Below are 57,671 nucleotides of genomic sequence, written 5' to 3'. Positions count from 1 at the left end.
CAAGGAACCTGATTTGCTAAACTAACTCAACAGGCTGATTAGGTTTTGACCCTAAGCCCGCGCACCGCTGAAGACACCGTGAAGGCGACCCGAGCACGGGCCGGCCACCAAAATTGCGCCGGGTTTCCATCGCAACCTTCTGAGACTACGATCACATACGACGATTGAGCACGCGGGTACGGTTGGTCGACCTCGGGGGTCTGCGGCACATGTCATGTCACGGCGAGATAGCGTCCTGCGGTCCGCGTTTGCGCGGACATGGCGCTGTGCGTCGCGGCGCGCGGGCGTAGAGGCAGGGATCGGCGATGAGCTCGAAGGATGATCCTTTCGATCCGACCGGCAAAACCGTCATCCGCCCCAGCCGCCCCAATCCCGGCCGCAAGCAAAAGACGGTTCTCGCCCGCGATGCGCCGGCCCCCGGCAGTACGGTGATCGCCCCTGCCAGCGTCCCGGAACCCACGGTTTTCGATCCCAACGCCGGCCGCCAGCCGCCGTCCGACGTCACGGGGACGGTGATCTATCAGGGAACGCCCTTCGCCAACGCGCCGGCCGATCCGCCCGTTCACGGCTCAGCCGGGACGGCGGGGAAAACGCCATGGGATGCGCTGCTCGGCGCCAGCGATGCCGTCGATTATGGCGCGGCCAACCCGATCGTCGCTGCCGCGGCGCCCTTGCTGATACTGCTTGGGCATCTGCGGCTGATGGCTGTCGAAAGACCGGCCGAGCCGCTGGCGCAGCATGTCGCCGGCCTGATCGAGGATTTCGACCGCAAGATCGCCAGGACCGATACCTCGGAAGAGGATGCGCGCATCGCCAGCTATGTGCTTTGCGAAACCGCCGACGATATCGTCGCCAATCTGCCCGGTTCCAGCCGGGATGCGTGGGCGCAGCACGCCATGCTGCAGCGCTTCTTCCAGGTCAAACCCACCGGCGCCGGTTTTTTCCAGGCGCTGAACACGGTGCTGGCGACGCCGGAACCTCATCGCAATCTCATCGAGCTGATGCATGTCTGCCTGTCGCTTGGCTTCGAAGGCCAGTATCGCGGCCAGCCGCGCGAGAGCCTCGAACGGGTCCGCCGCGACGCCTACGAGACATCAGCCTATTTCCGCGTCCTCGGTGACAACGACATCTCGCCGCGCTGGCAAGGATTGTCGGTCACATCGGCGCAAGGCTCCAGGCGGGTTCCGCTCTGGGCCATAGCCGCTGCAACCGCGGCAGTTTTGACCGCAGCCTTTTTCACGCTGCGCGTGCTCATCACCAATGATGGCGAGGCTGTTGCCGGCGAGTTGCTGGCGCTCAATCCGGCGACGCCGGTCACCATCGAGCGCACCGGTTTCGTGCCGCTGACCGAGGAGGTGAAAGTCGTCGCAGCGCCAACGACGATTGCGCAGGTCGATCGCATCCGCACTGCCTTGGCCAAGGAGATCGAAGGCGGCGGCGTCAGCGTCGGCACTAAGGGTGATTTCATCATCGTGGAAATCAGCAACGCCCTGCTGTTCCAGTCGGGACGAGCCGAGGTCAAGCCGGAGTTCGAGCCGGTGGCTGCCAGCATCGCGGCGGCTCTCGACGCGGAGCGCGGGCCGATCCGGATCGTCGGCCACACCGACAACGTCAAACCGAAGAAGACCAGCGCCTTCAAATCGAATTTCGACCTCTCCGTCGCACGTGCCCAGTCGGTGGAAAAGATGATCGCAGCGCATTTCAGCGATCCGTCGCGGACAAAGGTCGAGGGCAAGGGCGAGGACGAGCCCATCGCCGACAATGCAACGCCGGACGGCCGCGCCAAAAACCGCCGTGTCGATGTAATGATCCCGCGGGAGGAGATGCTGTGACCGGCTGGCTGCTGCGCATCTTCAGCGCGCTCGCGCTCGCCGGCTTTGCCGCCGCGGTCTGGTACGCCGGCCCGTTAATCCGCTTTGCCGGCGCCCGGCCGTTGGATCCCATCTGGCTGCGGGCAGCGATCATCGGCATCGTCGTCGGAACGGTGGCGATCATCTATGCAATCCGGTTCTGGCGCAGGCGCAAGGCGCAGAAGGCGCTGGAGGCCGCCATGGCCAGCGCCGAGGATGACGGCAGCGATGCAAAGGTGCTGGAAGCTCGCATGAACGAAGCGGTCGCGACGCTCAGGCAATCGAGCGGCAAGCGCAACTTCCTCTACGACGTGCCCTGGTACATCGTCATCGGCCCGCCGGGCGCCGGCAAGACCACCGCGCTGGTCAATTCCGGCCTGAACTTTCCGCTTGCCGGGTCGGGCCAGGCGCAGCCGGTGGCAGGCGTCGGCGGCACGCGCAATTGCGACTGGTGGTTCACCGACGAGGCGGTGCTGATCGACACGGCCGGGCGCTACACGACGCAGGATTCCCATGCACGGACCGACAGCAAAAGCTGGCTGGCGTTCCTGTCGCTGCTCAAGCGGCACCGGACGCGCCAGCCGATCAATGGCGTCATCCTGGCGATCAGCCTTTCCGATCTGATGGCGGACAGCGAGCAGGCGGCCCGCGTCGCCGAGATCCGCAGCCGCCTGCAGGAAATCCACGAGGTCCTGAAGGTCCGCTTTCCCGTCTATGTGCTGTTCACCAAGGCCGACCTGGTCTCCGGATTCATGGAATATTTCGGCGGTTTCGACGAAGCACGCCGGCGCAAGGTGTGGGGCGCGACCTTCCAGACCGCCGAGCGCGGCCTGAACATGGTCGCGGAAGCGCCAGCCGAATTCGACGCGCTGGTGAAGCGCCTGACCGAAGAGATGAGCGAGCGGCTGCAGGCGGAGACCGATCCGGTCGCGCGCATCGCCATTTTCGGCTTCGCCGCGCAGCTCGGTGCGCTGAAAGGCCGGATCGTGAATTTCCTCGAGGGCGTTTTCGAGCCGACGCGCAAGCAGCTGAACGCCCCCCTGCGCGGCCTGTATTTTTCTTCCGGCACGCAGGAAGGCACGCCGATCGACCAGTTGCTGGGCAGCATAGGCCGCAGTTTCGGCAGGAATGCCCAGGCGCATCTTTCCGGCACCGGCAAAAGCTTCTTCCTGCACGATCTGTTGAGCCGCGTCATTTTCGCCGAGTCCGGCTGGGTGTCCTATGACAGGGCGGCCGACAGGCGCGTTGCGATCGCCCGCTACGCCGGCCTGACAGCGATCGCGGCCATAGCGATCGCCGCGCTTGGCGTTCTCGGCCTGAGCTTTACGACCAACAAATCGCTGGTCGCCGCGACCGGCCAGGCGGCAGGCCAATACCGCGCGACAGCCGCGCCGCTGCTGGCCAGCACGACGGTGTTGGATGCCGACCTCGAAACCGTCATCGGCGCGCTCGATGCGCTGCGCGGCCTGCCGGCCGGCTACGATACGAGAGACCAGCCCACCCCGGCCACGGCGACGTTCGGCCTCAGCCAGCGTGAGCGTATCCTTTCGGCCTCCGAGACCGCCTACCGGCAGGGGCTGGAGCGGATGTTCCGCTCGCGCCTGCTGTTCCAGCTCGAACGCACGATCGAGGCCAGGATGGCCGATCCGATGGCGCTGTACGAGCCGTTGAAGATTTACCTGATGCTGGGCGGCAAGGCGCCGAAAGTGGATGACGAGCTGGTCGTCACCTGGCTGAAGCGGGACTGGGAACAGAACCGCTATCCCGGCGCCCACAATCGCGACGGCCGGGCGCAACTGGAGAAGCATTTGCGCGCCATGCTGGCGCTCGACGATGACCAGGATCCCTCGTTCGAACTCAACCGCGCGCTGGTCGAATCCGCCCAGCGCTCGCTCGGCCGCATGAGCCTTGCCGATCGCGCCACCGCGCTCATCCAGTCGGCCACCTATGCGGCGGCGCTGGACGATTTTTCGGTGTCATCGCAAGCCGGCGCGGAGGCGCCGATGCTGTTCGAGCGCAATGACGGAAACGATCTCGCCGGCCTTCGCGTCCCCGGTCTCTACACCCATGCCGGCTTCGACTTCTATCTGGCGCAACTTGCCAGGAGCGCGCAGGCGCTGGTCGACGATCAATGGGTGATCGGCTCGAGCGGCGAGCAAGGCGGTTTCGACCAGGAATTGCTCAAGCTCGGCCCGGAGCTGCTCGATCGCTATGGCAAGGGCTTTGCGGCGGCGTGGAACGAGGTGCTCGACAGGTTGAAGTTCAAGGCAATGGCCGCCGACAAACCGCAATATCTGGCGCTGTCCGCAGCGGGATCACCGAGTTCGCCGCTGATGCAGCTGTTCGAGGCGATCGCGCGCGAAACAGCTTTGACGCAAGAGCGCAATCCGGCTGCGCCGTCTCAAGACAGCGGCCAGGAAATCGCGGCACGCGCCAAGGGCCTCGCCCGCATCGGCATCGAGCTTGCAGCGCGCAAATCGCAGAGCAGGGCCGGGACCGCCTTTGTCAGTACGCAGAACCAGGATCCCGGCGCCAACATCGAAGCCCAGTTCCGGTCTTTCCAGGCTTTGGTGGCCGGGGCGCCGGGGCAGCGGCCGCTCGACGCCCTCACCCAGAATTTCCGCGAAATCTATCAGAGCGTGCGGCTGGCCGCCGATGTCCCCGCCCAGACGGACCAGGCCAACGCCAATCTGCAGCTGCAGATCTCGACGTTGCGCGCCAATGCTTCGCGGCTGCCGAAGGCGCTGGCCAGGATGGTGAGCGCGGCGGCGGACGATTTCGAGGGCACCGTCGCCGAAACATCGACCACGCGTCTCAACGAGATGCTGGAGGAGACCGTCGGCCGTCCGTGCGAAGAGGTGATTGCCGGGCGCTTTCCATTCGCCCCCGCCGGCACCGACGATGTCGCCATGGCGGATTTTGCCAGATTGTTTTCTCCGGGCGGGGTTCTCGACCGGTTTTTCGCGCAGAACCTGGCGTCGCTGGTCGACATGAGCGGCCAGGACTGGGACTGGAAACAGGACACCAGGTTCGGCCGCAATCTGGCGAAATCGACGCTGAAGAACTTTCAGCTCGCGGCACAAATCCGCGCGGCTTTCTTTCCGCTCGGCGGGCCGGTGCCGTCGATCAACATCACCCTCACGCCGCTGTCGCTGCATGGCGATGCCGACATGGCGCTGCTCAATATCGACGGCCAGGTGCTGCAGGCCACCCAAGCCGGCAACACGCCGGGCCTGATTCCGTGGCCGGGCAAGACCGGTTCGGCCAGTCTCAGCCTGACGCCGGAGCTGCCCGGCCGCGAGTCCGCAATCAAGTTCGACGGTCCCTGGGCGTTGAAACGATTGCTGGACAAGGGGCAGGTCACCGCCAATGGCGACAGTCTCGAAGCGCATTTCCTCATCGGCGGGCGCGATGTCGCCTACACGATCAAGACCGGGAAGGACGGTAATCCGTTCACGCTGCCGGCGCTCTCCGCGTTCAGCTGTCCGAAGGCTTTCTGATGGGGAATTGCATGGCAGGACCAAAGATTGCAGGACGCAGAGACAGCGGCGGCACCACACCGTCCGTCATCAGCGGCTTAGATTTCGATACTCTAATGAATGGGGCTGTGGCAGACTGGCCAGGCACGTCAGCCAAGGCGTTGCGGAGCGTAGGCAAGTGAACGATGCCGCCTTTGAGAGCTACGGCGTGAGCCACAAGGGCTGCGTGCGCGACCACAATGAGGACAGCTTTCTGGTCGAGCCGCAGATCGGCCTCTGGGTGGTGGCCGACGGCATGGGCGGGCACGAGGCCGGAGAAGTCGCTTCGGCAAGCATTGTCGAGCATCTGGCGACGATCGGCATCGCCAGTTCGGCGCCGGATCTGCGCGCCCGCTTTGAGGATCGGCTGAACCGGGCGCATGCCGAGATTCGCCGGATTTCGCGCTCACGCGGCGTGACCATCGGCTCCACCGTTGCCGCACTGCTGGCCATGGACGGCAGGTTCGCCTGCCTGTGGTCGGGCGACAGCCGCGTCTATCTCGTGCGCAACGCCGCGATCTCGCAGATTTCGCGCGACCACACCGAGGTGCAGGAACTGCTCGACAGCGGCGCGATCAGCGCAGCCGAAGCGGAGAACTGGCCGCGCCGCAACGTCATCACCCGCGCCATCGGCGTCAACGACGAAATCGCCATAGACTTCCAGCAGGGAGAGACCCTTGCCGGCGACATCTTCATCCTCAGCACGGACGGGCTGACGGCGCATGTCAGCGACGCGGAAATTGCGGCAGCAGTGCTCTCGGGAGCGCCGCAGGCTGCCTGCGAAAAGCTGCTTTCCATGGTGCTTGAGCGCGGCGGCACCGACAACGTCACCATCGTTCTGGTCAAGATCAGAGACAAAGGCAATGGCCTGTCCCGAGCAGGAGGCCACGACCGATGAGCTCCGACGACAAGACCCGGCTATTGCCCAACATGGCGGATACCAGCGTCGGCACGCAGCTCAGCGGCATCTACGAGCTCGACGAACGCATCGCGTCGGGCGGCATGGGCGAAGTCTATCGCGGCCACAACATCCAGACCGGCGATCATGTCGCGATCAAGATCGTGCTGCCGGAATTCGCCCGCGATCAGACGATCCTGTCGCTGTTTCGCAAGGAAGCCTCGATCCTCAACCATCTGTCGCATGACGCGGTCGTGCGCTACCACGTCTTCACCATAGATCCCGGCATCGGGCGGCCCTATCTGGCGATGGAATTCGTCGACGGCCAGTCGCTCTACGACATCATGCGCGGCGGGGCGATGGCGACTCCGGATGTGCGCAAACTGTGCCACCGGCTGGCCTCGGGCCTGAGCGCCGTGCACCAGGCCGGCGCCATCCACCGCGATCTTTCGCCCGACAACATCATCCTGCCGGGAGGCCGGGTCGAGCGGGCAAAAATCATCGATTTCGGCATTGCGCGATCGGCCGCGGTCGGTGGCGAGACGCTGATCGGCGGCAAGTTTGCCGGAAAATACAATTACGTCTCCCCCGAGCAGCTCGGGCTCTATGGCGGCGAGGTCAGCGAACAGTCCGACATCTACAGCCTGGGGCTGGTGCTGGCGGCGGCGCTGCGCGGCAAGCCGATCGATATGGGCGGCTCGCAATACGAGATCGTCGAAAAACGGCGGACCGTCCCTGATCTCTCCGGCATCGATGCCGATTTCAGGGACATCGTCGAAGCGATGCTGCAGCCTGACCCGGATGATCGACCGGCCAGCATGGCCGAAATCGCCCGGTTGACGCGCGACGACAGCGACGCGACCTTGCCGCCGGCATCGCTCGCGCCCCGGCCCGGTCTGCCGCGAACCGGGCAGACCGCAGGGCCTGTCTCGAAGATCGGGGACTCGCCGGCCCAAGGCTTCGGTTCGGCCCCGCCAAGCGGCACGGCGGAGCCGTCTTTCGTGCCGCACGTGCGCCCGGCGCACCTGTCGCAGCCGAAACCGGCTGCTGAAACTCCCAAGCGAGCAAGCACACCGCCGAAGCGTGCTACTACAGGCAGAAATCTGACGATCGCGGTGCTGGCGGCGGTGGTCATGGTATCGCTTGGAGGGCTCTATGCATCGGGTATCGTGGGATTCGGAGACCGGCCTCGCCTCACCGACACCGGCAAGCCGCTCCAACCCGGACTGACAAAGCCGATCGTCGCTGACAAGCCCGTTTCGGACACTGCGCCGGTCGAGAAGACGGTGCCAAAGCCGCAACCAGCGGAGACTCCGGCTGAAGATCAGGCCAAAGCGCCGGTCGAGCCGCAGCCGACGCCGCCAGTCGCGTCGAGCGCCACGGCCCCGCTGCCGGCCGCACCAACCGACAAGACCGTCGCGCTGCAACCGCCATCCGGCCCGTCACAGTCCGATGCCGCGAAGAACCCCGAGCCTGTCAGTCCGCCGGTAGAGCCCAAGGCGACAGCGCCAGCCACGCAAACACCTGAACCGACGGCCGAGGCCCCCAAACCCACAGCACCGACGCCGGAACCCACCGCTCAAGCGCCCGAGCCCAAGGCGCAGGCGCCTGAACCGACCGCGCAGGCGCCCAAGCCGGACACGCAGGCGCCTGAACCGACCGCGGAGCCTAAGCCGAGCCAGCCCGATATCGCCAGCGGTGAGCAGGCCGACAAGCCGGCAGAGCCCGACATTGCCATGAACGTGCCCAAGCCGGAGGTGCCGCCACCGGCCGATGCGGCCGCGGAGCGGGTCACCTGGGTACGCGCCTTCAATGGTGGTGATTGTTTTTTTGCGACGGTGACGTCGGTCGCCGACAAGGGTGTCGCGATCGAGGGCTTCGGCACGTCGGTGCCACCCTTCGAACAGTTGCTTGGGGAATTCCAGGCGAAGTTCCATGTCGAGCCGGATATCAGCGTCCGCCTTATCCAGCCCCCGCAATGCGGGATCACCGGCTTCCTGCGTTTCATGGGCGCGAGCACGGCCGACAGGCCGCAGCTTGTCCTCGACCAGACATCGGTGCCGGACGGCTCGCCGATCGACGGCACGCTGATGACGCATGGCGGGCTGGTGTCGAGCGTGTTCCTGATCGACCACAGGGGCATCGCGTTCAACCTCGACGATCATGTTGTCGTACAAGCCGACAAGGCGACCTTCTCGATCCCGATCGGGCTCGGCGCCGCCGACAAGGCGGCAGGCAAGGCGTTGCCGCAGATCATCATGGTGATCACCGGGCCGCAGGACATAAAGGCGGCGGACTTCACAACGCCGACGCCGGCCTCGGTGCTGTTGCCCAGGATCCTCGACGAGATCGGCGCCAGGAGTTCGGCATTTTCGGCGACCGCCAAATACTTCCGCCTCGGCGGCTAGCACCGACGCCGATGCAACGCCGTCGCCGAGATCCCGTCCTGCTTGCCCGGAACGTGCGCGTGAAGCTCGCCGCGAGCGCGGTCGCGACGCTGTTGCTGGCGCTTCTTTCCACCGGGCATGCGCGCGCCGAATTCACCGTCTGCAACCAGACGCTCGACGTCGTCAATCTTGCCGTCGGTCAGAAGGTCGACGATGCCGACCAGACCGATGGCTGGTGGACCATCGGCGCCAATCAATGCGTCAACGTCATTCGCGAGGAGCTGACCAACCGCTACATCTACATCTACGCGACGGATGTCTTCGGCCACGCCATTCTGGCAGGCTCCACCGACATGTGCATCGAGCGGCGGCGGTTCTCGATCCGCGGCATCGATGAATGCTGGCAGCGCGGCCATATCGCGGCGAAGTTTCTCGAAGTCGACACGCAGGAACAGGTGCGCTGGACCTTCTTCCTGACCGGAAGCGCACCGTGACGCACAGCATCGACACCAGCTTCAAGGCAAAGAAGCAGGCGCGCGCCGCGCTACGCAGGCGCAGGATCTGGCTCGGGCTGGCGGCTGGCCTGGCGACAATCGTCCTCGCCGCGATTGCCACCGGCTTCTATCTTACCGCCGACTACTGGTCGTTCCGCGACGAGGACGAGGAACTGCATGCCGTCGAAGACTCGGACGACGTGCCGGCCGACGCATCGGTCTACGTGCCGGCCATCATCGACCTTGCCGGCGACCCGATGTGGATCACACTGGCGCCGGAGGCGGGCGCCGCCAAGAGCCGCGGGATGCCGCGCCCGACGGAGCTCGACCAGGCCGGCATCTCCCCTCAGATCATGGTTCTCTCCGACGTGATGCTGAGCGCCAGCGAAAAATTCATGACGACGATCCCCTCGACGCAGGAGGATTTCGCCTTCTTCCAGGCGCAGCGGAAGACCGCGGTCGCGCCACCCGCCGAACCCAACGATCCGCAGAATGACCTGCAGAACGATCTTCAACCATCGCCCGGCGCGGACGGGGCTCCGGCGGCCTCCGGCCCAGCTCCTGACCCGCAGGCTGCTCCGGGTGCATCGGCGGCGGCCGATGACCCCGAGGCCGGCTGGGGCGAGACCATCGATGAGGGCGAAGCAGCACTCCCCGCCTTTCAGAAGACAGCGGTCGAAAACAACACCAGCGTTGCCAACGTCAGCTCGGAATATCAGCGCTTCGAGGCGACCGAGGACATTTTCGTGAAAATCCTCAACGACCGCAGCCTGGACAGCGTGGCGCTCGATGCGCATTTTTCCGCCGACGACGCAAAGCTTGCCGGCGAGGCGCTGAAGGCGCTGTTCGACAAGGACGGCCTGCAGCCTGGTTATGTCGTGGCGATGCGCGGCTTTAGGCCGACGCGCGAGACCACGACGATGTCGCTGATGCAGGTCTCGATCTACGCCAGGAACGTCTTTGTCGGCACGCTGACACGCAACGCGGCCGGTGCCTTCGTGTCGGGCGTCGACCCGTGGGTGCGCGAGGACCTGTTCAATTATTCGGGCGCCGAGACCGAAGGCACGCAGAAACGGCAATACCGCCTGCTCGACGCGATCTATTCGACGGCGGCCCGCAACAATGTGCCGAGCGGCATCATTGGCGAAGCCATCATGTATCTGTCGCGGGGACAGGATCTGGATGCTTTCGCCAGCGAGGACCAGCGTCTTGTGCTGATCTATTCGCAGACGCCGCGCGGCAAGAACGAGACCGACGGACGGGTGCTCTATGTCGGTATCCAAGGCACGCAAAAGAGCTTGGATTGTTTCGTTTTCCAGCAGAGCGACGGCCAGTTTTCCTGCGTCTCGGGCGATGACCAGGTGCGCTCGCTGACGGTGGCCAACGGCATGGTGACGCCGGTCAACGGTGTCATGACGTCGACCTTCGGGCCGCGCAAGCATCCGATCCTGGGCGTTGTTCGCATCCACAAGGGCGTCGACTGGGCAGCACCCGTGGGGACGCCGATCGCCGCAGCCTTCGACGGCGAGATCATCTTCCAGGGCGACGGCGGCGGCTACGGCAATGTGGTCAAGATCGCCCATGGCGGCGGCCGCGAGACGCGCTACGCGCATATGTCGAAATTCGCCATTGCCAGCGGTGTCGGCACCAAGGTGAAGGCCGGCGACATCATCGGCTATATCGGCACCACCGGCCTGTCGACCGGGCCACATTTGCATTTCGAACTCTACCAGAGCGGTCAGGCGATCGATCCGCTCGGAACAGTGACCGCTGCAATCGCCGTCACTTCCAGCGATCCCGCCGTCGAAACGCTGACCGACCGTATCGTCCACGTCGAATCGGGCGGTAGCGCGCGGGCCAAGAACCCGCTGTCTTCGGCGACAGGCGCCGGCCAGTTCATATCCAAGACCTGGATCCGGATGATGAACACCTATCGTCCCGAACTCGCGCGATCGCTGTCGACCGCAGACCTGCTCGCTTTGCGCTACGACGCCACCATCTCGCGTGAGATGGTGCGCAATCTGGCGCGCGAGGGCGAAGCCTATCTCAAGGCGCGCGGCCATCAGATTACCGCCGGCCGGCTCTATCTCTGCCATTTCCTCGGCATGGAAGGCGCACATCAGGTGCTGGCGTCGCCGGGATCGGCGCAGTTGAGCGCCGTGCTCGGCTCGTCCGTTATCCAGGCCAACCCGTTTCTTGCCGGCAAGACCGCCAGCTACGTCGTCGACTGGGCGGAACGGAAGATGGGCCGCAAATTGCCGACGCCCGCCACCACCGATGCGGGCCAGCAGACGACGACGGAAGTCCGCCAGACATCGCCGGAGTTCGAAAAATACAAGCAGGCGATAACGGCACTGGTCGGCTCGATCCAAAATACTCTTGAGCCGGGCTAGAGCTGGCAGTTCGCCCCGGCTTTCGCCAAGCCGATTGGTTCTGAGGCCGGCCAATGGTATGTTTGCGGATATTTGGGAAGGTTTTTGGGTCCTTGTGAACCAAAACTGTGGCTGGGATCACATACGCCCAACAGCCATTTTGGCAGAAGCGATACAGTCGCTGGTGAAATTTAGCATGCGCAGCCATCAATAACGCGCCCCATTGGGGCGGAGGGCCGATCCCATGAAAGCGTTTGCCGTCCTTTTGAGCGGATTTTTTCTGTTAATGCTGACCGCGCTTGGCACCGTCCAGGCGGCGGCGCCGGATGCCGGTGGCGTCAAACGCGTCGCGCTGGTCATCGGCAACAGCAAATACGTCCATGCCGTCGAATTGCCCAATCCGGCCAATGACGCGCATCTCATCGCATCGACGCTGCGCAATGCCGGCTTCGAGGTGATCGAGGGCGTCGACCAGGACAATGCCGGCATGCACAGCCTGATCAGCAAATTCACCGAGCAGTCCTACGATGCCGACCTCGCCGTCATTTTCTATGCCGGCCACGGCATGCAGGTCGACGGCAAGAACTTTTTGATCCCGGTCGACGCCGAACTGACGTCACCTGCCTATCTCAAGACCCGCACCGTCCAGATCGACGACTTCATGGCCGCATTGCCACCCGACCCGGCGGTCGGCGTCATCATCCTCGATGCCTGCCGCGACAATCCGCTGGCACGCACACTGGCGGCCGCGATGCCGAAGACCCGCTCCACCGCGCTGGGCACCGGCCTGGCGCCGATCGACCCTAAATCAGAGGGCGTCGGCACCGGCGGCATCCTGATTGCTTATGCCACCGACCCGGGCGCCATCGCCTTTGACGGCAACGGCGTCGACAGCCCCTACTCGACCGCGCTCGCCAGGCACCTGACCGAACCCGGCATCGAGATCCAGAGCGCGCTGACGCGGGTGCGCGGCGAAGTGGCCGAGACCACGCAAGGCCGCCAGCGGCCATGGCACAACGCATCGCTGGGCCGCGAGGTTTTCCTTGGCAAACCGGCCGCCGAAGCCGTGCCGGTGGCAAAACCGGCCGCCGACGACGCGAACGCCGCGACAGCGCCCGCCCCTGCCCCCGTCACCAGCGAACCGCCTTCGTGGGAAGTCGAGCAGCGGCTTTGGGACGAGGCCTCGAAGCGCAACACCGCGCCATTCTACGAAGCCTATCTCGAACAGTTCCCGAATGGCCGCTTCGCCACGGTGGCGCGGCTCAACATCGATGCGCTGAACGATCCGAAAGCCCAGGAACGGCAGGTGGCAGCGCTCGATGCCGACGAAGCGAACTCGGGTTCTGCCGTGCGCACCTCGGTCGGCATTTCGGACGACATGAAGAAGGTGCTGGGCACCGAGGCGACGGAGAACGCGATCGGTCTCGATCGCCAGGGCCGCATCGACCTGCAATTGCGCGTCGAGGCGCTGGGCAACGAGCTTGGCCGCGTTGACGGCAATATCGGCGCCAAGACCCGGCAAGCGATCGGCGACTGGCAAGAGGGGAACGGGCTGCCTCCGACCACCTTCCTGACGCGCGAGCAACTGGCATTCCTGGTTATCCAGACGGATCCGATGATGGAGGCCGTGCGTGCCAAGCATGAGGCCGACCAGGCCGGCGTGGACAAGCCGAAAAAACAGATGGTGCAGAAGGCCCGCACGCTGAAGCCGGTGGCGGAAAAGCCACGCAAGAAGCAGTACGCCCAGAAGCCGCGCCGACAGCAGCAGTTCGTGCAGAAAAGGCGCAACCGGGAGGTCGTGCGCGAGGATGAGCCGCCGCCGCGGGACAACAATGATTTCCTGACCAAGGCGCTGATCTTCGGCACCGGCGTAGCGGTCGGCGGCGTGCTCAAGAACTGATCGATCATGTCAAACAATAAAAACGCCGCGTGTCCGTTGGACGCGCGGCGTTGTGTTTGACGACGGCCGGAAGACGCAGCCGGCGAAGCTACTGCGCCTTGATCCGCATCTCGACCCGCCGGTTGACGGGATCGTAGGGATCGGGATTGCGTGGATTGGCCTCGCCGAGACCGACCGCCTTGATGCGGGTGGATTCGATGCCGTTGGATTCGAGGAAGGCGGTGACCGATTGCGCCCTGCGCTGCGACAGCCCCTCATTGTAGGTCGCCGAGCCGGATGCGTCGGTATAGCCTTCGACGACGAAGGACAGCTTGCTCAGCCGATCGTCCTTCAGCGCCTTGGCAAATTCGTCGAGTTCGCTGCGCGCCTTGGCGTCGAGCTCGGACGAATCCAGGCTGAAATTGATCAGCATATCGAGGCCGGTCTTCTCCGGAGGCTTTTCTTTCTGGCCGGTCTTGCTCTTGCACTCGTCCTCGGTGCCGACACAAATCCCGCGTGCCGCGCCGTGATCGATCGTGCCGGCAAAGAACTTCACAATGTCTTCCGATTTCTGAAGTGGGTCGGCATAGACGTGAGTCGAGAAAAGCACGGTCGCCAATGCCAAGACTGAAATGTGCCGCTGCATAACGGTTACTCCCGTTTCGAGCATCCGATTTTCACTCAGGCCCGATCCATGGATCCGGGCCAACTCTTCCTGTTCGACAATGATCTGTCGAGATCACGGTCGGCTGTGGAATATACCAAACCGTGAGGCGTTTGTCTGTGAACAACGTCATGGACATGTGGTGGTCGACAGACTTGACCCGCGCCTCGCAGGCGGGTTGAGTGAGGGCTGGGGGAGGATAACAGCAGCGATGGTCAACGGGCTTCGATTCCAGACCGCACGCGATCTCTTCGCCGCGAACACGGCTGTCGCCCGGGACATGACGGCCGTTCCGACCGACCAACCCTCGCTCGAGTTCTGCCGCCGGCTGATGGCCGGGCGCATCCCCGAGGAAGCGATTACCTTTTGCGCCTATCTCCTGCCTGACCGGGCCGCAATCTGGTGGGGCCATGAGTGCCTTGGGCATCTGACCGAGCTGCTCGAAGAGCAGGATCTCGCAACGCTGGCCCTGATCCAGGACTGGGTCGGCGACCCCAACAATGCAAGCCGCCGGGAGGCTGTCGCCGGGGCGGCGATGACGCAGCAGCACACGCCTGCCGGCTGGATCGCGCTAGCGGCGCAACGGCACATCAATGGCCTGACGCCGCAGACCAACGGGTCGAGGCTGCGGCCGCTGCCGGCTGCGCATGCCGTCAATGCCGGCATACTGGCCGGACTGGCGCGGGTTGCGGTGGCGGACCGTTTCTCCGTGCTCACCGCCTTTGTCGAGATGGGCATCCATCTGGCCGGAACCGAGGCGCTGCGCCGAGCCTGATTGCTCTGGATCGTGATGAGATTTCATTGAAATCTGATCCAACCCATTGTTGGCGGTCTCATTTGCAGCCGTTTTGCGCCCATTTGCCGAGTGCCACCTTGAAGCGCGTGCCCAGCGGGTGTTGCAGGCGCAACACCGAGACATCATTGGTGACGTAGGTCTTGGCCTGGTCGCACAGCCGCTCCTCGGTCCATTGATGACAGTTGCTGCACTGGTTGTCCCAGACGGACTTTTCCAGGCCCTCGACCGGACTGAAGTGCGGCTTGCCCTGGATGAGTTGGGCGATGCTCTTGCCGTCGATCGACGGGTCGCCGAAATTGACCGGAACGTCGAAAAGGACTGGCGCGTCCGAGCCCAGCTTCGGAATTTCCTCACGCAGCTGTTCCAGCGCCTGCTCGCCGGCGTCCGTACCCGGCGGATTGGCGGCCGCGCCGGTGCGCGCCTGCGTATCGCCTTCGGGCGCAGCCGCGCCTGAATCGCCGACGATCAGCGGCGCCTTGAGATCGACCTTGTGAAGCACGACATCGGTGGCCAGCGAAACGTTGATCCAGGGCCGCTGGCGTCCGGCTGTGGCCTTGAACAAATCCGACGTAACCCGGTTCATCGCTTCGGTGATCGAGACGTTGACCTCGCCGATATGGGCAAGCAGCGCCGCCGAAAATGGCGAGTGCTCGCCCGGTCCGTCATAGGCGAGCTGGTTGGGACTGGCAGCGAAGGCGACCAGCGTGCCGGCGCCGCCATTCTCGATCGGTATTTCGGCAAGGCCGCTGCTTGCCGTGCTGTCGCCGCCAGTCTCCTTGGCAAGCACATCGGCGAGCGGGTTGTCGCGGCAGGCGTCGAGGAACACCAGCCTGATGCTGGTCTCGCGCGACATCTGCCGCAGGATGAAATCCACCTGCACGGCTTCGAAGTCGAGCGAGGTCTCGTCCTCCAGCGCCGCATCGACAGGCAGCAGGTAATTCCTGCCCGAGACCTGCAGGCCATGACCGGCATAGAAGAACAGCGCGATATCGGCGCCACGCACCTGCCGCGCGAATTGCGCGATCTTTTCCTGCGTCTGCGCCTTGGTGAGATCGAGGCCGGAGACGATTTCGAAGCCCAGCCCCTTCAGGCGATCGGACATTGCCTGCGCATCGTTCACCGGATTGGGCAGCACCGGCGCGTTCCGGTAATGGGAATTGCCGAGCACCAGGGCGATGCGGCGTTCGGCACTGGCCGCGGTCATGGTAATGGTCATGGTCAACGCAAGCGCCAGCACGGCGAGGCCGATGCCGCGCATGAAGTTGCCGCAACTTGCAATGATGTCCAAACGCACCGGATTCCTTTTCGGTTGACGGGCCTTCTCAGTTAAGGACCGGCTCAGTTGGAGAGCGGCGTGGCGGAGAACTCGATCCGCCGGTTCAGCGCCTTGTTCTTCGGCGTATCGTTCGGCGCCACCGGCTTTTCCTCGCCATAGCCGGAAGCCGTGATCTGCGCCGATGGAATGCCCGCAGCGATGATCGCGTCGGCGACCGCCTTGGCGCGCCGTTCCGACAGGTTCTTGTTGGCCGTCGGCGAGCCGTCGGAATCGGTATGGCCCGAAACCTCGACCTTCAGTTTCGGACATTTGCCGACGACGCCGACCACCTCGGCCAGCAGTGGGCGGCTCTTTTCATCGAGCCGAGCGCTGGCTGGGCGAAAATAGACGGCGCCGGTGCGCGACAGCACCTCGAACCTGTTCAGGCATTCATCGTCGCTGAAGGACGTCTTGCCTGCATCTGTGGCGACCGGCCCCGCATCGGCTGGGGCTGCGGCCGCGACGGCAGGCGTGGCCGCAGGCTTGGCGCCGTCAGCGGTGAAGACGAAGTCGAACGACACCGAAGCCGTCGGGACGATGCTGCTGACATTGGCCGCCTGCTGGAGTTTTTCGATGTTGGGCAACAGGCCGAAATCCTCGACATGCACGGCGACCGGCGCCTCCGAGGCGATCGACACCATGCTGTCGGTGATCATGGTGACCACGACATTGGCCTCAAGGTCCTTGTCGACGCCGTGCAGGCCCAGGCGAAACGGGATATGCGCGCTCATGCGCCGTTTGGTGGCGAGATCGGCAAAAGCGGCGGGATCGACTTTCGCCGTCACTTCCGCCGTCGGGAATTTAAAGGTTTCGAAGAACAGGAAGCGCATGCGGACATTGCGAAGGTCGATGCCGGTGTCGACCGAGTTGAGGTCGAACGTGACCTTGGCGGCGCCATCCGATGTCAGCGTGCCCGAGAGGTTCCTGATCTTGTTGGTTTCGACAATGGTGTTCTTCTTCACCGATTGATAGGTGAGTGTCGAATTCGCCGGATCGAGCGTCCAGTTCAGCTGCGCGTTGGCCGCCTGCGGCGCAAGCAGCAACAGACCGAACACCACGACCACCAGAGCGGGCGGACGCCAGCGCTGCGACGACTTTCCATGCCTTACTAATCCGACGACCCCGAACATGCATGTCCCCCGTGACAACACATTTCAGTTGCGATGACGGCGGTCGAACGCCGTGACCTCAGCCAGCATAGAGCGTTAGCCGCGGCTTAGCGAGTAGCGGAGGCGTGATATCGCCGTTGCTTGCTCGGACAGGCCCCGGTTACCGGCTGGCCCACAACGCCCCGCGCTCGAAGATGGTGCGCATTTGCGGCACGGAAAACTCATCCGCCGTGTGGCCGAGCGCGCTGAAGAAGACGCGGCCCTTGCCGTAGCGGCGCTTCCAGACCACGGGCATGACGACGCCGTCGATGAAGTCGAGATGCTCACCGCTGAACGTCGTCGTCGCCAGCACCTCGTTGCTCGGGTCGACATGCATGTAATACTGCTCGGAATGGTAGGCGAAACCCTCGATACCCCTGACGATCGGATCGTCGCTGATGATGTCGACACGGTAGTCGATGATGTCGCCGGGGTGCGCGACCCATTGGCCGCCGGTCATGAACTGATAGTTCGGCTCGTTGCGAAAACTGTCGCCCATTGTGCCGTGGAAGCCGGCAAGGCCGGTTCCGCCGCTGACGGCGGCGGTGAGGTTTTGCAGCTCCGGTTTCTCGATCGTCGACATGGTGATCACCGGCACGATCAGATCGATGACCGGGAGCTGCGGATCGGCGAGCGCGGATGTGCCCTCTTCTATCCGCACCTCGAAGCCATGCCCGGTCAATATCTCGCTGACGACAGCGGCGCTGCGGGCCGGCGTGTGACCCTCCCATCCGCTCCAGAAAATCAGTGCCGTCTTGCTCATGCTCGTCTCTCCTTTGGTCGGCAATATTGATAGGCAAGCGGAACGCTTTTGTCTTCCCTTCCATGATGGGCATTCTGGGACGGGCATTTCTGGTCGGAAATCACGACCCGGCGATGAATTCCGTGGATGAGGACCGATTGGCCGCGCTGGCGTCTTGTTTCAATGCCGGGCTGCACTCAAATCGGCTGTCTTCGCGTTTGCGCAGACATCGGTCCGATCCGCCGCAACCAGCCGGAGCCTTCCGGGGAGACCGCTCTATGAGTTTCGACCAGACGACTGTCGCCGCCTATCTGGAAGTCATCACCATTAACCTTGTGCTGTCTGGCGACAATGTCGTGGTGATCGGCATGGCGGCCGCAGGCCTCGCCAAGGCGTTGCGGCAGAAGGCGATCATCGCCGGCATTGCCGCGGCGGCGGTGATCCGCATCGTCTTTGCGGTGATCGCGGTGCAGCTGCTGGAAATTCCGGGCATCATGCTGGTCGGCGGCATGCTTTTGTTCTGGGTGTGCTGGAACATGTTCCAGGAGTTGCGCTCGGCCGGCGACGGCGAGGACGTCGACACTGAAGCCGCAGCACTTGCGACGGCGCGGCCGGCCAAGGCGCTGCGCACCGCGATCCTGCAGATCGTCGTCGCCGATGTCTCGATGTCGCTGGACAATGTGCTGGCCGTGGCGGGCGCCGCCGCCCACGACATGAATGCGCTGGTGTTCGGTCTCATCCTGTCGGTGGTTCTGATGGCGGTCGCCTCGACGCTGGTGGCGGCGCTGCTTGCCAGGTATCGCTGGATCGGCTGGCTCGGTCTGGCGATCATCGTCTATGTCGCGGGAAATATGACTCTGGACGGCATCGAGCAGATGAGAACGGTCGACTTCCACGCGCTGCTCTCGCCAGCTGCAAGTTAGATCCCTCCTGGCGATCGAACGATATCGAAAATCCGCCCGGGATTGAGGATGTTGTGCGGATCGAACGCCGCCTTCAGCCGGCGCATGGCCGATATCTCGGCGTCGCTGCGCACGAGGTTCAGCCATTTCTTCTTGTCGAGGCCGATGCCGTGCTCGGCCGAGACGGCGCCACCGCATGCCGCCACGCCGCGATAGATGATCTCATAGGCGGCCGCCGGTTCCGTGGTGTCGACCTGATAGTGCAGATTGCCGTCGCCGAGATGGCCGAAGACGTAGATCTCGGCGCTGCTGTCGACGGCGTGGATCGCGGCTTCGGCGTTGCGCAGGAAATCCGCCATGGTCGCCAACGGGATGCTGATGTCGACGCCGATCATGCCCTCGATCGCAAACAGGAAGCGGTTGGCCTCTTCGCGCACATCCCATAGCGCACGGAATTCGCGCGGCGACTGCGAGACGACCACGTCGGCGACGATGCCGTCTTCGACCGCCTGCATCAGCACCGAAGCGAAACGCTCGCCGTCCAGCTCGGCCTGGTTGCCCTGGATCTCGGCCAGCACGTAAACCGGCGCGCCGGCCGGCAGCGGCGCCGGCGCCGCCATGCCGGCAATCATGGAGCCGTAGAGCGGCGAGAAATTCACCTCATAGGCTGACAGCAAGGGACCGAGCCGCTGCTTGAGCAGGTCGAGCAGCGCAATGGCCGCCCCCAGCGAGCCAAGCGCGCAGAATGCGGCAACCTCGGTGGCGGGCTTGGGATGCAGCCGCAGGCAGGCGCGAGTAACCACGCCCAGCGTGCCTTCGGTGCCAATGAAAAGCTGGTTGAGATCGTATCCCGAATTGTCCTTGGCCAGGCCACGCAACGAAGTCAGGATCGAGCCGTCGGCAAGCACGGCCTCCAGCCCCAGAACCTGGGCGCGGTACATGCCGTAGCGCAGCACGCGAATGCCGCCGGCATTCGTGGCGATGTTGCCGCCGACCGTCGCCGTGCCGCGCGCGCCGATATCGACGCCGAACATCAGGCCGGCTGCATCGGCCGCTTCCTGCACCATTTGCAGCGGCGCGCCGGCCTCTGCCATGATGGTTGCCGCGGCGCGGTCGGGCGCTTCGACCGCGGTCATGCGCTCCAGCGACAGCACCGCTTCGCCCGGCTGCACGCGCGCGCCGCCGGCCAGCCCGGTGCGGCCGCCATGGACGACCAGCTTCTGGCCGATACCACTGCATAGGCGCAGGATTTCGGCGACGTCGGCGGCGTTGCGCGGACGCAAGACCAGTTCGGGCTGGCCGCCGCCCTTGCCGGAGAGGTCGTCGCCATAGCGCGGATCGATAGCATCGCCGATCACAATCGCGGCGGCATCGAGCCGACGATATAGCTGGGAAAGAAGCCGATCGATCTGTTGTGTCATAGTGCCTGGACTTTTCAGCGCTCTTTGTGACCGAGACTTTGATGCGCGACAATTTTCGCGTCAATTGAACAAATTTACGCACGGTATAATCTGTCATTGCGCGTTGAACCCACTGACGTTTCCTGTAAATTTCGTCTGCCGTTGCGTGGCGGACGCGCCGGCTGCAGGACCGTGGGCAGCGTCAAGGGATGACCGAGGTTCTGGCGCGTGCCAGACGAGGATTGAATGCCAATGACGCACAAGACGATGGAGGATTTCGCCCGCTCCTGCGGCGTCTCCAGGCCGACGCTGTCGAAATATTTCGACGATCCGACCAGCGTCAAGCCGGCAACGCGCAAGCGCATCGAAGAGGCGTTGCGGTCGTCCGACTACCAGCCCAATCTGTTTGCCCGCAACCTCAACCGCAAGCGCACCCGCGCCATCGGCATTGTCGTACCGACGGTCACCGATCCCTTCTATTCCGAAATGGTCAGCCGCATCGAGCTCAGGCTGCGCGACGAGGGCTACTGGCCGATCGTCATCTCCTCGCATGGCTCAACCGAGCTCGAAATGGAGGCGACACGTACCATCCTGTCGCTGAAAGTTTCGGGCGCGCTGATCGCGCCGCTCGGCTTGCGTTCGGACCGGCGCACGCTGGAGAAGCTGACCCAGACAATGCCGGTCGTCTATTTCGATACCTATCTTGAAGGCGGCACGCCCTTTGTCGGCAACAACAATGCCCAGAGCGTCTCGACCATCGTCGACTATCTCTGCCGCTCCGGCGACGCCCCGATCTATTTCGACATCCCGCATGTCAATCACAATTCGCCGGAGCGCCTGAACAGTTACGTCGCCGCGATGCGTCAGCTTGGCCAGGAGCCGGTGGTTATCGGCAACACCCGAGACTACACATGGGATTTCGAGCGCATCGGCTACGAGCAGATGGAACAGATGCTCGGGGCCAGCGGCCTGCCGGGCAAGACCAGAGGTCTGCCCGGCAAGACCGGGGGTCTGCCCGGCAAGACCATACTGTGTGCGAATGACCGCCTGGCCTTCGGCGTGATGGCGGCAGCCTTCGCGAAAGGGCTGAAGATCGGCCGCAAGGCCGATTGCGACCTGCGTATCGCCGCCCATGACGACCATCCGCTGAGCCGCTACACCTGCCCCGCACTGACCACCATCGCGCAGGATTTTGCCGCCATGGCGGGGCGCAGCGTCGAGACACTGCTCGCTTTGCTCAACGAGGATACGGCAAACGTCGCGCCGAAGGTCAGCCTCGACGCCGCCCTGGTGATGCGTCAGTCCGCTTGAGCCTTTCCAAAGGCAGGATCGAAGCTTCGCCACGCGGCAATGGCGGCGGCAACCGCCTGTCTCGCTGCCGGGCCGTGACGGCCCATCGAGACGAAGCCGTGGATCTGACCGGGCCAGTGTTCCAGCACGACCGGCACGCCGGCCTGCTGCAGACGCCTGGCATAGGCCTCGCCTTCGTCGGCGAGGATGTCGTGACCGGCGATGGCGATGAAGGTGGGCGGCGCACCGGCGAGGCTTTCCGCCTTCAGCGGTGAGGTACGCCAGTCGCCGATGTCGGCGGCATTGCGGATATAATGGTCGCGGAACCAGGCCATGGTCGAGGCGGTCAGGCCAAAGCCTGCGGCGAAGCGGCGATAGCTGTCGGCCGTCTGCCCGGCATCGGTGTTGGGATAAAACAGAAGCTGCGCTGCCGGCGGATTTTTGTCCCCCCGCGTGAGCAGGCCGAGCACCGTGGCGAGATTGCCGCCGGCGCTGTCGCCGGCAACCGGGATGCGGGCAGCGTCGATGCTGAGTTCGTCCGCGGCGCTTTGCATGAAGGCAAGTGCCGCTCGGCAATCCTCTATTGCCGCCGGGAATTTGTGTTCCGGCGCCAGCCGGTAGTCGACGGAAACGACGACAGCGCCTGCCTCGTTGGCGAACCAGCGGCAGATCTCGTCATGCGAGTCGAGATTGCCGATTACCCAGCCGCCGCCATGGAGATAAAGCAGCGCCGGAGCGCCTGCCGAAGGCGCGCCCTGCCCGCGATAGATCCTGAGCCTCAGCGGACCGCCGGGTCCTGCAATGATGCGCTCGCTGATCGACGCGACCAGCTCGCGCTCGCCTTGCAGGGTCGGGAAGCCTTCATTGTAGGCGCGGCGCGCCTGCTCAGGCGTTCCCGTTTCGAACGGCGGCGCGCCGGCCTGGCTGCCGAGCTCGAGCACATGCCGGGCCTCCGGATCGAGTGTCGGCAGGGACGGTGGCAATGTCACGGACGAACCTCCCGTCAGGCAAGCAGGGTTGCCGCTTCGTCTTCGCCAAGCAGCGGCGGCTGGTCGACCGTGCCGTTGACGGCAACCGAGCCGCGGCTTTCGCCGGAAGCCAGGATCGCCTCCATGATCTCCAGCACCTGCAGCGCCAGCTCACCGGAGGCGCGCGGCTTTCTGCCCGTGGCCAGCGCGCGCGCCAGATCGGCGACGCCGAGCATGCGGTAATTGGCGCGGTCGGGCGCCACATAGGGCCAGTTGCGGGCGCCATACAATTCGCTCTCGCTGGCGAAATCGGCCCAGTCGGCGCCACGTTCCGACAGCGAGACCGTGCCGCCGAACGTGTCGGGATCGGGTAGCCTGAGCGAGCCTTCGGTGCCGTGCAGTTCAATGGGATGGTTGGAGTGTTTGAAAACATCCCATGAGGCGCCGAAGGTGACGGTGGCGCCCGAGCGGAATTCGAGCAGCGATATTATGTTGGTCGGCGTGCCGACCTTGAACGTCGTGTTCTTGAACGGCCCGTCGGCCGTGATCAGCCTCTCCTCCTGGCCGCGCGTCGCCATCGCCATGACGCGCTCGACCGGCCCGAGCAGATTGACCAGCACGGTCAGGTAATAGGGACCCATGTCGAACACCGGACCGCCGCCGGGCTGATAATAGAATTGCGGATTGGGATGCCAGTGCTCCATGCCCCGTCCCATCATGAAAGCGGTGCCGGTCACCGGCTTGCCGATGGCGCCGTCATCCATCAGCCGGCGCGCGCGGCGGCCGGCTGCACCCAGGAATGTGTCCGGCGCCGAGCCGATCAGCAGGCCGCGCTTCGCGGCCTCGGCGACAAGCCGGCGGCCGTCGGCGGCGGAGGTTGCCAACGGCTTTTCGGTGAAGACGTGCTTGCCCGCCGAAAGCGCCGAGAACGAAATATCGAAATGCGCCGCGGGGATTGTCAGGTTCAGCACGAGGTCGATATCGGGGTCGGCCAGCAGCGCGTCAACGCCGAGGGCGCGGATGCCGTATTCCCTGGCGCGCAGCTCGGCCATGTCAGCGGAAATGTCGGCGCAGGCGCGTAGCTCGACACCACCGAAGAGCGCTGCATTGCGCAGATAGGTCATCGAGATGTTGCCGCAGCCGATGACACCGATGCCGAGCTTTGTCTCTGATTTTCCGTGCATTTCCAGCTTTCCTCCGAAGCCAAGGGCATGCTGCGCGAACCGTTGCAGTTCCCACGATCCCCCAGCAATCCGCTATACAGGATTTTAAATGTTGACGCGCGTAAAATTTTTATAGAGCTTATGAGAATTCTGGCGCGCACTGGGAGGCGGCCAGCGTGAGGAGGAGAACATGACCTGCATGAAAAACGGCCGACGGCCGCTGCGAAGCCCGTGGGTCATGCGCGTCTTCCGTCGCGCATCAGAGACCGGGATGGGTTCAGGCATAGATCACCTTGGCCCCGATCCTATCAAGCTCGCTGCGTATTGGACCGGGCAGGCCATCGTCGGTGATCACCACATCGACGGCCGACAGCGAAAATGCCTTGGACGTCCCGCTGACGCCCCATTTGCTCGAATCGGCGAGCAGGACAACGCGCCGGGCCATGCGAACGAGGTTTCGCTTCGTTCGCGCCATGTCTTCGTTCACGTCGACCACATCCAGTGACGAGTCTATCGCATGCGCTCCAACAAAGACCTGATGCGCTACCAGGCCGCCGAGAGCCGTATCGGCATCGGTGATCAGCGTGCTCACCGTGTCGGGATAGACCCGGCCGCCGATCATATGAACGTCGAGCCCGGGACGATGCATAAGATGCTGCACGATATTCATGGCCGTGGCCGCGACCACGACATTGCTGAGCGGCGGTAACTGCATGGCAAGCTGCATCAAGGTCGAGCCGCCGTCGAAGATGACTGACTGGTTGTCCTCGAACAGGTCGAGCGCCGCCCGGGCGATGCGCTTCTTTGCGTCGAGGTTCGTTTGCATCCGCCGGGCGAACGCGGCCGTCGTCGAATCGGTGGTCCGGGTCACCGCCCCTCCACGGGTCTTGGTCAGCAGTCCCTTGCGGTCCAGTATTTCGAGGTCGGAGCGCACCGTGACCTCCGACACGCCAAACCCGTCCGACAGGTCCTTGATGCGAACCTGTCCGCTGCGTTGCACCTCGCCCAGGATCGATTGGCGTCTCTGCTCCGACAACATTGCCCGGCCCTTGCCTGCCTGCGCCGAGCAATCGCGCCGGCCTCGGCTCACCTTACCGGAAATATGCAGATTCGAAAGCTTTCGAAAGATTGTTTTTCCTTTTTCTTTCGGAAACACTGGATCGAGCTTTTTTAAATCAACCGATCAGGGAATTTTGGACTCATGAGCCTAGGAACCAAGGTGCGTCTCGCGCGCCTCTTCTCGCATCCATCGGGGAACCTTTTTGGCGGCGCGGTCGACCACTTCGTCGGCTATGGCGACGTGCGCAAAGGCGGCCTTGCCGACCTGCCGGGTGCGCTCGCACGCGTCATGGCGGGCAAACCCGACTACGTCAGCATCCAGCCTGGCACCGCGCGCCATCTGTGGCCGCAATATGCGGGCAAAGCTTCCCTGGTGATTCAGGCGGGCTGCTTCACCGCGGACGATCGCATCAGCGAGTTGATCGCAACGCCCGAGGACGCGGTGCGCGCGGGGGCCGATGCGTTGGCCGTGGCCATTCCGGTGCGCGGCGCGACGGAGGGCAAATACATACGCTGGCTGACCGATTCGGTGAATGCGGCGGCCCGCTACGGCATGCCTGTGGTGGCGCATATCTACCCTCGCGATTTCACCGACGGAGCAAAGATCGTCTTCACCCCCGACGAGATCGCCTATGCGGCGCGCATCGGTTACGAGTCCGGCGTCGACGTGATCAAAATCGGCTACACTGGTGATTTCGAGTCGTTCCGGGAGACCGTCCGGACCTGCCCGGTGCCGGTTGTCATCGCGGGCGGTCCAAAGACCGATACGCTGCTCGGCGCGCTTCAGCAGACGGCGGACGCCATCCGTGCCGGCGCGCACGGCGCCGTGGTCGGCCGCAATCTCTGGGGGCACGGCGATCCGGAGAAGGCAGCGCTTGCCTTTCGCGGCGTCATCCATGACGGCCTTTCGGCGCAAGACGCCCTGGCGAAGGCGGGTGCCTGAACGATGCCCACGATCCCCTCGATCCTCGGCTTCGGCGCTATTGCGATCGACGACATCGTCTACGTCGATCAGCCATTGTCGGCGGGCAAGGGTAAGGTTCTGCAAAGTACCCGCGCCTTCGGGGGAAATGTCGCGACGGCGCTGACCGCCGTCGCGCGGCTCGGCGGAACCGCCGGGTTCGTCGGATGGCTGGCCAGTGCCTCGGACAACGCGGTGCAGCTCGATCTCGTGGCGAGCGGTATTGAAACCGCATTCGCGCCGCGCCATCCCGACGCGCGCCCGGTGCACTCGCGGATCACCGTCGGCTCGGACGGGGAAAGGTTCATCGCGTATGACGACGATGCGATGCTGGGCACCGCTCCGGACTTTCCGGACGATATCCTCAGCCGCGCAACCGTCCTGATCGTCGATAGCTATGCGACCGGGTCGCTGGATGTCGTGGCTCGGGCTCGCGATCTCGGCCTTGCGATCCTCGGCGATATCGAATGGAGCAGCGGCCCCGCCACGGAGCGGCTGATCGCGCTCTGCGACCATCTCATTCTTCCACTTAGCTTTGCACGGACTGCCACGGGGCGCCGATCGCCTGCCGAGATGCTCGATGCCTTGTGGTTGCCATCGCGATCCGCCGTGGTTCTGACCGATGGAGGCAGGGGTGTGTACTATCGCGGCCGTGAAGAGACAGGTCTCTGGCACCTGCCCCCGCACCGGGTTGCGGTCGTCGACTCCACAGGCGCGGGTGACTGCTTTCATGGCGCCTATGCCCATGCGTTGACGCGCGGAGCCGACACCGCGGGCCGGATCGCATTCGCGGCCGCGGCGGCGGCCGTTTCGATAACGGGGCGTGGCGGGCGCGAGGCGCTTCCGACCGAGGACCAGGTCACGCAACTCCTGGCATCGGCGAACGCGCCGTCAGCAGTCGACCTGAAAAATGCGCATGTGGATGCTGGAGCATGACCTGAAACGATCCGACGAAACATTTCGCAGGCGAACACAAGCCCAGGAGAATCATAAAAATCAGGGCTTATACTTGTGGAGGGAGGAATATGGCAGAAGTCATTCTTGAGAAGATCTGCAAAACCTACGGGAACAGTTTTCGCGCAATCGACCAGTTGAACCTGTCGGTCAAGGACGGCGAGTTCTTGATCCTCGTCGGGCCTTCCGGCTGCGGCAAATCCACGGCGTTGCGAATGATCGCGGGGTTGGAAGACATCACCAGCGGCAGCCTTCGGGTCGGCGGGGTCGACGTCGTCGACATGCCGCCCAAGGACCGCGACATCGCGATGGTGTTCCAGAGCTACGCGCTCTACCCGCATATGACGGTATCCGAAAACATCGCCTTTTCGATGCGGCTGGCAGGCAAGCCGAAGGCCGAGCGCAAGAAGCGCGTGGACGAGATCGCCAAAACTCTTCAGCTGACGTCTTTGCTGGACAGCAAACCCGCGAACCTGTCAGGCGGGCAGCGTCAACGGGTTGCCATGGGCCGCGCCATGGTGCGCGAGCCGGCCGCCTTTCTCATGGACGAGCCGCTTTCCAATCTGGATGCGAAACTGCGTGTGCAAATGCGCGCCGAAATCACCAGCCTGCAAAAGCAGCTCGGCGTCACGACCATTTACGTGACCCACGATCAGATCGAAGCGATGACGATGGGCGACAGAGTCGCGGTGTTGAAAGGCGGTGTGCTGCAGCAGGTCGACACACCCAAGAGGCTCTATGAATCGCCGGTTAACGCCTTCGTTGCCGGCTTCATCGGCTCTCCTTCGATGAACCTTTTCGAGGCGACCCTGAAGGGCGGCGAGCTCGCTTTTCGCGACTTCGCCGTCCGGCTGCAGGATGCAGCCTTCGTGCGCAGGCCGGCTTTGAGGTCGTATGCGGGGCGCAAGGTCGTGTTCGGGATCAGACCGGAGGATCTTTATGACAGCAGCCTTGAATCCGGTCGCAAGTATCAGACGATACCGGCCAGGGTGACCTCGATCGAGGAACTCGGCTCCGAACAGATCGTCCACATGAACATCGACGCGGTCCGGGTGGACTCCGGCGATCCGGATGCGGTGGATGATTTCGGCCTGGCGTCGAACGCGGTGGCGAGGTTCGAGCCGATCAGCGCCGTCCGCTCCGGCTCGGAAATCCGGTTGGCCGTGGATGATGCCAAGTTCCATTTCTTCGATCCCGAAACGCATCTGGCGATCTGAAGATCTGCGGAAGACCGCGGGCGGGAGCGAGGTGCCTGCGGAAGATACAAGAAGGCTTCTGAATGAACAGACGATCGTCCGCATGTGCGGCCGATCTTGAAGAAGGAGGAGAAAATGATGTTTCGGATACGACCCGCGATGCTGAAAATAGCCGCGGCCGCATGGTTGCTTGGTGCAACCGGCGCCATGGCGGACACGACGCTGGAATTCACCCAATGGTGGGAGCCCGAATTGCCGGCGGGATCGCTCAGGGCAATCATGAACGACTTCGAGGCTGCAAACCCCGGCATCAAGGTGACGCTGGTCAGCGGTCCCTATGCGACCACGCGAGACCAGATCTCGGTCGGCGCCGCAACCGGAACGCTCAGCGACGTCGTCGGTCTCGACGGCGCCTGGGTGAACAATCTGAACGCGCAGGGTGCGCTGGCCGACATGAACCCGATGATGGATGCGAGCGGGTTCGACAAGACCCAGGTCGCGGATATCATCAAGGTGGACGGCAAGGCGGTGATGTTTCCCGTGGCTTCGTTCGTCTATCCGGTCTTCGTCAATCTGGACCTCGCCGCCCAGGCAGGCGTGACCAAGCTGCCGTCGACCCGCGCGGAGTTTCTCGAAGCCGCCAAGAAGATGACTCACGCCGACAAGAACCAGTATGGCTGGGTGCTGCCCTTGTCGCTGCAAACGCCGTCCGGTGTCCAGAACGACCTGATGTCGTGGGTCTGGGCCTCGGGTCAATCGATGATGGCTGACGGCAAGCCGGCTCTCGAGGGCAAGCCGGTCGTCGATATGCTCACCTTCGTCAAATCGCTGAACGACGCCGGCGTCATCTCGCCCGGCATTGCCACCAAGACCGAGCAGGAAAAGGTCGAGGAATTCGTCAACGATCGGGTCGGAATGATGATCGACTCGCTCGCGCATGTGAATCTCATCCGCAAACGCAATCCCAAGCTGAACTTCGACCTGGTCCCGGTCCCGGTCGTGGCGGACTACAAGGGCAAGCGCGGCCTTCCCTACGCCTCCTGGGGCATCGGCATCTCCGCCGCCTCGAAACATCAGGATGAAGCCTGGAAGCTCGTCCAATATCTGATGAGTGAAAAGGTGAATGCCAAGCTCGTGTCGCTTGCAAACGCCTTCCCGGGCAACGTCAACGCCAAGCCCGATTTCGTGACCTCGGACAAGGCTTTCGCCAAGGCTTTCGAAATCTTCAAGACCGGCTATCTCGCCAACGAGTTCACGGGGCTGCCGGTGGCCGAAGACCTGATGACCAAGTTCGATGTGGAAGCCCAGAAGATGCTCGCCGGCGAGCAGTCTCCGGAACAAGCCGCAGCCAACGCTCAAAAGGGCTGGGTGGAGAAATTCTGAGCTGCCTGTTCCCGTTTGCTATCTTCCGCCGGGTGGCCCGGCCTCGGCCAGGCCACCCGTCAACAACGGATCGGCAACTTGAGATGGACCTGTTTGCGAAGCGCACCTTCCTCTTGAAGGCATACCCCAGGGGTGGCACATGACTCGGCAGAAGCGCTCCCACGATCGACTGAAACGAGCGGTCGCACCCTATCTCTATCTGTCACCCTCGCTCCTCATAATCGGCCTTCTGATGCTGCTGCCGATGGTGACGGTGATTGGCTATTCGTTCCAGAACAGCGCGGTGCTGCGTCGCGACCCGTCCTTTGCCGGATTGAAACACTACCAGGCGATCTTTGCCGATCCGGTGTTCTGGGCCTCGCTGTGGCACACGCTCTACTTCACCTGCATGAGTGTCGTCTTCCATATGACCATCGGCATGCTCTTCGCACTCATGCTGAACAGCGACCGCATCAATCCTACGCTGCGCAACATTCTGCGCGTGCTCTACATACTGCCCTGGCTGTTCACCGCGGTGATTATCGCGGTGATCTGGCGCCTGCTGCTTGAGCCGAACGGTGTCGTCAACAGCGTTCTCATGCAGATGGGCATCATCGGTTCCAAGGTCGAGTGGTTTTCCTCGCCCGCGACCGCGCTGCACGCCGTCACCTTCGCCAACATCTGGGCGGGCTACCCGCTTTTCATGGTCAGCCTGCTCGCAGGCTTGCAGGGCATTCCCAAGGATTTCTACGAGGCCGCCGATATCGACGGCGCGAAGGCCTACCAGAAGCTGATCTTCATCACCATTCCGCAGCTGATGCCTATCATCATCAGCATCTCGCTGCTCGACTTCATCTGGACCATGCAGGTCTTTCCATTGATCTGGATAACGACGGGTGGCGGTCCGATCTACTCGACCGAGGTCCTCAGCACCTACACGTACAAGCTGGCGTTTTCGAGCTACAACCTGTCGCAGGCCTCGGCGAGCGCCGTGGTCATCCTGCTGATCTCTCTCGGCCTGACGCTGTTCTACATCCGCTATCAAAAGGCTCGGTAGTCACATGAGGAAAAGGCACACGCCGAAAGACAGGCTGATCACCGCCGCGCTTCATGTCGCGCTTGCCGCAGGGCTCTTTTTCGCTGCCTTCCCGATCTACTGGATGCTGAGCAGCTCGTTCAAGTCGAATACCGAAATATTCGCCCTGCCACCAACCGTCCTGCCGAAGGCCTTCACACTGGAAGCGTATGCGGCCATCCTTGGTGATCCGGTAAAGCTGCGCTTCTTCTTCAACAGCTACTTCGTGGCTGGAGCGGTGACCGTGCTGACGGTGCTGATCGCCTTGCTGGCGGCCTATGGGTTCAGCCGTTTCAATTTTCGCGGCAAGGGCAGCCTCAACACGCTCATCATCAGCACGCAGACGATCCCGCCGATCACGCTTTTGATCCCGTTCTTCGGGCTTGTCGTCTCGTATGGCATCTTCGACACCTATGTCGCGCTGATCCTGACCTATCTGGTGTTTACGCTGCCTTATGCGATCCTGCTGATGACGGGATATCTGAACACCTTGCCGCGCGACCTCGATGAAGCGGTGGCTGTCGACGGCGGCACCAGTTGGACCGCACTGTGGCGGGTGATCGTTCCGATTTCACTGCCTGGTATCGTGGCGACGTCGGTCTACACCTTCCTGTTGTGCTGGAACGAATTTCTCTTTGCGCTGACACTGACGAAGTCGACGTCCATGCGCACCGTCCCGATCGGCATCCAGTTGTTGATGGGGCAACACGCCTTCGAATGGAACCAGATGATGGCGATGAGCGTGCTCGGCTCGCTGCCGCTCCTGGTCATCTACCTGGTTGCCCAGAGGTTCTTCCTCGCCGGCATGACCGCAGGCTCAGTCAAGTAGGATGTCCCTCCAACGAGGTGGAATCAAGGAATGAAAGGATGACCGTGAAAGACCTGAAAGTCGGCTGCCAGACCTTTACCTGGGAAATGCTGGGCGACCGCTTCGCCGGCGGCCCGGACGATCTGCTCAAGGCGATCGCCGATGGCGGCTATGCCGGCATCGAGATCACCGACACGATGATCGGCCGCTATGCCGGCAAGCCAACGGAGTTCGCCGCCGCGCTGAAATCATCCGGGCTGACGCTCGTCTCCTTCGCCTTCGGCTCCAAGAGCGGTTTCACGCTCAGGGATGAGATCGGCGCCGACCTCGATACCGCCAAACGCTGGATCAACTTCGCCGCCGCCTTTCCCGGCGCGCTGGTGTCGATGGGCTCGGCCACGATCGTTTCCGACGGGCCGCGCGACGACAAGTTTGCCATCGCCGCCGGGGTCTACAACAAAGCCGGCGAGCTCGGGCGCGAGGCCGGCGTCCAGGTCGCGGTGCATCCAAGCTCGCATCACAACACGCTGCTGTTCGACCGCGCCGACTACGACCGCATCTTCGGGCTGCTCGACGCCTCGCTGGTGGGCTGGGTGCCCGACACCGGCCACATCTTGCGCGGTGGCCAGGACATGGCGGATACGCTCACCACTTATCGCGACCGCATCCGCTATGTGCATCTGAAGGATGTCGACGCGAATGGAACCTGGGCGATGCTCGGCAAGGGCGTCTGTGACACGGCGAAGGTGATCGAGATCGCTGGTGCTGCACCCAATTTCAACGGCTGGCTGGTGCTGGAGGAAGAGTCCGAAACGGCCGCCGCCGACCCTGCCGGCGCCGTCAAAACCAACCGCCAGACAATGCGCGGCTACGGAGCCTGAGACGATGACGACGAACAAGCCCCTGTCCGGCCCCGCCGCAATTGCCGCCCTGCCGCGCAACCGGCTTATCGGCGAGTTTTCGCTGTGGTCGGCCGACCTCGCCAATATGGAGCGCGATTTGAAGCGCATCGAGACCCATGCCGATGTCCATCATATCGACGTCGCCGATGCCCGCTTCACCCCTGGCTTCCTGTTCTTCCCGGACCTGGTGGCGCACATCGCCAAGCTCACCGCAAAGCCTATCCATGTCCATTTGATGGTCGAAGCCGAGATCGTCGAGGAACAGACGCGCCAGTTCATCGAGGCCGGCGCCGACCTGATCAGTGTGCACGCCGAAAACGGCGAGACCGGTCTGCGCGCCGTGAAACTGGCGCGTGAACTCGGGGCCGAGGCCGGCGTGGTGCTGCGGCTGGAAACACCGGTCGCGGCCGTCACGCCCTTCCTGCCGGAAGTGGCGTTCGTGACGCTGCTCGGCACTTCCATCGGCGTCAAGGGCCAGAGCCTGTCGGAGCAGGCGTGTCCGCGCCTGATCGAGGCGCGCGCGCTGATGCGCAAAGCCGGCCGCGAGGCCGACATCGTGCTCGCCGCCGATGGCGGCATCCGCCACGAGACCGTGCCCTTACTGCGCGCCGCAGGTGCGGAGACCGTGGTGCTGGGCTCGCTGGCCTTCGGCGATCTCGACCTTGCCCGGCGCATGGCCTGGCTGCACGGGCTGGAGGTCGCCGCCTGATGACCAAGCTTGCGCTGGCCTTCGATCTCGGCGGCACGGCGCTGCGCGGTGCGCTGGTCGAAAGCGATGGCCGCATCGTCGCTCATGCTTCAGCGCCGACGCTTGCCGGTGCGGGATCGGAGGCGGTGATCGGCCAGATCGTCGCTCTGGCAGGCACGCTGCTTAGGGAACACCCGCAGGCAAACGTCGCCGGCATCGGCGTCGGCGCGCCGGGACCGCTCGACCCCAAGGCGGGCATCGTGATCGCGCCGCCGACGCTGGCCGGCTGGCACGACGTGCCGCTGATCGACATTCTGGGGCAGCATTTCGGCCTGCCGGTGCGGCTGGAAAACGACGCCAATGCGGCGGCGCTCGGCGAATGGCGTTTTGGCGCCGGACGCGGCAGCGGATCGCTGGTGTTCGTGACCGTATCGACCGGCATTGGCGGCGGCGTTGTCGCCGATGGCCACATCTATCACGGCAGGCGCGGACTGGCGGCTGAGATCGGCCACATGACCATCACCGGCGAAGGCGACCGCTGCTTTTGCGGCGCCATCGGCTGCTTCGAGGCCGTTGCCTCCGGAACCGCGCTCGGCCGCCGCGCCACGCGACTGACCGCGCCAGGCGACGGCTCGCTCTTACGACGGCTGTCATATGACGGCGACGTCTCGGCCAGGCATGTCGTAGAGGCTGCCAAGGCCGGCGACGCCAACGCTCTCGACCTGATCGAGGCGGAAGCACAATGGCTGGGCATCGGCTTCACCAACCTGCTTCATCTCTATTCGCCCGATCTGATTGTCATGGGAGGCGGCCTTTCCAACGGGTTCGACCTTCTGGCACCGTCGATCAGAGCGGTCATCCAGCAGCGGGCGATGCCGGCCTATCGCGACGTGCCGATCGTGCAGGCTGAACTCGGCGACCGCGCCGGGCTGATCGGCGCCGCCAGCCTGATCCTGTGGGAAGGCGAACCGGGTGCGCCGCTGGCGATGGCGCAGGACGACAAGGACAGAGGCGCGACCGCCGATGCCACGGAGGCACGCCATGGCTGAACTCGAGCTGCGCGGCGCGCGCGAAGATGGTGAATGGTCCAGTTTGAATGCAGCGCCAAGGTCCCCGAAGAGGACCCCTACCCTTCGCGATTCCAGCTGGCGTATTTTCGGATCGTTTGCCGCTTGTCTTCCGACAAGCCAACAAAGAGATTCTCCTCGAGATAGCCTTGCCGGATGAGATTGGCGAAGACCTGTATTAGCTGTGAATAGCGATAGTCGAACATCTGGTCGATCTTCCGTCGCTGCTGCCGCAGAAAGTCTTCGACGTCCCACATTTCGGAAGGCGTTGCCGCAACGTGGGCCCTGCTCTTGAGTTCAGCCAGCGTCTTGTCGAGCGCCACCTTCAGCGCTGCGTCATAGGCTCTGCGAGCGGCCTTCCTTTCGGACGGAGACCATTTTTCGACGGTCATCGGCTATCTCTATCGAGTTCGCGGTGGCCGGCATCCGGTAGAACCCGCGACAGGCGCAGGACAGCCCCGCTTTTGGGGCCGTTCTACTTCCCGCAATGGTGATCGTTGACCTTGTTCAGCGCATTCGCGTCCGGCCCGACCCTGTCGTAGGAGCAGGGGCCGGCAGCCGTGGTGACCAGCATCTTATCATAGTAGCGCGGGCCGCCGAACAGGGCATAGAAGAGGTCGCGATGGGCGGGAACGTAGCGTTGCTCCGGTTCCGGCTGGCGATGGCGGTGCTTCTTCTCCTTGGCGAGCGCTGCGGTAGACAGGCTGCAGCCAAGCGCGAGAACAAGGGCGGAGGTCGCGAGGATCTTGATGGTCATCGGCAATACCCTTCTGACGGTTCGGAATCGCAGCATATCCAAAAGCGTGGGCCGAACAAAGGTTCCCTGATTACCATAGCCAGCGCCGAAATCAGCCTGTAACGGCACTGCGCGCCCGCCGCCTTTCCGCCGCAACCAGCAAGTCGACGAAGGCGCGCACCTTGGCCGGCCTGAAGCGCGCCGGCGGGAAGACGGCGTGGATGCCCCCGGACGGCAAGGTCCAATCCGCGAACACCCGCACCAGCCGTCCCCGCGCAATGTCGTCGGCGACACTGTAGTCCGGAAAGATGCCGAGGCCGATGCCGGCCAGCACGCAGGACAGAACGCCCGGTGTCTTGTCGCAACTGACGACAGGGTTGAGTTCGGCCAGCACCGTTTCCGTGCCCCTCGAGAACAGCCATTGGCCCACCCCGCGCAACTGGGCGTTGCCGACCCAGGGCAGCGACTTCGCCCGCCTGGGGCTGGCTTCCCCAGGCAGCCTGGCGGCCAGTTCCGGGCTGGCGACGACGAATTGCTGCAGGCTGCCCAGCCGCCGCGCCAGATTGCTGGAATCGGCAAGCCAGCCGACGCGGATGCCAAGATCGATCTGCTCGTCGACCAGGTTGCTGACCGCATCGTCGAAGATCGTCTCGACCCGCATTTTCGGGTATTTTCTGAGATAGGCGGCGATGGTCGGCGCCACGACCTTCTCGCCATAGTCGAGCGGCGCCGTCAGCCGCAGCGTCCCCGTCGGTTGCGCCGCGCGCTGCGAAATGTCGCCATAGGCTGCCTCCGCCTCGCGCAGGATGATCGCGGTCCGGTCATAGAACAGACGACCCTCTTCGGTCGCCGTCACGCGCCGCGTCGTGCGCCGCAGCAGCGTTGCACCGAGCTCTTCTTCGAGCTTGCCGACCTGATGGCTGACCACAGCCTTGGCAACATCGAGACGGTCGGCAGCGGCCGTGAACGAGCCGGTCTCCACCACGGTGGCGAAGTAGACGAGCCGGTTGAGATTGAGGAGTTCGGTCACAGGCAGCTCATTGTATGATTTGATCAGACAGATTGTATGATTGATCGCTATTTTTCGCAACCGGTCCAGCTGTCATCTATCGGGCAACAGAATGAGGCCGCCATGACCAATGCAACCCTAACCTATCTTTTCGACCCGCTCTGCGGTTGGTGCTATGGCGCCACGCCGATGCTGGATCGACTGGCCGCCGGCGGGACCGCGCTCCAACTGCTGCCGGTGGGGCTTTTCTCCGGTGCCGGCGCGCGGCCGCTGGATGCTGGTTTTGCCGCCCACGCCTGGGACAATGACCAGCGCATCGCGCGGCTGAGCGGACAGCGCTTCAGCCAGGCCTATCTCGACAATGTGCTCAATGTCAGCGGCACCTTGCTCGATTCTTCCGCTGCCACCATGGGCATCAACGCCGCCGGGCTGGACGACTGGCGCCAGGAACTTGCGGCACTGAAGGCGATCCAGCATGCCCGCTATGTCGACGGCCGCGATATTGTGACGGTTGACGGCGTCGCCGCGGTACTGACCGACGCCGGCATGAGCGACGCGGCAAAGCTTTTGAAAGCGCCGACGCAGCCGTTTCTGGCGAAGCATGACGACCTGGTCAGCCGCGGGCGGATGTTGTTCCAGCGGCTGCATGTCAATGGCGTTCCCGCGCTCGCGGTGATCGGCCAAACGGCGCCGCGCCTGATCGGCGCCAACGCGCTGTTCGGCAGCTACGACAATCTCGTCGCTCACATCGAGGCGGCGTAGGCCCAGAAATTCTCCCCAGACGAAATTCTCCCCAGACGAAAGGAAAATCCCCATGAAAATCGCACTTATCGGCGCGTCCGGCCAGGTCGGCTCGCGCCTGCTTAAGGAACTCTCCGATCGCGGTCACAGCGTCACCGCCATTGCCCGGCATCCAGACAAGATCGCGGCACTTCCGGGCGTGACTGCCAAGAAGGGCGACGTCTTCGACAAGGATGGCCTTGCCGCCCTGATCAAGGGGCATGACGCGGTGATCTCCTCGGTTCATTTCCTCGACAGCGATCCCGATACGCTTATCGCAGCCGTGCGTGCTTCCGGCGTCAAACGCTACCTCGTCGTCGGCGGCGCCGGCAGCCTTGAGGTTGCGCCCGGCAAGCGCCTGGTCGACACGCCGACCTTCCCTGATATCTACAAGGCCGAGGCGCAGAAGGGCGCCGACTTCCTCGACACGCTACGGACGGTCGACGATCTCGACTGGACCTTGCTGTCGCCTTCGGCGCTGTTCGTCGCCGGCGAGCGGACCGGCAAATACCGCATCGGCAAGGACACGCTGCTGACGTCCGACAAGGGCAGCAGCATTTCCTTCGAGGACTACGCCATCGTCATGGCCGACGAGATCGAAAAGCCGGCGCATATCAAGCAGCGCTTTACGGTCGGCTATTGAGCGCACTTCTATTGACAGGTGGGCCACTCGACGGAGTGGCCCGCGTCGGTTCCTATCGACGATAGTGCCATCGGAGTCTCCGATGGCACTATCGCTTTCTTCCGTTTCCACTCCTGCCGCCGGTCTGCGACTCTCGCCGGAGCGGTTCAGGACAGGAACGGAAACATGGCAGACATCGCAAAATCGAAAATCGCTATCATTGGCGGCAGCTCCGGAATGGGGCTGGCGTTGGCAAGGCGGTGCCTGGACTCAGGCGCCGAAGTCATCATAGTCAGCCGCAGTGAAGCCAGGCTCAAGCGTGCCGGCGAGGCGCTGCAGAACCCTTCCGCTTTGAGCGCCGTCGCGGCCGATATCGCCAGGGAGGATCAGGTCGCTGACCTGTTCAAGCGAATTGGCCGGCTCGACCATATCGTCAGCACCGCCGCCGATATCGAAGGCGCCTATGAGCTATTGCCTTCAGTCGACCTGAAGGCGGCGCAGCGGGTCGTCGAAAGCAAATTCTACGGGCCGCTGCTGCTCGCCAAGCATGGCGCGCCGCAGCTTTCGGCCAACGGCTCCATCACCTTCACCTCAGGCATTGCCGCCTACCGGCCGGCGGCGCGCGGCTCGGTCGTTGCCGCTGTCAACGCTGCGCTGGAAGGGTTGGTGCGGGCGCTGGCGGTCGAGCTGGCGCCGGTCCGTGTCAACGCCGTCTCGCCGGGCTGGGTCGACACGCCGATCTGGAGTTTTGTGGCCGGCGACAAGAAGGACGAGACGCTCGATGCAATGGCCAGGCGCCTGCCGGTCGGCCGCGTCGGACAGCCGGACGACATTGCCGATGCCATCGCCTTTCTGATGGGCAACGGTTTTACGACAGGGACGGTTCTGCATGTCGAGGGCGGTCACCGGCTGATCTGAGCGCAGCGAAATTCCTGGCCGCGGCCGCCAGCAGCAGTTTCAGCGCCGGCGGCTGAACCCGCCGGCGGCGCCAGATCATGACCAGCGACGCCATGCGGGCCGAACCCGGCCATGGCAATTCGACGATCTCGCCGCGATCGAGCGCGTCGGCAACGGCCAGCCGCGGCACCAGGCCCATGCCGACACCAGTCGCCACCAGGCCCGCAATGGCGCCGATGCTGCCGACTTCGGCGGCAAGTTCTGGCGCTGCCATCTCGGCAAAGGCAGTGTCGAACAGATGCCGGTAGACGCATCCGGTTTCCGTCACCACGAAACGCATCGCGGCGAGCGCGGCCAGGTCGCTCTGCCCCGATGCGGGCGCATGTTCGGGTGAGGCGACAAGGACCAGCGGCTCGGCCGATATCGTGCGCCGGGCCAGGCGTTCATCCAGACCGCCTTTGTCGAAACAGAAGGCGACGTCGATCTCGCTCTCTTCGAGCTGCCGCAGCAGGGCATCGCTGCCGGCGATTTTGAGCCGCAGACCGATCTCCGGGTGGTCGCCTCGAAAGGCCGCCAGCCATTGCGGAAGTTTGACAGTGGCAATCGTCTCCAGCGCGCCGACCGTAACCGTTCCGGCGGTTCCCGTCGTTGCCTCGACGGCAATACGCGCCTCCTCCGCCAGTTGCAGAATCTCTTCCGCATAAGGTTTCAGCGCGTCGCCGGCCGTCGTCAGGTCGAGGCCGTGGCGCGAGCGGATGAAGAGGACGATACCAAGTTCGCTTTCCAGCGACTGGATCTGGTCGCTGACGCTCGACTGCGCCAGATGAACCTCCCGCGCTGCGCGGGTGATGTTGCGGTGCCGCGCCACGGCGAGGAAGGTCTTGAGCAATCGTGGGTGCATGCCGTTTCCGGATCTGTCTCTGTTCGACATTTCGGGCTTGGCTGGTCCATTTGCAACCCTGGCAACCCCGGTCCATTTGCAACCCCGGTCCATTTGCAACCCATTGACGCCGGCGTCATCTGGTTGCGGCAGACCAAGGGGCCAGAATTTCGCGGCAATGACCCGCAAGTTTTCCCACGGCCGGCGCGGTGGCCCAAGAGATCGCCTCTGGCAGATCGCATCGCACGTATGCTCTATGCCAAGCTGATTTCCAGCACCGATGGAAGGACCGACATGCCCCGCCCGCAAGGAACCATCGCCCCGATCCTGACGCCGTTCGAGAACGATGGCCGCATTGCCCGTGACCTGTGGATCTCACATGCCAAATGGGTGCTGGGCCAGGGCGCGCATTTCCTGTCGCCGTTCGGCACCACGGGCGAGGCACTGTCGCTCTCGCTCAATGAGCGCATGCAGGCGCTGGAATGGCTGGTTGCATCAGGCATTTCGCCGGGGCGCATGATGCCCGGCACCGGCGTCACCGCACTGCCCGAAACCGTCGAACTGTCGAAGCACGCGGTCGGCCTCGGCTGCGCCGCCGTGATGGTGCTGCCATCGTTCTTCTACACGGCCGCCGGGGACGATGGCCAGGCGCGCTACTACAGCGAGCTGATCGAAAGGGTGGCCAACCCGGCGCTGAAGATGATCCTCTATCACATCCCGCAGAACTCCGGCGTGCCGGTAAGCCCTGCCCTGACCGCCCGGTTGAGCGCGGCGTTTCCAGAGACGGTCGTCGCCTACAAGGATAGCGCCGGCGACTGGAACAACACGGCGGCGGTGATTGCCGCCGCACCCGACGTCGCGGTGTTCCCCAGCTCGGAGGCGCAACTGACCAAGGGGCTCGCCAGTGGTGCTGCGGGCTGTATCTCCGCGACCGTCAATCTCAACGCTGCGGCCATCCGCGCCCTCTACGACGCGACGATCGCTGGCCAAGACGTCACGGAAGCGGACGCCGCGATCAGGGCGTTCCGCAAGGTGATCCAGGATGCAGGCCTGATCCCGGCAATGAAGGCCGTGCTGGCGGTGCGCTCCGGCGACAAACGCTGGCTCAACCTGCGCGCGCCGCATGAGAATGCGACGCTGGAAAGCGGCAAGGCGCTGCTCACTGCGCTCGGTCCCGCAGCCGATCACATTGGCCGAGGTCACGCATGATGGCGGTTGGCGCAACCCACATGCTCGCATCTTTTCAATCGGCCTAAAGTGACGAGCCTGCCGCCTCTAACGCCGACACGGGCTTAAGCGGTCGCGGACGATCAGCCCCTTTCAGGCACAGTGCGATACCGCCATTGGCCCTTGAACGGTCAAAATGGAGGCGTACCATCGCGGCATCTGAAACTGAGTCTTCTTCATTCGTCTGGGCTAATGTCCGGACCGGATTGGATATTCCTTGGCAAGGGACGCAACCAGCGGCGCGGCGAAGCGCGGCAAATCGTTTGCCCATGTGGCGGAGGCGTCCTGGGGCAAGGGCCTCAGCACGCTGCTGCGCATCGTGCGCATGACGCTGCGCCATCCTTGGCAAGTTGCGATCACCATCGCCTCGACCTTCATTGCCGCGACGCTGCAGCTGTTCATCCCGCGCCTGCTCGGCCACGCCATCGACCAGGCGCAAGGCGTGATGGCTGGAGGCGGCGGCGCGGCGGCTGAGCAGGCGCTGTGGACGACGGCGATCACCTTGCTCGTCGTCAGCATTCTGCGCGGCCTCTTCACCATGGCGCAGAATTATTATGGCGAGGCCGTTGGCCACCGCACCGGCTATGAGCTGCGCCTGGCCTTCTACGAGAAGATCCAGCGGCTGAGCTTCTCCTTCCATGACCGGGTGCATACCGGCGACCTGATTACGCTTGGCCTGCTCGACCTCGACGGCGTGCGCATGTTCTTTTCCACCGGCATATTGCGCGTGGTGCTGCTCGGCGTGCTGATCGGCGTCGGCTCCTATCTCCTGATCAGCACCGATCTCGAGCTCGGGCTGCTCAGTCTGAGTTTCGTGCCGTTCGTCGCCTGGCGCTCCTCGGTCACACAGCTCAGGCTGCGCAGCACCTGGCTGACGCTGCAGGAGCGGCTGTCAGTGCTGAGCCGGGTGATGGACGAGAACCTCGGCGGAATCCGCGTCGTGCGCGCCTTTGCGGCGCAGCGGCATGAGCTGGAAAAATTCGACCGCGCCAAGAAGTCGGCGCTGGAGCTTGCCGACCAGCGCGTCGACATCCGCGTCTCTAACACCAGCGCCATGAATTTTTCCTTCCTGGCGGCCATGGGCCTGGTGCTGTGGTTCGGTGGCCAGAAGGTGATCGCGGGCCAGATCAGCGTCGGCACGCTGGCGCAGTTCCTCACCTTCATGACCATCCTGCAGATGCCGGTGCGCCAGCTCGGGCTGATGGTCAACTCGTTCGCCCGCGCCTCGACCTGCGGCACAAGGCTGTTCGAACTGCTTGACGCCGAACTTGACATCGAGGATGCGCCTGATGCCAAGGATCTCGTGGTCACCGAAGGCTTGCTGCGCTTCGACAATGTCGGCTTCCGCTACGCGGGCGCCGGCGGCCGGCCGGCACTGTCGGGCATTTCCTTCGAGGCCCGGTCCGGCGAGACCGTCGGCATTGTCGGCCCGCCGGGCAGCGGCAAGTCGACCATCGCGCATCTGATCCCGCGCTTCTACGATGTGAGGTCAGGCGCGATCACCATCGACGGGCAGGATATACGCGAGGTCACGCTGCAATCGCTGCGCAAGGCGGTCGGCGTCGTGCAGCAGGACGCCTTCCTGTTCACCACCTCGATCGAAAACAACATCGCCTATGGCAATCCGTGGGCGCGCGAGACCCGCATCGGGCAGGCGGCTGAATACGCCCAGTTGCACAATTACATCATCGGGCTTCCGGCCGGCTACACCACGGTCGTGGGCGAGCGCGGCTCATCGCTTTCCGGCGGCCAGCGGCAGCGCCTGACCATCGCCCGCACCCTGATGCTGCGGCCTTCGGTGCTGGTCTTCGACGATTCCACCGCGGCTGTCGACGCCGGCACCGAGCAGCGAATCCGCACCGCGATGAAGCGCTTCGCCAAGGATCGCGTGACGCTGATCATCTCGCACCGGCTGAGCTCGCTGATGCATGCCGACCAGATCCTGTTCGTCGAGAATGGCCGCATCTCCGAGCGCGGCACGCACCAGGAATTGTTGGCGCTGGGTGGACGCTACCGCGCGCTTTACGACCTGCAGCTGCGGCCGGACGACGATTTGCCGGTGGCGGTGGGAGCCGCATGATGTCGACACAGAACGACGACCAGAAGGAAGACACCAGCCGGCGGCCCACAAGGGCCGTCGTCGGTTCGCACCGCGACGAGGAAGAGGTCTTCGGCAAGGTCTACGATCCGCGCATCGTGCGCCGCATCTGGAGCTTCGTGAGACCGTATCAGGGCCGGATCTTCATCTCGGTCGCCGCCGTTTTGGTGTTCACTCTGACGCAATTGGCGATCCCGCTGGTCATCCGTTACGCCATCGACCACGGCATGGCGGCGGGCAAGGCCGACAGCTCCGTCATGAACTGGGCGATCGGTGCCTTCGCCCTGATCATCCTGATCAACTATGCCGCCAGCTATATCCAGGAAAGCGTCGTCGGCAAGGTGGCCGAGAATGTGCTGTCGGATTTGCGCCGCGCCATGTTCAGCCATCTGCAGCGCGTCTCGCTGAGCTTCATGGACAAGACCGAGGTGGGCCGGCTGATGTCGCGCCTGCAGGGCGACGTCAATTCGATGCAGGAATTCCTCGAGACGTCGGTCATGTCGGTGGGCGACATCGTGCTTCTTTTCGGCATTGTCAGCGTGCTTTTGTGGCTCGATTTTCGTCTCGGCCTGTTGACGCTGTCGACCATGCCGGCGCTGTTCATCGTGCGCCTGTTCTGGCTGCCGCGCGCCAAGGTCGCCTTCATGGCCGCGCATGAGACCAACTCGATGGCCAATGGCGCGCTGGCCGAAGGCATCCATGGCGTTCGCACGGTGCAGAGCCTGGAGCGCCAGCACGTCAATTTCGACCTTTATGACGAGAAGGTGCTGGCCAATCTCAGGGCTCACCTGACCTCGGCCAAATATGCGCAGGTGATGGTGCCGATCGTCGACACGCTGACCGGCATTGCGATGGCAACCGTGATCGTCGTCGGCGGCTCGATGGTGCTGTCGCACAGCCTCGACATCGGCGTCATGGTGGCGTTCCTGTTCTATATCCAGCGCTTCTTCGACCCGATCCGCTCGCTCACCATGCAGTACTCGGTCATGCAGCGCGCCATGGCGTCGGGCCAACGCATCTCCGAAGTGCTCGACGTACCGGTCGACGTCAGCGACAGACAGGGCGCGGTGACGCTGACGCGCGACATGGACGGTTCGGTCGAGTTCAGGAACGTCACCTTCGGCTACCGGCAGAACCAGCCGGTGCTGAAAAACATCTCCTTCCGCGTCAATCCGGGCGAGACGGTTGCGCTTGTCGGCCCCACCGGTTCGGGCAAGTCGAGCTGCATGGCGCTGGTGCACCGCTTCTATGATGTCTGGTCGGGCGAGGTGCGGGTCGGCGGCCACGATGTGCGCGACGTGACGCAGGATTCGCTCGGCGATCAGGTGGCGATGGTGCTGCAGGAGCCGTTCCTGTTTTCCGGCACGGTGCTGGAGAACATCCGCTACCACAAGACATCGGCTACCAGCGAAGAGGTTGTGCGCGCCGCGCAAGCCGTTGGCGCGCACGACTTTATCGAGCATTTGCCTGACGGCTACGACACCGAGCTCGAACAGCGCGGCGGCAATCTGTCCCTCGGCCAGCGCCAGCTGATCAGCTTTGCACGCGCACTGGTGGCGGATGCGAAAATCCTGGTGCTGGACGAGGCGACGGCGAGCATCGATTCCTACACCGAGATGCTGATCCAGAAGGCACTGGTCACGCTGCTGGAAGGCCGCACCGGGCTGGTCATCGCGCACCGGCTGGCGACCATACGCGGCGCCAACCGCATCATCGTCTTACAGAACGGCGAGATCGTCGAGAGCGGAAATCACGAGCAGCTGATGGCGGCCAAGGGCCTCTATGCCAGGCTCTACAACATGAACTACGCATCGTTCGACGATATTGCCGAGGAAGACATAGGCGCGCCGGCCGGCAAGGCGACGTGAGCTGCTGCCGGTTCGGCTCGACTGGGAATGGTGCGGGGCCAAAACTCGTCGTCGACCAATTCGGCTTCAGATGACGACACGTTTCAGCTCGCCTTCCAGCGTAAGCCCGGCGTCACGCCTGCCGCGCGTTCAGGTGGAGGAGCGGCCGGCCGCCTAAAGGGCAATCCCGCGTAAATTCTGAATTCTACGCGCCGCCTGGCGCGCGATGCACGCGCAGCTTGCGCCTGAACCTCAGCAAACGCCGTCATGATGGCTTTCGTTCCTTAGCCGTCGGATGAAAATCGCCGGGGAACAGGAAGGCTTGCTGGGAGTTTAGTTCTTCGAGCCGCGCCGTGAACGGCGCGGCAGCGAAGGAGACGGCATATGGGCCTGGGTACCATTCTTATTATCATCCTGATCATCGCGTTGCTCGGCGGCTTCAGCGGCCTCGGCGGCGGCCCGTTCTACGGCACTGGTTACTATGGCGGCGGTGGCCTCGGGCTGGTGCTGATCATCGTGATCATTCTGGTTGTTCTCGGGCGAATATAGCGTCGCCATTGGCGGCCGCCGAGTTTCTACGGCGGCCGCGTTTTCGCCTGACCTCGAGGTTTGAAGACATGGCAGCTGAAGACATTGCTGGTCCGGAAACACTGGCCCGGCCTCGGCGCGAGCGAGAGCAAACGCGACGAGCTGGGATGTCCTAATGGTGCACTATCCGAAGGCGCCGGGCGCAATGCTGCAGACCCTGACACCCACCTGGCGGCCGTGTCGTTCATCCAGGCGTCGGACTTTTCGAGAAACGCAGCACGGCGACCAGGCGAGGTCGGCCTTTCTCGCTCTTGTCGACAAGGGCAGCATCGGCCCGAAGGCAGCAATGGCAGGCACGCCTTACGCCTGAACGCGGTCAACCCGCCGTAGTTCCGCCAGCAGAAACAGCACCAGCACGCAGCACAGGATGCCAAGCGACGATGGCAGTCCCTGATGTCCGGTCAGTTGCATCGCCAGCCCGGCCACCGGGGAGCCGACGATGCCGCCTACGCCCCATACGAACGCAAAGGCGGCATTGCCGGCGATCAAGGCTTGACCGGTGAAACGCTCGCCGAGCTGGATCAGCGACAGCGTGTAGATCCCGAACGAGACACCGCCCCAAACGAAGAAGAGCGGCCAGATAAGCCATGTAGCGAAGAGCAATGGCAACAGCAGGCAACCGGCCAGGCAAGCCAGGACACAGAACAGCATCATCGGCTTCGAGCCAAACCGTTCGGCGGCGCGCCCAAGCACGACCTGCAGCACGGCATTGCCGGCGATGAAACAGGTGATGAGCGAAGCGACGCGCTGCTCAGTGCTGCCGAGCGCGGCACCATAGACCGCGAACAGCGAAAGCAGGACTTGCTCGAAGGCGGCAGCCGTGAGGACTGCGAACAAGAGCAGCGGCGCCAGCGCGAAGAAGCCGCCGACCGACACCGCTTCGCCCTCACGCGGCATGTCGGGCAGGCGCGGCGCGACGGCAAGCACGATCAGGCCGCAGACAAGGAAGGCCGCGCTGCCGATGATGAAGGGTGGCCATCCTTGCGTGCCGACCAAGCCTAGCGACAGCGGGCCGAGGCCAAAGCCGGCGGAAACGATGGAGGAGTATAGGCCCATGATGCGGCCTCGGCGTGCGGCGGGTGTGATCGAGACCAGCCAGGTTTCACTGATCACGTAAAGCGGATTGGCAAAGAAGCCGAGCAGGAAGCGCAACGGCATCCAGGCCCATACATCCTGCGTCCAGGCAATCGCGATCAGGACGGTTGCTGCCAGGATCGAACACACAACCGCAAAGCGCGCCGCGCCCACCCGCCGGACCAGCGCCGGCGTGAAGAGCGACGATATAATGAAACCCAGAGGCGTCATCGCGGCCGAGAGGCCGATAAGGCCCGGTGTCGTCCCTTGCCGTTCCAGGATGAAGCTGAGCAGCGGATACGTCAGCCCCTGTGCTATGGCGAACACCGTAACTGTCGCGATGATGCCGGCCATCGCGGCCCATGCGATGTGGTTCTCCGGCGGTGACGTCGCGTCTTCGGCGCTCATGCCGACTTCGAAGCAGGATCGGCACGTTCCGGCAAGGGCAAATGCCGGCAAAGTGCCGCGGCACGCCCAAACAGGCGGTCGGGTCTTATCCGCGACATCAACTCACACTTGCCAGAAGCGTTTTACGATTTCGGCCTCGACCTGGCGTCTGGTCAGACCGATATCGTCGATCAGGTGCGGATTGGCCTCCGCCATCTGCTTGAGGTCCCAGCGAAAGCGTATCCGCTCGCGCCAGGCCGCGATCATGCCCCGCGGGCTCGTCAGATGCGGGCGAGGCGACACCGCCTTTTCCGGCCAGGCTGCACGAGCAGAAGCAAGGGTATCGTTCATGGCAACCTCCATTCGGTTTAACGGGCGACAGCCCTCGGCTTGCAAGAGGTTGAACTCTGCCGCATGCGGACGGCGCCGTAATTAAGCCCGGCCAAATAGTTCTCAAAAGTTCCAAACTGGCTAGAGCACCTCGCCGTTTCATGGAAACGGCGAGGTGCTCAACTCTTTGTTTTCACGCCATACGTCCGTGAAGCGCTCCGCCGCGCTTTCCCGTGGGAAAACCGCCTTCACACCTTCCCTGGAATTGCTCTATAGATGCGCGTTATGCAGGGATCGCGCTTTGCCTTTGGTCCGTTCGTGCTTGATCCGGGTGCGGGAACGCTCCTTCGGGACCAAGTTCCCGTCGCCGCCGGCCACCGCGGACTGCAGCTGCTGGCGGCGCTCGTCGCCCGGCCCGGCGAGATTGTGGCCAAGGCCGAGTTGATGGATGCGGCATGGCCAGGCACCGCCGTTGAGGAAGGCAACCTCACCGTCCAGATTGCGCAATTGCGCAAGCTGCTGGGTCCGGCCACGAACGGCGGAGAATGGATATCGACCGTTCCGCGCGTCGGCTATCGCTTCGCCGGCGCCATCGAACAGCTCGGCGACGAGAAGCGACAGGCTTTGCCGCTGCCCGCCAAACCGTCGATAGCCGTGCTGCCCTTTGCCAATTTCAGCAACGACCCCGAGCAGGAAGCCTTCGCCGACGGGTTGACCGAAGACCTGATCACCGACCTGTCGAGGATCGGCGGCCTGTTCGTCATCGCGCGCAACTCGACCTTTGCCTACAAGGGCAAGGCGGTGGATGTGCGCGAGGTCGCCAGAGAACTTGGCGTGCGCTATCTCTTGGAGGGCAGCGCCAGACGCGCCGCCGGGCGCGTGCGCATCAACGCCCAGCTGGTCGACGCGCTGAGCGGCGAGCATTTGTGGGCAGACCGCTTCGATCGCGGCCTGGAAGATATTTTTGCCGTTCAGGACGAGGTGACGGCCAAGATCGTCGAGGCGCTGCTTGGCCGGCTGCGCGCGCCGCTGCCGCGCAACCGGCCCCGAAATCTCGAGGCCTACGATCTGTGCGTGCGAGCCCGCAACCTGATCGACGTCTCGCCGGAGACGGCGCGCGAAGCGCATCTGTTGCTGACGCGCGCGCTTGCGCTCGATCCTGACTATGCCGAAGCCTATCGCTGGCTTGCCATGAACCACTGGATGGGATGGGTGCATTGGGGAGAGCCCATTGAGCCTGCCCGCGGCCTTGCCCTGGAACTGGCGCGCAAGGCTGTGGCGATCGATCCCAACGATGCCGGCTGCCACTGGGTGCTTGCTAACCTGCTTGCCTATGAGCGCAGATTCGACGAAGCGGATGTGGGATTTGCCAAGGCGTTCGAACTCGACCCGAACGAGGCCGATGCCTGGGCGACATTGTCCGACATCGCGGTCCTGGCCGGGCGCGTCGACGACGGCCTCGACTATATCGGCAAGGCGTTCCGGCTGAACCCGTTTCCGGCAAGCTGGTACTACCTGACGCTCGGCCAGGCGCAATATGCGGCGCGCGACTATGAAGCCGCCGTCGAGACGACGCGCCGGGACGAGACGTATCGGACAAGCTCGCGCCGTTTCCTTGCGGCAAGCCTTGCGCAACTCGGCCGGATCGACGAGGCGCGCGCCGAGGTCGACCTGTTCCTTGTCGCGAACCCACATTTCACCACCCGCCACTGGGTCGAGACGGAGCCGTTCCGCGACACTGCCACGCTCGACCATTTCGTCGATGGCTTCCGAAAGGCCGGCCTTCCGGAGTGACGGACCGGCGTGCTCGATCGATGCCAGGCACCGTCGGTTGCGGATCAATCCTGCCAATGTTTGCAAGTCGCGAGGCCGCTCGACCGATCTTGCTTCCGCGTGCAGTCATCCAACAGCGATGCAGCGAAGCGGCGCGCGAAACCTCTGTCACGGTGAAGCCGGCTGGAACGGCCACGATCGATCCGGCCACGGGTGAGCGCTGGGCGGCGGCTGGCGACTGCCTGTTGCGCTCTCGTCTGCAATGCCGGCATCGCGGTAGCCGTGGGCAATGATCGGCTTGCCTCGTTGAGCTTTCAGCGACGCGCTCCGACAACTCGCGATGATTTTTCTAGATGCCGGATGATTTTTCTAGATGCTGTTTATCGAAGCACGATCTTTTCCGAAAACCGGTTCCCACTTTTCGGGATCATGCTCTCGCGGCTGGCGTGATCGAGAAGTCCGCGCAATCTGATTGTCCGAGCGCCCTTCGGCTTTCCTTGTTTGAGGTCGGCAGCGGGAGTAATAGTCGCCACGGAATTGCGAGGAGGAAAAGATGACGCTGAACTTCGACCCGAAGGCGAAGGCCACGGCGTTGTACCATGGCGAATTCCGACCGATGTTCATTGGCGGCAAGTGGGTCGCGGCGCAGTCCGGCCAGGAGATGCAGGCACTCAATCCGGCAACAGGCGAGGTGCTCGCGACAGTGCCGCGGGGCGGGGCTGCCGATATCGACGTGGCGGTGGACGCCGCGCGCGCGGCCTTCGAAGGCCCATGGTCCAAATTCTCACCCTACGAGCGGCAGTGCGTGCTGCTCAGGATCGCCGATCTGTTCGAGACGCATTGGGAAGAGCTCAGCGTTTCCGACACGCTCGATATGGGACTGCCGATCACGCGCACGCTCGCCAACCGGCGCCGCGTCATCGGCATGCTGCGCTTCTATGCCGGCATGGCGACGGCGCTGCATGGCGAGACGATCGACAATTCGATTCCCGGCGAGATCGTCACCTTCACCCGGCGCGAGCCGGTGGGCGTCGTTGGTGCGATCATTCCCTGGAACGCGCCGACCGCCGCCTCGATCTGGAAGATCGCGCCGGCGCTGGCGACAGGCTGCACCATCGTGCTGAAACCGTCCGAGGATGCGTCGCTGACGCCGCTGCTGATCGCGCAACTGATGCAGGAAGCCGGCGTGCCTGACGGCGTCGTCAACGTCGTCACCGGCACCGGGGCGGAAGCCGGTGCGCGGCTCGCCGAACATCCAGACGTCAACAAGATCGTTTTCACCGGTTCGACGCTGACCGGCCAGGCCATCGCGCGGGCAGCCGTGGCCAACCTCAAACGCGTTTCACTGGAGCTCGGCGGCAAGTCGCCGATAATCGTCTGCCGCGACGCCGACATCGACAAGGCTGTTCCGATCGCGGCGATGGCGGTGTTCGTGCATTCGGGCCAGATCTGCATTGCCGGCTCGCGGCTGTTCGTGGCGCGCGAAATCCATGACGAGTTCGTCCGCCGGCTCGCCGATTTCGCGGGCAGACTGCGGATCGGCCATGGCATCGAGGCAGAGACGGAAATCGGACCGCTCATCAATGCCAGGCAGGCAGGCAAGGTGGAGGGCTATATCAGGGCCGGCAGCGACGAAGGCGCCGAACTGGTCGCCGGTGGCTCGCGGCTGACCGGCGAGCTCTACGATGGCGGCAACTTCATTGCGCCGACGGTCTTCGGCGCCGTGTCGGACCAGATGACCATCGCGCGCGAGGAGATTTTCGGCCCGGTCATTTCGGCGATGCCCTTCGACACGCTCGACGAAGCGGTGGCGCGTGCCAATGCGACGCCCTATGGCCTGGCCGCCGGCATCTTCACCACGCATCTGGGCACCGCGCACAAGCTTGCGCGCCGGGTCAAGGCCGGCTCGGTCTGGGTCAACATGTACCATGCCATCGACCCGGCGGTGCCGTTCGGCGGCATGAAGATGTCGGGTTATGGCCGCGAGGGCGGCATCGAACATCTGCACGAGTATCTGGAGACCAAGTCGGTCTGGATCCAGACCGACTGATATTCGCGCGGCGTACTCTGCGAAATCACGATGAAACCACAACGGCCAGGACGGCGGCGCAGTCACCGGCTTTGACCAGGCCGGGGAAATGCCGCGCGGCCAGAATGCCGGACATTTTTGCCCGGATTTCCTGCGGAGCGATGCCGGTGCGGCCGGTGGAATGGATGCGCCCCAGCACCGAGCCTTCTTTCACAGGCTCGCCGAGATCGACCATGGTTTCGATCATGCCGTCGTCCTCGGCGAAGGAGAAGCAATCGCCCGACGGCATGTCGAGCCACTGCGTCGGGCTCTTCTCTACTGCACCGGCGACAATGCCGGCATGGCGCAGCACATTGCTGATGCCGCGCCGCGCGATCCGCACGGTCTGGGCACGCGAGGTGCCGCCGCCGCCAAGCTCGGTGCTGACGAAGACCTTGCCCATTTCCTCGGCCGCCGTGTCATACATGCCGACGGAGTCAATCTCGATCATGCGCATCGAGAACGGGGCCGAGAACGCGGCGACCGCGTCGAAGGCTTTCTGCTCCAGCGCCTTGTCGGGCACCGTGTGGGCGGCACAGAAGGGCACGAAATCCAGCGTCCTGCCGCCGGAGTGGAAATCGAAGACGAGGTCGGCGCGCGGCAGCAGTTCGCGTTGAAAGTAGTCGGCGATCTTCTCGGTCACCGTGCCGTCGGGACGGCCGGGAAAGCTGCGGTTCATATTGCCCTTGTCGATCGGCGACGTCCGCGTGCCGGCGCGGAAGGCCGGATAGTTCATCGCCGGCACGATGATCACCGTGCCGCTGACCTGTTTGGGATCGAGCGTGCGGGCGAGATCGTAGAGCGCCAGCGGCCCCTCATACTCGTCGCCATGGTTGCCACCGGTGAGCAGCGCGGCCGGCCCCTTGCCGTTGCGGATGACGCAGATCGGGATCATCACCGAACCCCAGGCCGAGTCGTCGCGGCTGTAGGGCAGGCGCAGGAAACCATGTTGCACGCCGTCCTTGTCGAAATCGACGGTCGGGGCGATCGGGGAAGGGCGGAGGCTAGGCATCGGGCTCAATTCTTCACCACCAGTTTGCGCGGTACATTGGCGAGGCACTCTACACCGGTTTCGGTGATCAGGATGGATTCGGTGATTTCCAGTCCCATGGTCTCCAGCCAGAGACCGGTCATGAAATGGAAGGTCATGCCAGGCTTGAGTTCGGTGCGGTCGCCGGGGCGCAGGCTCATGGTGCGTTCGCCCCAATCCGGCGGATAGGAGAGACCGATGGAATAGCCGGTGCGGTTGTCCTTGACGATGCCATATTTCTTCAACACGGCGAAAAAGGCGTTGGCGATGTCCTCACAGGCATTGCCGGGCTTTGCCGCCGCCAGCCCCGCCTCCATGCCTTCCAGTGTCGCCTTCTCGGCATCGAGGAATTCCTGTGTCGGCTTGCCGAGAAAGACGGTGCGCGACAGCGGGCAATGGTAGCGGTTGTAGCAGCCGGCGATCTCGAAGAAGGTGCCCTCGCCCGACTTCATCGGCTGGTCGTCCCAGGTGAGATGCGGCGCCGAGGCGTCGGCGCCCGACGGCAGCAGCGGCACGATCGCCGGATAGTCGCCGCCGACGCCATCGACACCGCGCGTGCCGGCATCGTAGATCTCGGCGACCAGATCGCATTTGCGCATGCCTACTTCGATCTTGTCGACGATGCGCTGGTGCATGGCTTCGACGATCCGAGCCGCCTTGCGCATATAGTCGATCTCGGTTGAACTCTTCACGGCGCGCTGCCAGTTGACCAGCGCTGTCGCGTCGACGAAGCGGGCGTTGGGCAGGTGCTTCTGCAACGCGGCGAAGGCGGCAGCCGAGAACCAGTAATTGTCCATCTCGACCCCGATGGTCAGCTTGCCCCAGCCGCGATCACTGAGCACTCTGGCCAAAAAATCCATCGGGTGGCGCTCGGTCGACTGCACGTAGTGGTCGGCATAGCCGACGATGTTGTCATGCGCGAGATAGGCGGTGCGCTTGGCGCCATTGGCATCCTGGCCGCGACCGTACCAGACCGGCTCGCCCGATGGTGGCACGATCACCGCCTGATGCACATAGAACGACCAGCCATCATAGCCGGTCAGCCAGGCCATGTTGGATGGGTCGCTGATAACAAGCAGATCGACGCCTTTCCCCTCCATGGCTTTTCGCGTCTTGGCGAGGCGATCCGCAAATTCGCCACGCGAGAATTTTAGGTTCGGCTGCATTGTTCTTGGTCCTCGTTTGTTGGGCCTGGAGCCTGTTTCAACTTTGTTGGAAACAGGCTCGTCGTTCTTGTTTGAACGTGATCTCTGGGAAAAACCGGGTTCCACTTCCGGATCACGCTTTGGCCAGCATCAGCTTTCAAAAATGGTTCCGGCATTGGCCGCCCGCGCCCGGTTGCGAGCGAGCGTGGCGATCGCCGTATCCTGCACGCCGGTGCCGGTGAGGTCGGCGATGGTGATGTCGCTGGGTGAGCGCCTTCCGTGCCGTTCGCCGGCGATGATCTGGCCGAGTTCGGTGACCGCGGCATCGGCTCCCATCACGCCCGATGCGATGGCGTGATGCAGTTCTCCCAGACGCCGTGTCTGCTTGGCGCTGTCGGCGACATAGAGATCGGCCATGCGCAGGATCGCCGGCGCGATCTCGTTCTTGTGTTCGGCATCCGAGCCCATGGCGGTGATGTGCTGCCCGGCAACGACAAAGCCGGCCTTGATCAGCGGCTCGGTCGACGGCGTGGTGGTGACGATGATGTCGGCGCCGATGGTTGCTTTGGCTGCATCCGGCTCGGCGCGCACGAGAATGCCGAGCTTTTCGCGCAGCGCGCCTGCGGCCGTCTCCGCCTTGACCGCATCGCGCGCCCAGATACGTGCCTCGGCGATCGGCCGCACCAACATGAGTGCTTCGAGTTGCAGCCCGGCTTGCACGCCGGCGCCGAAGATTGCGGCGACGGACGAATCCGGCCGCGACAGATGCTTCGCCGCGACGGCGCCGGCAGCAGCGGTGCGGACATCTGTGAGATAGCCATTGTCGAGCAGCAGCGCCTCGACCACACCGGTTCTTGCCGAGAGCAACACCATCATGCCGCCCCCGCTGGGCAGACCGAGCTTCGGATTGTCGAAGAAGCCGGAGCTTATCTTAACGGCGAAACCGTCTATTCCTGGCACATAGGCGGACTTCACATCCACCTCGCCGCGCTGCTCGTGAATGTCCAACCGCAGAATCGGCGGCATCGCCACCGGCAATGTGGCGAGCGCGCGGAAAGCGTTTTCGACGCAGGCGACCGCGTCGAGATCGAGCGGCACGATTGTGCGCAGTTCCTTCTCGGTGAGGATGGTCATCGGACTCATGTGTCGCGCTCCGTACTAGCGCGCACCACGAAGGATAGTGTTCCGTCACACCCCCCTCTGGCCTGCCGGCCATCTCCCCCGCAAGGGGGGAGATTGGACTGCACTCCTGCCTTCTCCAATCTCCAGCGCAGCAAGAATAGCGACCGCATCGAAGCTGCCGATCTCCCCCCTTGCGGGGGAGATGTCCGGCAGGACAGAGGGGGGTGGGCGGGAATTCGGCGTGGGAGAGTTTTCATGCCGCGCGCTCCGCGATTGCGTCACCGCAGACGATCTTGCGATGCGTGTTCATGTCGATATTGCGGCCCGAGAGAAGAACGACCACCGGCCCGGTCGCCCTGACCTTGCCGGCGAGTAGCGCAGCGATGCCGACCGCTCCGGCGCCTTCGACGATCTCGCGCTCCTGTTCATAGGCATGGCGGATGCCGGCGGCGATCTCGTCCTCGCTGAGCAGGATGACGTCGTCGAGCAGATCGCGGCACATGGCGAAGGTCAGCCGGTTGCCGAGACCGATGCCGCCGCCGAGCGAATCCGCCAGCGTCGGCAGTTCTTCCACCTCGACCGGGCGACCGGCATCCAGGCTCGCCTTCATCGCAGCACCACGCGCCATCGAAACGCCGATGATTTTTGTCCCGGGGCTGACGCCCTTGACGGCGGCGGCGATGCCCGAGGCGAGTCCACCACCGGAGAGTTGCACCAGGACGAGAGCGGCATCCGGGACCTGCTCGATCATCTCCAGTCCGAGCGTGCCTTGCCCGGCGATGATGGCCGGGTGGTCGAAGGGCGGCAGCATCACCAGTCCCTCCTGCGCCACCAGCCGTTCGACCTCCTGCTGCGCCTCGTCCTGACTGTTGCCGATGATGCGGACATCCGCGCCAAGCCGACGGATTTCGTCGAGCTTGTTGCCCGGCACCAGTCGCGACATGCAGATCACCGCACGCATGCCTTCGAGCTTCGCAGCATGGGCCAGCGCACGGCCATGATTGCCGGTCGACGCCGCGACCACGCCGCGCGCCTTCTCCTCGGCGCTCAGCGAAGCAACGGCATTCGAGGCGCCGCGCAGCTTGAAGCTGCCGGTGGTCTGGCGGTGTTCAAGCTTGAGGTGGACGGGGATGCCCAGTCGTTCGGAAAGGCTGTGAGATAACCCTGTCGGCGTGCGTTCGATTTTGCCGGCAATTCGCTCCCGGGCGGCACGAATATCGTTAAGGGTGACTGTCGTCATGATCGTCAATCGCGCGGCAAAGGCAGCGTCATCAGACGGCCAAATTCGGGATGCGACGTCCCGTCGCCACACAACCGCAAACAATTCCAGGCGCTGGCCTGATTGCTGGTGACGACCGGGCGGTCGATCGCCTGTTCCATGCCGGGAACCGCGAGCGCTCCGCGCAATGCGGTGCAGGACACGAACAGTGCATCGGCCTCAGCGTGTGTCGCCTCTCGTGCGAGATCGACAATCGCTGCCGGCGCAATGCGCGCCATCTCGCGATCGTCCTCGAAGCCGAGACAGGTGAAGCTGACGATCTCGAAGCCGCGCTCGGCGAAGTAAGCTGCCATCGGCCTGGAGGTTTCGACGGTGTAGGGGGTGAGGATGCTGATCTTTTTCGCGCCCAGCGCCTGCAGCCCGCGCACGCCGGCCATCGGCGGCGTGACGACGGGAACACCCGGCTTGGCAGACTGGATCGCGGCCTCGATTTCAGCGTCGCCAATCACCACCGAGGCCGAGGTGCAGGAGTAGCAGATCGCGTCGAGCGGCTCATCGGGCAGGATGAGGGCAGCACCCGCCGCCAGCTCGGGCTGCATCTTGCGGAGATTCTCGGGCGTGGTTGGATTCTTGTAGGGAATGCGCGCGACATAGACGCCGACCCGCTCGCTCGCCACCATGCGGCGAAAGTCCGGCTCGCTGGTGTGGTCGGTGGCAAGGATGATCAGGCCGACGCGCTTTTCCAGCGGACGCGCGTCGAGCGCCGGCCTTGTCGGCATCAGCCTGATCTCGGGCAGCGGTTTCATCTTGAGAATTACCTTTCGATCTTGCCGTAGCGATGTTCCAGCCAGCGCAGCAGCACGACCGAGAAGAGGCTGATAACGAGGAAGAAAGCGCCGACCAGCGTGATCGGCTCAATGTAGCGGTAGTAGGTGTTGGCGACGCTCTTGGCCTGGTTCATCAGCTCCAGCACGGTGATCGCCGATAGGAGCGGCGTCTCCTTGAACATGGCGATGAAATAATTGGCCAAAGCCGGGATCATCGGTGGGATCGCTTGCGGAATGATGATGTTGGTCCAGGTCTGCGTGGCGCTCAGATTGCAGGCCTTGGCCGCCTCCCACTGGCCGCGCGGCACGTTGTCGATGCCGGCGCGATAGACTTCCGCCGTGTAGGTGCCGTAGTGCAGGCCGAGCCCGATGACGCCGGCGACCAGCGGCGGCAACAGGATGCCGAAATCCGGCAGGACATAGAAGATGAAATAAAGTTGCACCAGAAGTGGCGTGCCGCGGATGAATTCGGCCGCCCAGCCGACGGTGCGCGACAGGACCTTGTTGGGCGAGCGTCGCGCCAGCGCGATGCCCAGACCCACGATAGCGGCCAGCACGGAGCCGAGCAGCGTTGCCAGGATGGTGATCTTCACGCCCTGGATCAGCGTCGGCAGGATCTCCCAGACGAAGTTCCAATCCCAATCCATCAGGAGGCCCAATTTATCAGAAGGGCATTGGCCATCAGACGCGCACCCCGTCGAGGCCGCGCGCCATGCGGCGTTCCAGAGAACGCACGCCCCAGGAGATGATCAGCGCCAGGGCGAAATAGATGATCAGGATGGTGGTGAACGGCGCCAGCGTGTTGCCGGTCTGCGAGCGCACGACCTGCGCCTGAAAGGTGAGATCGGCGAGCGAGATCAGCGACACCACGGAGGTCGCCTTGAGCAGTTCGATGGCATTGTTGCCGAAGGTCGGCAGCATGACCAGTAGCGCCTGCGGCAGGATGACATGGCGCATACCTTGCCAGCGGCCGAGGTTGAGCGCGATGCAGGCTTCATATTGTTCGCGGCCGACCGACTGGATGGCGCCGCGTACCACCTCGGCCGCATAGGCGCCGACATTGAGGCCCAGCGCCAGCACACCCGCCTGCAGCGGGGTCAGTTCGAGGCCGATCAACGGCAACACGAAATAGGCAAAGAACAGCTGCACGAAGATCGAGGTGCCGCGGAAGAATTCTATATAGGCGGTGGCCAGCCAGCGCAGCGCAAAGAAGCGCGACACGCGGCCCATGCCGGCGAGGAAGGCCATGATCAGGGCGAGCACCGACCCCATCAGCGTCAGCTCGATGGTGACAAGCGCTCCCTGCAATATCAGGCCGAGGTAGCCGGACCACTGGGTCATTCGGGTTCCAACGTTGGCGGTTAGCTTCCTTCTCCCCGTTCACGGAGAGAAGATGCCAGTCCACCCTCCGAAGCTGCAGCGCAGCTGCTGCGGAGGACGGGCAGGCAGATGAGGGGCAGCGCTAAATTCTCAGAACCTGGCGCCGCCCCTCATCCGGCCCTTCGGGCCACCTTCTCCCCGTGAACAGGGAGAAGGCAAAAACGGCGCTATTTCGCCGCGCAGAGCTTGTCCCGCGTGGTCGACATCGCGGCTGCGGCCGAGAAGCCGTAGGGCTCGATGATCTTGGCGAACTCGCCGGATTTCTTCAGCTTGGCGAGCTCGACATCGAAGGCATCGCGCAGGGCCTCATCGCCTTTCTTGAAGGCGGCGCCGTCGCAATAGACCGGCGCGCCGACCACCGGGGCGATGACTTCGAGGTTCGGATCGTTGGCTTTCTTGACGAGGTCGTTGATCGACAGGACGGGAAGCGAATAGGCATCGATGCGACCGTCCTGCAGCATCTTCAGGCCGCTCTGGCCGTCCGGCACGACGATGACGCGCTCGCGCGGCACGCCGGCGTTGAGCGCCAGCTTCTCCTCGGTGCCGCCGCCCGGCGCGCCGATGGTGGCCGACGTGTCCTTGGCGACGTCCTCGTAGCTCTTGAAGCCCTTCGGATTGCCCTTCTTCACCAGCATCGCCTCGGCGTCGCACAGCACCGGCTCGGAATAGACGACCGCCGCGCAACGCTCCGGCTTCATGAACAGGCCGGCGGTGACGACGTCGAAGCGGCCGGCCTGCAGGCCGGGAATCATCGCGCCATACTCCGAAATGGAA

General features: G+C 63.9%; 50 protein-coding genes (1 of these 50 cut by a window edge). 28 read left to right on the top strand and 22 right to left on the bottom strand.

The features are described 5' to 3' along the window. Nucleotides 1–305: 305 nt before the first annotated feature. The 7 genes from tssL (at nt 306) to AC3EMP_RS12210 (ending at nt 13,419) form a co-directional block, all read left to right on the top strand. Nucleotides 306–1,832: a type VI secretion system protein TssL, long form gene (tssL, locus tag AC3EMP_RS12240; RefSeq protein ID WP_352711032.1), complete on the top strand. Its 1,527-nt coding sequence runs from the start codon at nt 306–308 to the stop codon at nt 1,830–1,832. After that, nucleotides 1,829–5,350 carry a type VI secretion system membrane subunit TssM gene (gene tssM / locus AC3EMP_RS12235; RefSeq protein WP_352711030.1) on the top strand — a complete coding sequence of 1,174 codons (3,522 nt, stop codon included), beginning with the start codon at nt 1,829–1,831 and terminating at the stop codon, nt 5,348–5,350. The genes tssL and tssM overlap by 4 nt, the downstream gene beginning before the upstream one ends. Nucleotides 5,351–5,507: 157 nt before the next feature. Then, nucleotides 5,508–6,266, top strand: a complete 759-nt coding sequence (locus tag AC3EMP_RS12230) for a PP2C family protein-serine/threonine phosphatase (RefSeq protein WP_023682630.1) — start codon at nt 5,508–5,510, stop codon at nt 6,264–6,266. After that, nucleotides 6,263–8,674: a serine/threonine-protein kinase gene (locus tag AC3EMP_RS12225; protein WP_023682631.1), complete on the top strand. Its 2,412-nt coding sequence runs from the start codon at nt 6,263–6,265 to the stop codon at nt 8,672–8,674. Before AC3EMP_RS12230 ends, AC3EMP_RS12225 begins: the two co-directional genes overlap by 4 nt. 11 nt (nt 8,675–8,685) lie before the next feature. Next, complete coding sequence (locus AC3EMP_RS12220; protein WP_050485828.1) at nt 8,686–9,147, top strand: DUF1036 domain-containing protein; 462 nt, start codon at nt 8,686–8,688, stop codon at nt 9,145–9,147. Continuing rightward, a complete protein-coding gene (locus AC3EMP_RS12215; protein WP_023818541.1) occupies nt 9,144–11,540 on the top strand; it encodes a M23 family metallopeptidase in 2,397 nt (798 codons plus the stop codon). Before AC3EMP_RS12220 ends, AC3EMP_RS12215 begins: the two co-directional genes overlap by 4 nt. 265 nt (nt 11,541–11,805) lie before the next feature. Continuing rightward, nucleotides 11,806–13,419, top strand: a complete 1,614-nt coding sequence (locus tag AC3EMP_RS12210) for a caspase family protein (protein ID WP_023695271.1) — start codon at nt 11,806–11,808, stop codon at nt 13,417–13,419. 88 nt (nt 13,420–13,507) lie between these two features. Here AC3EMP_RS12210 and AC3EMP_RS12205 read toward each other — a convergent pair whose 3' ends face one another. After that, a complete protein-coding gene (locus AC3EMP_RS12205) occupies nt 13,508–14,044 on the bottom strand; it encodes an OmpA family protein (RefSeq protein WP_023732205.1) in 537 nt (178 codons plus the stop codon). Nucleotides 14,045–14,204: 160 nt separating this feature from the next. Between AC3EMP_RS12205 and AC3EMP_RS12200 the strand changes: the two genes are divergently transcribed. Next, entirely contained in the window at nt 14,205–14,837 is a 633-nt protein-coding gene (locus AC3EMP_RS12200; protein WP_352514644.1) for a DUF6931 family protein, read from the top strand. A 58-nt stretch (nt 14,838–14,895) separates the two neighbouring features. Here AC3EMP_RS12200 and AC3EMP_RS12195 read toward each other — a convergent pair whose 3' ends face one another. The 3 genes from AC3EMP_RS12195 to AC3EMP_RS12185 all read right to left on the bottom strand — a co-directional run bounded on the left by AC3EMP_RS12195 (nt 14,896) and on the right by AC3EMP_RS12185 (nt 18,084). Continuing rightward, on the bottom strand, nt 14,896–16,152 hold the full coding sequence (locus tag AC3EMP_RS12195) for a caspase family protein (RefSeq protein ID WP_488494619.1): 1,257 nt from the start codon (nt 16,150–16,152) through the stop codon (nt 14,896–14,898). A 44-nt stretch (nt 16,153–16,196) separates the two neighbouring features. Continuing rightward, nucleotides 16,197–17,303, bottom strand: coding sequence for an OmpA family protein (locus AC3EMP_RS12190; protein WP_352711020.1), 1,107 nt, complete (start codon nt 17,301–17,303; stop codon nt 16,197–16,199). 139 nt (nt 17,304–17,442) lie between these two features. Next, nucleotides 17,443–18,084, bottom strand: a complete 642-nt coding sequence (locus AC3EMP_RS12185; protein ID WP_352711018.1) for a ThuA domain-containing protein — start codon at nt 18,082–18,084, stop codon at nt 17,443–17,445. A 257-nt stretch (nt 18,085–18,341) separates the two neighbouring features. Between AC3EMP_RS12185 and AC3EMP_RS12180 the strand changes: the two genes are divergently transcribed. Next, nucleotides 18,342–18,986: a YjbE family putative metal transport protein gene (locus AC3EMP_RS12180; protein WP_023754010.1), complete on the top strand. Its 645-nt coding sequence runs from the start codon at nt 18,342–18,344 to the stop codon at nt 18,984–18,986. Here AC3EMP_RS12180 and AC3EMP_RS12175 read toward each other — a convergent pair. Beyond that, nucleotides 18,983–20,386 carry an FAD-binding oxidoreductase gene (locus tag AC3EMP_RS12175; RefSeq protein ID WP_023823531.1) on the bottom strand — a complete coding sequence of 468 codons (1,404 nt, stop codon included), beginning with the start codon at nt 20,384–20,386 and terminating at the stop codon, nt 18,983–18,985. The genes AC3EMP_RS12180 and AC3EMP_RS12175 overlap by 4 nt on opposite strands. A gap of 225 nt (nt 20,387–20,611) precedes the next feature. On the opposite strand from AC3EMP_RS12175, the gene AC3EMP_RS12170 reads away from it, so the two are divergent. After that, nucleotides 20,612–21,676 carry a LacI family DNA-binding transcriptional regulator gene (locus AC3EMP_RS12170; RefSeq protein ID WP_023834883.1) on the top strand — a complete coding sequence of 355 codons (1,065 nt, stop codon included), beginning with the start codon at nt 20,612–20,614 and terminating at the stop codon, nt 21,674–21,676. Here the strand turns inward: AC3EMP_RS12170 and AC3EMP_RS12165 are convergent. The 3 genes from AC3EMP_RS12165 to AC3EMP_RS12155 all read right to left on the bottom strand — a co-directional run bounded on the left by AC3EMP_RS12165 (nt 21,664) and on the right by AC3EMP_RS12155 (nt 24,825). Then, nucleotides 21,664–22,644, bottom strand: a complete 981-nt coding sequence (locus AC3EMP_RS12165; protein WP_352711013.1) for an alpha/beta hydrolase — start codon at nt 22,642–22,644, stop codon at nt 21,664–21,666. The two genes, AC3EMP_RS12170 and AC3EMP_RS12165, sit on opposite strands and share 13 nt — an antisense overlap. A 14-nt stretch (nt 22,645–22,658) precedes the next feature. After that, the gene (locus AC3EMP_RS12160) at nt 22,659–23,807 is read right to left on the bottom strand and encodes a Gfo/Idh/MocA family protein (RefSeq protein ID WP_352596889.1); all 1,149 of its coding nucleotides are present in this window, start codon (nt 23,805–23,807) and stop codon (nt 22,659–22,661) included. 256 nt (nt 23,808–24,063) lie between these two features. Beyond that, a complete protein-coding gene (locus tag AC3EMP_RS12155; protein ID WP_023692210.1) occupies nt 24,064–24,825 on the bottom strand; it encodes a DeoR/GlpR family DNA-binding transcription regulator in 762 nt (253 codons plus the stop codon). A gap of 162 nt (nt 24,826–24,987) precedes the next feature. On the opposite strand from AC3EMP_RS12155, the gene AC3EMP_RS12150 reads away from it, so the two are divergent. From AC3EMP_RS12150 to AC3EMP_RS12110, 9 genes are all read left to right on the top strand, one after another. Then, nucleotides 24,988–25,788, top strand: coding sequence for a beta/alpha barrel domain-containing protein (locus tag AC3EMP_RS12150; RefSeq protein ID WP_023682642.1), 801 nt, complete (start codon nt 24,988–24,990; stop codon nt 25,786–25,788). 3 nt (nt 25,789–25,791) lie between these two features. After that, on the top strand, nt 25,792–26,742 hold the full coding sequence (locus tag AC3EMP_RS12145) for a PfkB family carbohydrate kinase (protein WP_352842577.1): 951 nt from the start codon (nt 25,792–25,794) through the stop codon (nt 26,740–26,742). 89 nt (nt 26,743–26,831) lie between these two features. Further along, complete coding sequence (locus AC3EMP_RS12140; protein WP_352711009.1) at nt 26,832–27,977, top strand: ABC transporter ATP-binding protein; 1,146 nt, start codon at nt 26,832–26,834, stop codon at nt 27,975–27,977. Between the two features lie 114 nt (nt 27,978–28,091). Next, nucleotides 28,092–29,339, top strand: a complete 1,248-nt coding sequence (locus AC3EMP_RS12135) for an ABC transporter substrate-binding protein (protein ID WP_352596891.1) — start codon at nt 28,092–28,094, stop codon at nt 29,337–29,339. 139 nt (nt 29,340–29,478) lie between these two features. Then, nucleotides 29,479–30,375, top strand: a complete 897-nt coding sequence (locus AC3EMP_RS12130) for a carbohydrate ABC transporter permease (protein ID WP_352596893.1) — start codon at nt 29,479–29,481, stop codon at nt 30,373–30,375. 4 nt (nt 30,376–30,379) lie between these two features. Continuing rightward, nucleotides 30,380–31,222, top strand: coding sequence for a carbohydrate ABC transporter permease (locus AC3EMP_RS12125; protein ID WP_023726308.1), 843 nt, complete (start codon nt 30,380–30,382; stop codon nt 31,220–31,222). A 38-nt stretch (nt 31,223–31,260) separates the two neighbouring features. Continuing rightward, entirely contained in the window at nt 31,261–32,082 is an 822-nt protein-coding gene (locus AC3EMP_RS12120) for a sugar phosphate isomerase/epimerase family protein (protein WP_352596895.1), read from the top strand. A 4-nt stretch (nt 32,083–32,086) separates the two neighbouring features. Then, entirely contained in the window at nt 32,087–32,812 is a 726-nt protein-coding gene (locus AC3EMP_RS12115) for a ribulose-phosphate 3-epimerase (protein WP_352596897.1), read from the top strand. Next, nucleotides 32,812–33,840, top strand: a complete 1,029-nt coding sequence (locus AC3EMP_RS12110; protein WP_023818557.1) for an ROK family protein — start codon at nt 32,812–32,814, stop codon at nt 33,838–33,840. Before AC3EMP_RS12115 ends, AC3EMP_RS12110 begins: the two co-directional genes overlap by 1 nt. 77 nt (nt 33,841–33,917) lie before the next feature. Here the strand turns inward: AC3EMP_RS12110 and AC3EMP_RS12105 are convergent, their stop codons facing one another. From AC3EMP_RS12105 to AC3EMP_RS12095, 3 genes are all read right to left on the bottom strand, one after another. Next, on the bottom strand, nt 33,918–34,250 hold the full coding sequence (locus AC3EMP_RS12105; protein ID WP_023695254.1) for a hypothetical protein: 333 nt from the start codon (nt 34,248–34,250) through the stop codon (nt 33,918–33,920). An 83-nt stretch (nt 34,251–34,333) separates the two neighbouring features. After that, nucleotides 34,334–34,615, bottom strand: coding sequence for a hypothetical protein (locus AC3EMP_RS12100; protein ID WP_023686988.1), 282 nt, complete (start codon nt 34,613–34,615; stop codon nt 34,334–34,336). A 91-nt stretch (nt 34,616–34,706) separates the two neighbouring features. Further along, on the bottom strand, nt 34,707–35,624 hold the full coding sequence (locus AC3EMP_RS12095) for a LysR family transcriptional regulator (RefSeq protein WP_023686987.1): 918 nt from the start codon (nt 35,622–35,624) through the stop codon (nt 34,707–34,709). 102 nt (nt 35,625–35,726) lie between these two features. Between AC3EMP_RS12095 and AC3EMP_RS12090 the strand changes: the two genes are divergently transcribed. From AC3EMP_RS12090 to AC3EMP_RS12080, 3 genes are all read left to right on the top strand, one after another. Continuing rightward, nucleotides 35,727–36,365: a DsbA family protein gene (locus AC3EMP_RS12090; RefSeq protein ID WP_023686986.1), complete on the top strand. Its 639-nt coding sequence runs from the start codon at nt 35,727–35,729 to the stop codon at nt 36,363–36,365. A gap of 52 nt (nt 36,366–36,417) precedes the next feature. Further along, the gene (locus tag AC3EMP_RS12085; RefSeq protein WP_023692222.1) at nt 36,418–37,026 is read left to right on the top strand and encodes an NAD(P)-dependent oxidoreductase; all 609 of its coding nucleotides are present in this window, start codon (nt 36,418–36,420) and stop codon (nt 37,024–37,026) included. Nucleotides 37,027–37,191: 165 nt separating this feature from the next. Beyond that, a complete protein-coding gene (locus AC3EMP_RS12080) occupies nt 37,192–37,923 on the top strand; it encodes an SDR family oxidoreductase (RefSeq protein WP_023753996.1) in 732 nt (243 codons plus the stop codon). Here AC3EMP_RS12080 and AC3EMP_RS12075 read toward each other — a convergent pair. After that, entirely contained in the window at nt 37,874–38,803 is a 930-nt protein-coding gene (locus tag AC3EMP_RS12075; protein WP_352596901.1) for a LysR family transcriptional regulator, read from the bottom strand. The two genes, AC3EMP_RS12080 and AC3EMP_RS12075, sit on opposite strands and share 50 nt — an antisense overlap. A 273-nt stretch (nt 38,804–39,076) precedes the next feature. Between AC3EMP_RS12075 and AC3EMP_RS12070 the strand changes: the two genes are divergently transcribed. The 4 genes from AC3EMP_RS12070 to AC3EMP_RS12055 all read left to right on the top strand — a co-directional run bounded on the left by AC3EMP_RS12070 (nt 39,077) and on the right by AC3EMP_RS12055 (nt 44,503). After that, complete coding sequence (locus AC3EMP_RS12070) at nt 39,077–39,991, top strand: dihydrodipicolinate synthase family protein (protein ID WP_033001091.1); 915 nt, start codon at nt 39,077–39,079, stop codon at nt 39,989–39,991. Nucleotides 39,992–40,226: 235 nt separating this feature from the next. After that, the gene (locus AC3EMP_RS12065) at nt 40,227–42,089 is read left to right on the top strand and encodes an ABC transporter ATP-binding protein (RefSeq protein ID WP_352711002.1); all 1,863 of its coding nucleotides are present in this window, start codon (nt 40,227–40,229) and stop codon (nt 42,087–42,089) included. Continuing rightward, complete coding sequence (locus tag AC3EMP_RS12060; RefSeq protein WP_352710999.1) at nt 42,089–43,975, top strand: ABC transporter ATP-binding protein; 1,887 nt, start codon at nt 42,089–42,091, stop codon at nt 43,973–43,975. Before AC3EMP_RS12065 ends, AC3EMP_RS12060 begins: the two co-directional genes overlap by 1 nt. A gap of 363 nt (nt 43,976–44,338) precedes the next feature. Next, nucleotides 44,339–44,503, top strand: a complete 165-nt coding sequence (locus AC3EMP_RS12055; protein ID WP_023667887.1) for a DUF3309 family protein — start codon at nt 44,339–44,341, stop codon at nt 44,501–44,503. Between the two features lie 339 nt (nt 44,504–44,842). Here AC3EMP_RS12055 and AC3EMP_RS12050 read toward each other — a convergent pair whose 3' ends face one another. Both AC3EMP_RS12050 and AC3EMP_RS12045 read right to left on the bottom strand, forming a co-directional pair. Then, nucleotides 44,843–46,024: an MFS transporter gene (locus AC3EMP_RS12050; protein ID WP_352710996.1), complete on the bottom strand. Its 1,182-nt coding sequence runs from the start codon at nt 46,022–46,024 to the stop codon at nt 44,843–44,845. A 102-nt stretch (nt 46,025–46,126) separates the two neighbouring features. Beyond that, nucleotides 46,127–46,354, bottom strand: a complete 228-nt coding sequence (locus AC3EMP_RS12045) for a DUF1127 domain-containing protein (RefSeq protein WP_023686977.1) — start codon at nt 46,352–46,354, stop codon at nt 46,127–46,129. A gap of 255 nt (nt 46,355–46,609) precedes the next feature. Here AC3EMP_RS12045 and AC3EMP_RS12040 point away from each other — a divergent pair, with 255 nt between their 5' ends. After that, nucleotides 46,610–48,127 (top strand): winged helix-turn-helix domain-containing tetratricopeptide repeat protein, encoded by a 1,518-nt coding sequence (locus AC3EMP_RS12040; protein ID WP_031202454.1) that lies wholly within the window; start codon nt 46,610–46,612, stop codon nt 48,125–48,127. Between the two features lie 532 nt (nt 48,128–48,659). Continuing rightward, nucleotides 48,660–50,156, top strand: a complete 1,497-nt coding sequence (locus AC3EMP_RS12035; protein WP_352710992.1) for an aldehyde dehydrogenase family protein — start codon at nt 48,660–48,662, stop codon at nt 50,154–50,156. Nucleotides 50,157–50,181: 25 nt separating this feature from the next. Here AC3EMP_RS12035 and doeB read toward each other — a convergent pair whose 3' ends face one another. The 8 genes from doeB to ehuB form a co-directional block, all read right to left on the bottom strand. Further along, on the bottom strand, nt 50,182–51,186 hold the full coding sequence (gene doeB, locus AC3EMP_RS12030) for a N(2)-acetyl-L-2,4-diaminobutanoate deacetylase DoeB (RefSeq protein ID WP_352710989.1): 1,005 nt from the start codon (nt 51,184–51,186) through the stop codon (nt 50,182–50,184). 5 nt (nt 51,187–51,191) lie between these two features. Beyond that, nucleotides 51,192–52,370 (bottom strand): ectoine hydrolase DoeA, encoded by a 1,179-nt coding sequence (gene doeA, locus AC3EMP_RS12025; RefSeq protein ID WP_352460159.1) that lies wholly within the window; start codon nt 52,368–52,370, stop codon nt 51,192–51,194. Nucleotides 52,371–52,499: 129 nt separating this feature from the next. After that, the gene (locus tag AC3EMP_RS12020; RefSeq protein ID WP_023749144.1) at nt 52,500–53,492 is read right to left on the bottom strand and encodes a cyclodeaminase; all 993 of its coding nucleotides are present in this window, start codon (nt 53,490–53,492) and stop codon (nt 52,500–52,502) included. A gap of 232 nt (nt 53,493–53,724) precedes the next feature. Beyond that, the gene (gene eutB, locus AC3EMP_RS12015) at nt 53,725–54,711 is read right to left on the bottom strand and encodes a hydroxyectoine utilization dehydratase EutB (RefSeq protein ID WP_023710007.1); all 987 of its coding nucleotides are present in this window, start codon (nt 54,709–54,711) and stop codon (nt 53,725–53,727) included. 5 nt (nt 54,712–54,716) lie between these two features. Continuing rightward, entirely contained in the window at nt 54,717–55,496 is a 780-nt protein-coding gene (gene eutA / locus AC3EMP_RS12010; protein WP_023710008.1) for an ectoine utilization protein EutA, read from the bottom strand. 8 nt (nt 55,497–55,504) lie between these two features. Further along, nucleotides 55,505–56,164, bottom strand: a complete 660-nt coding sequence (gene ehuD, locus AC3EMP_RS12005) for an ectoine/hydroxyectoine ABC transporter permease subunit EhuD (RefSeq protein ID WP_023686970.1) — start codon at nt 56,162–56,164, stop codon at nt 55,505–55,507. 34 nt (nt 56,165–56,198) lie between these two features. Then, a complete protein-coding gene (gene ehuC / locus AC3EMP_RS12000; protein ID WP_023667875.1) occupies nt 56,199–56,858 on the bottom strand; it encodes an ectoine/hydroxyectoine ABC transporter permease subunit EhuC in 660 nt (219 codons plus the stop codon). Nucleotides 56,859–57,064: 206 nt separating this feature from the next. Then, nucleotides 57,065–57,671, bottom strand: partial view of an ectoine/hydroxyectoine ABC transporter substrate-binding protein EhuB gene (gene ehuB, locus AC3EMP_RS11995; protein ID WP_023686968.1) — the 3' portion only. It continues 245 nt past the right edge of the window; 607 of the gene's 852 nt are visible here — the last part of the coding sequence; the start codon falls outside the window, past its right edge; it ends in the stop codon at nt 57,065–57,067.

This window comes from Mesorhizobium sp. P160219 (assembly GCF_057786095.1).
Note: the sequence above shows the minus strand (reverse complement) of the source record. Positions and strands in the feature narration are given on the sequence as shown.

Excerpts from the sequence above, each read along its gene's own strand:
- AC3EMP_RS12040 (WP_031202454.1), top strand. The coding sequence starts at position 46,610 with ATGCGCGTTATGCAGGGATCGCGCTTTGCCTTTGGTCCGTTCGTGCTT.
- AC3EMP_RS12220 (WP_050485828.1), top strand. The coding sequence starts at position 8,686 with ATGCAACGCCGTCGCCGAGATCCCGTCCTGCTTGCCCGGAACGTGCGC.
- AC3EMP_RS12175 (WP_023823531.1), bottom strand. The coding sequence starts at position 20,386 with ATGACACAACAGATCGATCGGCTTCTTTCCCAGCTATATCGTCGGCTC.
- AC3EMP_RS12145 (WP_352842577.1), top strand. The coding sequence starts at position 25,792 with ATGCCCACGATCCCCTCGATCCTCGGCTTCGGCGCTATTGCGATCGAC.
- AC3EMP_RS12155 (WP_023692210.1), bottom strand. The coding sequence starts at position 24,825 with ATGTTGTCGGAGCAGAGACGCCAATCGATCCTGGGCGAGGTGCAACGC.
- eutA (WP_023710008.1), bottom strand. The coding sequence starts at position 55,496 with ATGAAACCGCTGCCCGAGATCAGGCTGATGCCGACAAGGCCGGCGCTC.
- doeB (WP_352710989.1), bottom strand. The coding sequence starts at position 51,186 with ATGCCTAGCCTCCGCCCTTCCCCGATCGCCCCGACCGTCGATTTCGAC.
- AC3EMP_RS12130 (WP_352596893.1), top strand. The coding sequence starts at position 29,479 with ATGACTCGGCAGAAGCGCTCCCACGATCGACTGAAACGAGCGGTCGCA.
- AC3EMP_RS12205 (WP_023732205.1), bottom strand. The coding sequence starts at position 14,044 with ATGCAGCGGCACATTTCAGTCTTGGCATTGGCGACCGTGCTTTTCTCG.
- AC3EMP_RS12180 (WP_023754010.1), top strand. The coding sequence starts at position 18,342 with ATGAGTTTCGACCAGACGACTGTCGCCGCCTATCTGGAAGTCATCACC.
- AC3EMP_RS12120 (WP_352596895.1), top strand. The coding sequence starts at position 31,261 with ATGACCGTGAAAGACCTGAAAGTCGGCTGCCAGACCTTTACCTGGGAA.
- AC3EMP_RS12185 (WP_352711018.1), bottom strand. The coding sequence starts at position 18,084 with ATGAGCAAGACGGCACTGATTTTCTGGAGCGGATGGGAGGGTCACACG.
- AC3EMP_RS12035 (WP_352710992.1), top strand. The coding sequence starts at position 48,660 with ATGACGCTGAACTTCGACCCGAAGGCGAAGGCCACGGCGTTGTACCAT.
- AC3EMP_RS12115 (WP_352596897.1), top strand. The coding sequence starts at position 32,087 with ATGACGACGAACAAGCCCCTGTCCGGCCCCGCCGCAATTGCCGCCCTG.
- AC3EMP_RS12075 (WP_352596901.1), bottom strand. The coding sequence starts at position 38,803 with ATGCACCCACGATTGCTCAAGACCTTCCTCGCCGTGGCGCGGCACCGC.
- AC3EMP_RS12170 (WP_023834883.1), top strand. The coding sequence starts at position 20,612 with ATGCCAATGACGCACAAGACGATGGAGGATTTCGCCCGCTCCTGCGGC.
- eutB (WP_023710007.1), bottom strand. The coding sequence starts at position 54,711 with ATGACGACAGTCACCCTTAACGATATTCGTGCCGCCCGGGAGCGAATT.
- AC3EMP_RS12135 (WP_352596891.1), top strand. The coding sequence starts at position 28,092 with ATGATGTTTCGGATACGACCCGCGATGCTGAAAATAGCCGCGGCCGCA.
- AC3EMP_RS12225 (WP_023682631.1), top strand. The coding sequence starts at position 6,263 with ATGAGCTCCGACGACAAGACCCGGCTATTGCCCAACATGGCGGATACC.
- AC3EMP_RS12125 (WP_023726308.1), top strand. The coding sequence starts at position 30,380 with ATGAGGAAAAGGCACACGCCGAAAGACAGGCTGATCACCGCCGCGCTT.
- AC3EMP_RS12020 (WP_023749144.1), bottom strand. The coding sequence starts at position 53,492 with ATGAGTCCGATGACCATCCTCACCGAGAAGGAACTGCGCACAATCGTG.
- tssL (WP_352711032.1), top strand. The coding sequence starts at position 306 with ATGAGCTCGAAGGATGATCCTTTCGATCCGACCGGCAAAACCGTCATC.
- AC3EMP_RS12085 (WP_023692222.1), top strand. The coding sequence starts at position 36,418 with ATGAAAATCGCACTTATCGGCGCGTCCGGCCAGGTCGGCTCGCGCCTG.
- AC3EMP_RS12100 (WP_023686988.1), bottom strand. The coding sequence starts at position 34,615 with ATGACCATCAAGATCCTCGCGACCTCCGCCCTTGTTCTCGCGCTTGGC.
- AC3EMP_RS12140 (WP_352711009.1), top strand. The coding sequence starts at position 26,832 with ATGGCAGAAGTCATTCTTGAGAAGATCTGCAAAACCTACGGGAACAGT.
- AC3EMP_RS12070 (WP_033001091.1), top strand. The coding sequence starts at position 39,077 with ATGCCCCGCCCGCAAGGAACCATCGCCCCGATCCTGACGCCGTTCGAG.
- AC3EMP_RS12105 (WP_023695254.1), bottom strand. The coding sequence starts at position 34,250 with ATGACCGTCGAAAAATGGTCTCCGTCCGAAAGGAAGGCCGCTCGCAGA.
- AC3EMP_RS12055 (WP_023667887.1), top strand. The coding sequence starts at position 44,339 with ATGGGCCTGGGTACCATTCTTATTATCATCCTGATCATCGCGTTGCTC.
- AC3EMP_RS12090 (WP_023686986.1), top strand. The coding sequence starts at position 35,727 with ATGACCAATGCAACCCTAACCTATCTTTTCGACCCGCTCTGCGGTTGG.
- AC3EMP_RS12210 (WP_023695271.1), top strand. The coding sequence starts at position 11,806 with ATGCTGACCGCGCTTGGCACCGTCCAGGCGGCGGCGCCGGATGCCGGT.
- doeA (WP_352460159.1), bottom strand. The coding sequence starts at position 52,370 with ATGCAGCCGAACCTAAAATTCTCGCGTGGCGAATTTGCGGATCGCCTC.
- AC3EMP_RS12060 (WP_352710999.1), top strand. The coding sequence starts at position 42,089 with ATGTCGACACAGAACGACGACCAGAAGGAAGACACCAGCCGGCGGCCC.
- AC3EMP_RS12045 (WP_023686977.1), bottom strand. The coding sequence starts at position 46,354 with ATGAACGATACCCTTGCTTCTGCTCGTGCAGCCTGGCCGGAAAAGGCG.
- AC3EMP_RS12050 (WP_352710996.1), bottom strand. The coding sequence starts at position 46,024 with ATGAGCGCCGAAGACGCGACGTCACCGCCGGAGAACCACATCGCATGG.
- AC3EMP_RS12080 (WP_023753996.1), top strand. The coding sequence starts at position 37,192 with ATGGCAGACATCGCAAAATCGAAAATCGCTATCATTGGCGGCAGCTCC.
- ehuC (WP_023667875.1), bottom strand. The coding sequence starts at position 56,858 with ATGACCCAGTGGTCCGGCTACCTCGGCCTGATATTGCAGGGAGCGCTT.
- AC3EMP_RS12110 (WP_023818557.1), top strand. The coding sequence starts at position 32,812 with ATGACCAAGCTTGCGCTGGCCTTCGATCTCGGCGGCACGGCGCTGCGC.
- ehuD (WP_023686970.1), bottom strand. The coding sequence starts at position 56,164 with ATGGATTGGGATTGGAACTTCGTCTGGGAGATCCTGCCGACGCTGATC.
- AC3EMP_RS12190 (WP_352711020.1), bottom strand. The coding sequence starts at position 17,303 with ATGTTCGGGGTCGTCGGATTAGTAAGGCATGGAAAGTCGTCGCAGCGC.
- AC3EMP_RS12160 (WP_352596889.1), bottom strand. The coding sequence starts at position 23,807 with ATGCACGGAAAATCAGAGACAAAGCTCGGCATCGGTGTCATCGGCTGC.
- AC3EMP_RS12150 (WP_023682642.1), top strand. The coding sequence starts at position 24,988 with ATGAGCCTAGGAACCAAGGTGCGTCTCGCGCGCCTCTTCTCGCATCCA.